The organism is Pseudomonas putida (genome assembly GCA_029953615.1).
Lineage (GTDB): Bacteria > Pseudomonadota > Gammaproteobacteria > Pseudomonadales > Pseudomonadaceae > Aquipseudomonas.
The window spans coordinates 2,761,644-2,819,314 of record CP124529.1 but is presented as its reverse complement, the minus strand read 5'-3'; the positions used below and the strand labels follow the sequence as shown (position 1 = coordinate 2,819,314).

The following is a 57,671-nucleotide window of genomic DNA, read 5'->3' as shown; positions in this document are numbered from 1 at the left end:
GCAGCCTGCGCCTGCTGCCAGTAATCGCGCAACCAGCCCTCGACACGCGCCTGCGGCCAGCTGAGGAAGGCGTCCTTGAACAGGCAGGTGATGTCGTAGGTGACCGGGCCGTACACGGCATCCTGGAAGTCCAGCACGCCGGGGTTGGGCGTGCTCTGCATCAGGTTGCGCGGCATGTAGTCGCGGTGCACCAGCACCTTGGGCTGGGCCAGGGCGCTGTCGATCAGCATCTGGCTGATACGCTGCCAGCTGGTTTGCTGCGCTTCGCTGAAGGTAACGCCAAGTTCACGCCCCACGTACCACTCGGGAAACAGTTCGACCTCGCGGCGCAGCAGGGCGTCGTCATAGCTCGGCAACTCGGCGTCCATTGGCAGACGCTGAAACTTGAGCAACGCGTCGATGGCGTCGGCGAACAGGCCGTCGGCATTGTCCGCATCAATGATATCAAGGTATGTCTGGTGGCCCAGGTCACCCAGCAGCAGGAAGCCACGCTCCAGGTCCTGGGCGTGGATCAGCGGTACATGCACGTTGGCGCTGGCCAGCAGGTGGTCGATGGCGACGAACGGTCGGCAGTTTTCCTGCGGCGGTGGCGCATCCATGATCACGAAGCTGTGGCCAGCGCCCTGCCAGCGGAAATAACGGCGGAAGCTGGCGTCGCTGCTGGCCGCAGTCAGGCTGCCTGCGGGCACCTCGCCCCAGGCGTTTTTACGGAAAAGATCATTGAGCTGCTCATCGAGCCAGACCGTCAGTTGTTGCAGGCGTACATCGTGTTCAGGCATTACAAGGGTCTCCGACGGCCCTAGCCGTCAAGCGGGTCATGCTTTATTATCCAGCATCTTTTTCAGACCATCGAGAGGCGTGCGGCCCCACACGCGGGCAGATGGCACGCAGGAAGCCCGGACTAATAAGATGGCATTGAAATCCCCCGCGTTTCGTAGAAAGTTTCCGTTGCTGGTAACCGGCGGTCTGCTGGCCCTGCAACCTCTGGCCACGTCTTACGTGGTGGCAGCCGAACAGTTCGACTGCCAAGTGTCCGCCTCCGGTGGTTGGGACTGCAAGCCCAAGACCCCAGTCAACAACCTGCCGCCGCGCCCGGTGCACGAGGGTGCTGCCGTCAGCACCGGCACCGAAGCCGCGAGCGAAGGCGAAACTGCCGACCGGCCGATGCTGGTCACCGAGGCCAAAGGCCGTGCCCTGAAGTCGCGCAGCGAAGACTACAGCCACCTGGACTGGGTTCCGCGTGAAAAGCTCACTGCCGCGCAGCTGGCCGAAACCGGCCCGTACTGCGGTGGCGCGTACATCGAGCCAACCCGCCCGGGTATGGCCGACACCACGCCGAAGGACGAGTCGCCGACCTACATCAACGCCAAGGTGTCCAAGTACCAGCAGGAGCAGCAGATCGCTACCCTCGCCGGTGACGTGGTGATGCGCCAGGGCAGCATGCAGGCCGAAGCCGACGAGGCCAACCTCTACCAGACCGAAAACCGTGGCGAGCTCAAGGGCAACGTCAAGATCCGTGACAACGGTTCGCTGGTGGTCGGTGACGAGGCACAGATCCAGCTCGACACGGGCGAAGCCCAGGTCGACAACGCCGAATACGTGATGCACAAGTCGCACATCCGCGGCAGTGCCCTGTACGCCAAGCGTGGCGAAAACGCCATCATCCGCCTCAAGGACGGTACGTACACCACCTGCGAACCGGGCAGCAACGCCTGGCAGCTGAAGGGCAACAACATCACCCTGAACCCGGCCACCGGTTTCGGTACCGCGACCAACGTTACGCTGCGGGTCAAGGATTTCCCGGTGTTCTACACACCGTACATCTACTTCCCGATCGACGACCGTCGCCAGTCCGGCTTCCTGCCGCCATCGTTCAGCAGCACCAGCGACACCGGCTTCATGCTGGTCACGCCGTACTACTTCAACCTGGCGCCGAACTACGATGCCACGTTGTACCCGCGCTACATGACCAAGCGCGGCCTGCTGATGGAAGGCGAGTTCCGTTACCTGACACCTTCCAGCGAAGGCCAGTTCGGTGGCGCGTACCTCAACGACAAGAACGACGACCGCAAAGACCAGACTGACTACAAAGAACAGCGCTGGATGGTCAACTGGCAGCACAAGGGCGGGCTGGACGAGCGCCTGATGGCAGAGGTGGACTACACCGACATCAGCGACCCGTTCTACTTCCAGGACCTGGAATCCGATCAGATCGGTATTGAAACCCAGGACCTGCTGAACCAGCAGGGTGCTCTGACCTATCGTGGTGACAGCTATACCGCACGGTTGAACGTGCATGCCTACGAGATGGCGACCATCTCGAAGATCACGCCGTATGATCGCCTGCCGCAGATTACCTTCAATGGCAAGCTGCCGTTTGAGCCGGGTGGGCTGAACCTCAGCTATGAAACTGAAGCCGTTCGCTTTGATCGTGACCTGAAAGACGATCTGGTCTTCAACGAAGACGGCCTGCCGGATACGACTGCAGGCGTCGTCAGGGATCCGGTCACTGGAGCAGTGCTAGGCGGCCGTCGACTGGATCAGAACGTTTCCGGCATCGCTCGCGCCAACGGCAACCGTTTCAACATCGCGCCGTCGATCAGCCTGCCGATGGAAGCCAGCTACGGTTTCCTGACCCCCAAGCTGAAGTACGCGTACACCCACTACGATCTGGACCTGGACAGCCAGGGCAAAGCCCAGGCAATCGCACAGTCGGCCAACCCGGCGTACGGCAGCTACAACAGTTCGCTGAACCGCGACATCCCGATCTTCAGCGTGGACAGCGGGCTCTACTTCGACCGCAATACCTCGTTGTTCGGCAACAATTACAAGCAGACCCTCGAACCGCGCATGTACTACCTGTACGTCCCGTACGAGGACCAGAAGGACATTCCGCTGTTCGACTCGGGTGAAACCCTGTTCAGCTACGACTCGCTATTCCGTGACAACCGCTTCAGCGGTACCGACCGTATCGGTGACGAGAACAAGCTGTCGCTGGGTGTGACCACCCGCTGGATCGAAGAAAACGGCTTCGAACGCCAGAACTTCAGCATCGGTCAGGCGTACTACTTCAAGGACCGCAAGGTCCAGTTGCCAGGCATCAACTACCGTACCCGTGACGATGCAAAGTCCGATGTATCGCCGTACGCGCTGGTGTACAACTACTTCTTCAACCGCGACTGGCGCTTCAATTCGGACTTCAACTGGGACCCGGACAGCCGCAGCACCCGCTCGGGCAGCGCGATGTTCCACTACCAGCCTGAAGACAACCCGAACAAGGTGGTCAACCTCGGTTATCGCTACCGTAACGACACCATCTCCTACGACTCCACGACCGGTACCTGGAAAGTGGGCGGTGGCGACTATGGCGTCCCAGGCAGCGAGAACTACATCAAGGACTACTACAAGATCCAGCAGCATGACTTCTCGGTCATCTGGCCGATCGTTCCGCAGTGGAGCGTCATCGCTCGCTGGCAGCATGACTACAACCGCAACCGAACCCTGGAAGCCATGGGCGGTTTCGAGTACGACAACTGCTGCTGGAAGCTGCGCCTGATCAACCGCTACTGGATCGACTACGACGACTTCAGCCAGGCCCTCCCGGCTAACGAAAAGGGCGACCACGGCATCTTCCTTCAGATCGTCCTGAAAGGCCTCGGTGGTGTAGTCGGCAACAAGGTCGAGTCTTTCCTCGACCAAGGCATTCAAGGTTACCGTGAACGTGAAGACCAAGCTTATTGATCGACTGCGCCCGGCGTTGCTGGGCGTTGCATTGCTGAGTGGCGCGGTGCATGCCGCGGTACAACCTCTTGATCGCGTGGTGGCCATCGTCGACAACGACGTGGTCATGCAAAGCCAGCTGGACCAGCGCGTCCGCGAGGTTCAGCAAACCATCGCCAAGCGCGGCGGCGGCATGCCGCCCGCCGGCGCGCTGGACCAGCAGGTGCTGGAGCGCCTGATCGTCGAGAACCTGCAGTTGCAGATCGGCGAGCGCTCCGGCATCCGCATCACCGACGAAGAACTGAACCAGGCCATGGGCACCATTGCCCAGCGCAACGGCATGTCGCTGGAGCAGTTCCACGCCGCCCTGGCCCGTGACGGCCTGTCGTTCGACGACGCCCGTGAGCAGGTCAAGCGCGAGATGATCATCAGCCGCGTGCGTCAGCGCCGCGTGGCCGAGCGCATCCAGGTGTCCGAGCAGGAAGTGAAGAACTTCCTCAACTCCGACCTCGGCAAGATGCAGATGTCGGAAGAATACCGCCTGGCCAACATCCTGATCCCGACCCCGGAAGCGGCCAACTCGGAAGCCATCCAGGCCGCCGCACGCCAGGTTGGCGATGTGTACCAGCAGCTCAAGCAGGGCGCGGACTTCGGCCAGCTGGCCATTGCCCGCTCCGCCAGCGAAAACGCCCTGGAAGGCGGCGAGATGGGCTGGCGTAAGGCCGGCCAGCTGCCGCCAGACTTCGCCAAGATGCTTAGCAGCATGGCGGTAGGCGACATCACCCAGCCAATTCGCATCCCCAACGGCTTCATCATCCTCAAGCTCGAGGAGAAGCGTGGTGGCAGCGAGAACGTGCTGCGTGACGAAGTGCATGTGCGCCACATTCTGATCAAGCCAAGCGAAATCCGCAGCGATGCGGCCACCGAGCAACTGGCCGAGCGCCTTTACGATCGCATCAAGAACGGCGAAGACTTCGGCGAGCTGGCCAAGAGCTTCTCGGAAGACCCGGGTTCGGCGCTCAACGGCGGCGACCTCAACTGGGTTGACCCGAACAGCCTGGTACCGGAGTTCCGCGAGCAGATGGCCAACGCCGCCCAAGGCGAAGTCACTCGCCCGTTCAAGACCCAGTACGGCTGGCATGTCCTGGAAGTGCTGGGCCGTCGTGCCACCGACAGCACCGAGCAGGCGCGTGAGCAGCAGGCCATGAACGTACTGCGCAACCGCAAGTACGATGAAGAGCTGCAGACCTGGCTGCGCCAGATCCGCGACGAGGCCTACGTTGAAATCAAGCTGCCTGGCGCTGACCAGGCCGCCCAGTGAAGCCGCTGCGCTTCGCCGTCACCCCCGGCGAGCCGGCCGGCATAGGCCCCGACCTGTGCCTGCTGCTCGCCGCAGACGCCCAGCCCCACCCCCTGATCGCCATCACCAGCCGTGACCTGCTCGCCGAGCGGGCCACACAGCTGGGGCTGGCCGTCAACCTGCTGCCGGTAGCGCCGGGCCAATGGCCCGAGCAGCCGGCGCCAGCGGGTAGCCTGTACGTCTGGGATACCACCCTGGCGGCCCCGGTAGTACCAGGCCAGCTCGACAAAGCCAATGCGGCGTTCGTGCTGGAAACCCTGACCCGTGCCGGGCAAGGCTGCCTGGACGGACATTTCGCCGGGATGATCACCGCCCCGGTACACAAGGGCGTGATCAACGAAAGCGGTATCGCCTTCTCCGGGCATACCGAATTCCTCGCCGAACTCACCCACACCGCGCAAGTGGTGATGATGCTGGCTACCCGTGGCCTGCGCGTGGCCCTGGTAACCACGCACCTGCCGCTGCGCGACATTGCCGACGCCATCACTGCCGAGCGCGTCGAGCGTGTAACCCGTATCCTGCATGCCGACATGCGCGACAAGTTCGGCATTGCCAACCCGCGCATCCTGGTATGTGGCCTCAACCCGCACGCGGGCGAGGGCGGCCACCTGGGCCGCGAGGAAATCGACATCATCGAGCCGACCCTGGCCCGCCTGCGTACCGAAGGCATGGACCTGCGCGGACCACTGCCGGCCGATACCCTGTTTACCCCCAAATATCTGGAGCACTGCGACGCGGTGCTGGCGATGTACCACGACCAGGGCCTGCCCGTACTCAAGTACAAAGGCTTCGGTGCTGCGGTCAACGTGACCCTGGGCCTGCCGATCATCCGCACCTCGGTTGACCACGGCACCGCCCTGGACCTGGCCGGCACCGGCAAGGTCGACACCGGCAGCCTGCGCGTCGCGCTGGAAACCGCCTACCAGATGGCCGAGAACCGACCATGAACGAGCAATACCAACACCGGGCGCGCAAGCGCTTCGGCCAGAACTTCCTGCATGACGCCGGCATCATCGACCGCATCCTGCGTGCCATCAACGCCAAGGCTGGCGAACACCTGCTGGAAATCGGCCCGGGCCAGGGCGCCCTGACCGAAGGCCTGCTGGGTAGCGGCGCACAGCTGGACGTGGTGGAGCTGGACAAGGACCTGGTGCCGATCCTGCAGCACAAGTTCGCTGGCCGTAGCAATTTCCGCCTGCACCAGGGCGACGCCCTGAAGTTCGACTTCAACCAGCTGGGCGTGCCACCGCGCAGCCTCAAGGTGGTGGGCAACCTGCCCTACAACATCTCCACCCCACTGATCTTCCACCTGCTCAGCCATGCCGGGCTGATTCGCGACATGCACTTCATGCTGCAGAAGGAAGTGGTCGAGCGCATGGCCGCCGGCCCTGGCGGTGGTGACTGGGGGCGCTTGTCGATCATGGTGCAATACCACTGCCGCGTGGAGCACCTGTTCAATGTAGGCCCAGGTGCCTTCAACCCGCCGCCGAAAGTGGACTCGGCCATCGTCCGCCTGGTACCGCACGAAGTGCTGCCACACCCGGCCAAAGACGCAAAGCTGCTGGAGCAGGTGGTACGCGAAGCCTTCAACCAGCGCCGCAAGACCCTGCGCAACACCATGAAAGGCCTGCTCGACAGTGCCGCCATCGAGGCTGCAGGTGTGGACGGCAGCCTGCGCCCTGAACAGCTGGACCTGGCGGCCTTCGTGCGCCTGGCTGACCAGTTGGCCGATCAGCCCAAAGCCTGATTCAAGCTGATCCGCCCCCTTCGCGGGCACGCACCGCTCCCACAGGTAAAGCCCCCCTTCAAATGTGGTGGGATCCTGTGGGAGCGGGCGGGCCCGCGAAGAGGCCAGCACAGACAACACTAATCCCCAAGCCCCTGCACCGCTGGCCCTCCCCCCTCTCAATGGCCTAGACTGCATTATTGCGTCAGTTCGCCCAAGGCCCTTGCATGTCCGACCCCCGCTATCAGATCGACGTCAGCGTCGTGACCCGTTACCTCAAAGAACAATCCGACCCCGAAAACAGTCGTTTCGCTTTCGCCTACACCATTACTGTGCAGAACAATGGCTCGCTCAAGGCCAAGCTGCTGTCGCGCCACTGGCTGATCACCAACGGTGACGGCGAGGTCGAGGAAGTGCGCGGCGCCGGTGTAGTCGGCCAACAGCCCAACATCGATCCGGGCCAGAGCCACACCTACAGCAGTGGCGCGGTTATCAGCACCCGCGTGGGCACCATGCAGGGCAGCTACCAGATGTTCGCCGAAGACGGCAAACGCTTCGATGCCGAGATCGCCCCCTTCCGCCTGGCGGTGCCCGGGGCGCTGCACTGATGGCTACCTACGCTGTCGGTGACCTGCAGGGCTGCCTGCAGCCACTCAAGTGCCTGCTCGACCGGGTCAGCTTCAACCCCGCCGTCGACCGCCTGTGGCTGGTCGGCGACCTGGTCAACCGCGGCCCCGAGTCACTGGAAACCCTGCGCTTCCTTTATTCGATCCGCCAGTCGCTGGTGTGCGTGCTGGGCAACCATGACCTGCACCTGCTGGCTGCCTGGCACGACGTCGAACGCCTGAAGAAAAGCGACACCCTGCGCGAGATCATCGAAGCACCGGATGCCGACCAGCTGCTTGACTGGCTGCGCCAGCAAAAGCTGCTGCATTACGACGAACCTCGCGGCATTGCCCTGGTTCACGCAGGCATTCCACCACAATGGACCTTGGGCAAAGCCCTGGAGCTGGCCGCCGAGGTCGAGGAAGTGCTGCGCGACGACGAACGCCTGAAACTGTACCTGGACGGCATGTACGGCAACGAGCCGAACAAGTGGAGCAAGAACCTCAGTGGCATAGAACGCCTGCGGGTCATCACCAACTACTTCACACGCATGCGCTTCTGCACCGCCGAGGGCAAGCTCGACCTCAAAAGCAAGGAAGGCCTGGAGACCGCGCCCAAAGGTTACAAGCCCTGGTACGCACACAAAGGCCGCCGCTCACGCCACGTGAAGATCATCTTTGGCCACTGGGCCGCCCTGCAAGGCCAGGTCGACGAGCCCGACGTCATTGCCCTGGACACCGGCTGCGTGTGGGGCGGCGCCATGACCCTGTACAACGTCGACAGCGGCGAATACCACCACTGTGATTGCGCCGACGACGGCCCCCTGCGCCAACCGGCACAACCCACTACACTTAACGACCACACCTGAAGGAAGTAGTACCCATGAGCGAATTCAAGCGCATCCCTCCCGAGCAGGCCTTGGAGCTTCGCAAGAAAGAAGGTGCGGTCGTCGTCGACATTCGCGACCCCCAGGCTTTCGCCGCCGGCCATATCAGCGGTGCCAAGCATCTGGATAACCATTCCGTTGCCGAGTTCATCCGCAATGCCGACCTCGACGCCCCAACCCTGGTGGTGTGCTACCACGGCAATTCCAGCCAGAGCGCTGCCGCCTACCTGGTGAACCAGGGCTTCTCCGACGTGTACAGCGTGGACGGCGGCTTTGAGCTGTGGCGCACCACTTACCCGGCCGAGACCGCCCAGGGCACTGCCGAATAAATTTTTCATTTCCACTGCAGCCCGCGCCACGTGCGGGCTTGCGGCTTATCTGACGAACGGTCGTTCGCAACTTCTCCGCCCCTCGCCCTTGACCTTGCGGATAACCAACTATTCTTAAGCGCAGGCCATCCAAAAAAGGGGAGAGCCGGTACACCGGCGTGCGGGTCATCGGTAGCGTTACAGGGTGTTCTGGGGGGTATACAGCAGCCGGCCAACCCGGTTGCATGCCAGCATCAGCTGACTGATCCGGCGTCGTCTCCACGTATCGAGCGAGGTGACGTCATGAGTATTTTTAGCCACTTCCAACAACGTTTCGAGTCTACGCGCCAGGAAGAACTCTCGCTGCAGGAGTACCTCGAGCTGTGCAAAGAGGATCGCAGTGCCTACGCATCGGCGGCCGAACGGCTGTTGCTGGCCATCGGTGAGCCGGAGCTGATCGACACCTCAACCAACTCCAGACTGTCGCGTATCTTCTCCAACAAGGTTATTCGCCGCTATCCGGCCTTTGCCGACTTCCATGGCATGGAAGAGTGCATCGACCAGATCGTGTCCTACTTCCGCCACGCCGCCCAAGGCCTGGAGGAAAAGAAACAGATCCTCTACCTGCTGGGCCCGGTGGGCGGCGGTAAGTCGTCGCTGGCCGAAAAACTCAAGCAGCTGATGGAAAAGGTACCGTTCTACGCCATCAAGGGCTCGCCGGTGTTCGAGTCGCCCTTGGGGCTGTTCAACGCCACCGAAGACGGGGCCATCCTCGAGGAAGAGTTCGGCATCCCGCGGCGCTACCTGAACACCATCATGTCGCCCTGGGCCACCAAGCGCCTGCAGGAGTTCGGCGGCGACATCAGCAAGTTCAAGGTGGTGAAGCTGTACCCGTCGATCCTCAACCAGATCGCTATCGCCAAGACTGAACCCGGCGACGAGAACAACCAGGATATTTCGGCCCTGGTCGGCAAGGTCGATATCCGCAAGCTCGAGGAATTCCCGCAGAACGACGCCGACGCCTATGCCTATTCGGGTGCGCTGTGCCGGGCCAACCAGGGCCTGATGGAATTCGTCGAGATGTTCAAGGCCCCGATCAAGGTCCTGCACCCGTTGCTCACCGCCACCCAGGAAGGCAACTACAACAGTACCGAAGGCCTCGGCGCCATCCCCTACTCCGGGATTCTGCTGGCCCACTCCAACGAATCGGAGTGGCACACCTTCCGTAACAACAAGAACAACGAGGCGTTCATCGACCGGATCTACATCGTCAAGGTGCCGTATTGCCTGCGCGTCAGCGACGAAATCAAGATCTACGACAAGCTGCTGATCAACAGCTCGCTGGCCAAGGCCCACTGCGCGCCAGACACGCTGAAGATGCTCGCCCAGTTCACTGTGCTGTCGCGGCTGAAAGAGCCGGAAAACTCCAACATCTACTCGAAGATGCGGGTGTACGACGGGGAGAATCTCAAGGACACCGATCCAAAGGCCAAGTCGATTCAGGAATACCGCGATGCCGCCGGCGTCGACGAAGGCATGAACGGCCTGTCGACCCGCTTCGCCTTCAAGATCCTGTCCAAGGTGTTCAACTTCGACCCGCATGAAGTGGCCGCCAACCCGGTGCACCTGCTGTATGTGCTGGAGCAGCAGATCGAGCAGGAACAGTTCCCGGCCGAAGTGCGCGAACGCTACCTGCGCTACCTGAAGGAGTACCTGGCGCCACGCTACATCGAGTTCATCGGCAAGGAAATCCAGACCGCCTACCTGGAGTCCTACAGCGAATACGGCCAGAACATCTTCGACCGCTACGTGCTGTACGCCGACTTCTGGATCCAGGACCAGGAATACCGCGATCCGGAAACCGGCGAAATCCTCAACCGTATCGCCCTCAACGAAGAACTGGAGAAGATCGAGAAACCGGCCGGCATCAGCAACCCGAAAGATTTCCGCAACGAAATCGTCAACTTCGTGCTGCGCGCCCGTGCCAACAACAATGGCAAGAATCCGAGCTGGCTGAGCTACGAAAAATTGCGGGTGGTGATCGAGAAGAAAATGTTCTCCAACACCGAGGACCTGCTGCCAGTCATCAGCTTCAACGCCAAGGCAAGCAAGGAGGACCAACAGAAACACAACGACTTCGTCACGCGCATGGTGGAACGTGGCTACACCGACAAACAGGTTCGTCTGCTGTCGGAATGGTACCTGCGGGTCAGGAAATCGCAATAAAGCGACAAGCTACCCACCGCGCGCCCAGCGGCTGCTACGCCAGCCCTGGGCGCCGGCAGCTGCTTTGCTGCCTTTACGTGCAGCAGTTCGTAGCTTGAAGCGTGCAGCTGTTCCCAGCTACCGGAGGGACCATGAGCTACGTTATAGATCGACGCCTGAACGGCAAGAACAAGAGCACGGTGAACCGCCAGCGCTTCCTGCGGCGGTACCGCGAACATATCAAGAAAGCCGTCGAAGAGGCGGTGAGCCGCCGTTCCATCATGGACATGGAACATGGCGAGCAGATCAGCATTCCGGGGCGCGACATCGACGAACCGGTGCTGCACCATGGTCGCGGGGGCAAGCAGACCATCGTGCACCCAGGCAACAAGGAGTTCACCGCCGGTGAACACATCCCCAGGCCACAGGGCGGCGGAGGTGGCAGCGGCCGTGGCAAGGCCGGCAACTCCGGCGAGGGCATGGACGACTTCGTCTTCCAGATCACTCAGGAAGAATTCCTCGAGTTCATGTTCGAGGACCTCGAGCTGCCCAACCTGGTCAAACGTCACCTGACCGGGGCCGACACCTTCAAGACCGTGCGCGCCGGTATCGCCAACGAAGGCAACCCGTCACGCATCAACATCGTGCGCACCCTGCGTTCGGCCCATGCCCGGCGCATCGCCCTGACCGGCAGCAGCCGCGCACTGCTGCGCGAAGCGCAGAAGGAACTCGCCCGCCTGAAGGTCGAGGAACCGGATAATTTCACCGATATCCAGGAGGTCGAACACGAGATCGAACGCCTGAAGGCACGTATAAACCGCCTGCCCTTCCTCGACACCTTCGATCTCAAGTACAACCTGCTGGTCAAGCAGCCCAACCCCAGCTCCAAGGCGGTGATGTTCTGCCTGATGGATGTGTCCGGCTCGATGACCCAGGCCACCAAAGACATCGCCAAACGCTTTTTCATTCTGCTGTACCTGTTCCTCAAGCGTAACTACGATCGCATCGAAGTGGTATTCATCCGCCACCACACCAGCGCCCGTGAAGTCGACGAGGAAGAATTCTTCTATTCGCGGGAAACCGGCGGCACCATCGTTTCCAGCGCGCTCAAGCTGATGCAGGAGGTCATGGCCGAACGCTACCCGGCCAGCGACTGGAACATCTACGCCGCCCAGGCCTCCGACGGCGACAACTGGAACGACGATTCGCCGATCTGCCGCGACATCCTGGCCAAGCAGATCATGCCGCATGTGCAGTACTACACTTACGTTGAAATCACCCCGCGTGAACACCAGGCGCTGTGGTACGAATACGAGCGCATCGGCGAAGCCTTCCCCGACACGTTCGCCCAGCAGCAGTTGGTATCGGCCGGTGACATCTACCCGGTCTTCCGTGAACTCTTCCAGCGCAGGTTAGCCACATGACCGCCAGAGCACAGAGACGCCAACCTATTTCCACCGGGTCCGAGTGGACGTTCGAACTGATCCAGACCTACGACCGGGAAATCAGCCGCCTGGCCGAGCGATACGCCCTGGACACCTACCCCAACCAGATCGAGGTGATTACCGCCGAGCAGATGATGGACGCCTACGCCTCGGTCGGCATGCCGCTGGGTTATCACCATTGGTCCTACGGCAAACAGTTCCTCAGCACGGAAAAATCTTACAGCCGTGGCCAGATGGGCCTGGCCTACGAGATCGTGATCAACTCCGACCCATGCATCGCCTACCTGATGGAAGAAAACACCATGTGCATGCAGGCACTGGTGATCGCCCATGCCTGCTACGGCCATAACAGCTTCTTCAAGGGCAACTACCTGTTCCGCACCTGGACCGACGCCAGCTCGATCATCGACTACCTGGTGTTCGCCAAGCAGTACATCGCCCAGTGCGAAGAGCGCCATGGCATCGATGCCGTGGAAGACCTGATCGACTCCTGCCATGCCCTGATGAATTACGGCGTCGACCGTTACAAACGGCCTTATCCGATTTCCGCCGAAGAGGAGCGGCGGCGGCAAAAAGAGCGCGAGGAGCACCTGCAGCGGCAGATCAATGACCTGTGGCGGACCATTCCGAAGAGTGCCGACAAGGGCAGCGAGCGCGATGATGCGCGCTTCCCCGCCGAACCGCAGGAAAACATCCTGTATTTCATCGAGAAGAACGCCCCGCTGCTGGAACCCTGGCAACGTGAAGTGGTGCGCATCGTGCGCAAGATCGCCCAGTATTTCTATCCACAGCGCCAAACCCAGGTGATGAACGAAGGCTGGGCGACGTTCTGGCACTACACACTGATGAACGACCTGTACGACGAGGGGCTGATCACCGAAGGCTTCATGATGGAGTTCCTGCAGTCGCATACCAGCGTGGTGTTCCAACCCGGCTTCGACAGCCCCTACTACAACGGCATCAACCCCTACGCACTGGGCTTTGCGATGTACACCGACATCCGCCGCATGTGCGAAAACCCGACCGAGGAAGATCGCCGCTGGTTCCCCGACATTGCCGGCAGTGACTGGTTATCTACCATCAAGTTCGCCATGAGCAGCTTCAAGGACGAGAGCTTCATCCTGCAGTACCTGTCGCCCAAGGTCATGCGCGATCTCAAGCTGTTCAGCATCCTCGATGACGACCAGCGCGACGACCTGTATGTACCTGCCATCCACGATGAGGCCGGCTACCGGACCATTCGTGAACTGCTGGCGGCGCAGTACAACCTGGGCAACCGCGAACCGAATGTGCAGATCTGGAGCGTCGACCGCCGCGGCGACCGCTCGCTGACCTTGCGTCACCAGCAACACAACCGCAAACCGCTGGGCGACTCGACCGATGAAGTGCTCAAGCACCTGCACCGCCTGTGGGGCTTCGACATCCATCTGGAGACCGTGCAGGGCGAGCAGGTAATGAAGACCCACCACATGCCACCGCGCGGCGAGCACGGCGAAAGCGCCGACTATGGCCGCATGGACCTGGCTGTCATCCACCACCTCTAGTGCCACGCCATAACTGCCGACAGGGTATCCTGTCGGCAGTTATGGAGAGTTGCCCATGCACATCTACAAAGTTGGCGGCGCCGTGCGCGATCGCCTGCTCGGCCGCCCTGTCAGCGATATCGACTGGCTGGTGGTCGGCGCCACGGTCGAGGAAATGCACGCCAAGGGCTTTCGACCGGTTGGTACTGATTTCCCGGTGTTCCTGCACCCGAAGACCGGCGAGGAATACGCCCTGGCGCGCACCGAGCGCAAGAGCGGGCGTGGCTATGGCGGCTTCACCTTCCACGCCAGCCCCGATGTGACCCTGGAAGAAGACCTGATCCGCCGTGACCTGACCATCAATGCGATTGCCGAGGACGAGGCGGGTAAGGTGTACGACCCTTATCATGGCCAAGACGATCTCGATAACCGCCTGTTGCGCCATGTTTCCCCGGCGTTCGCCGAAGATCCCCTTCGCGTACTGCGTGTTGCGCGCTTTGCTGCCCGTTATGCAGCACTGGGTTTCCGGGTTGCCGATGAGACACTTGAGCTGATGCGTCAGATCAGCGCCTCTGGTGAACTGCAGGCGCTGACCGCCGAACGCAGCTGGAAGGAATTCGAGCGGGCGTTGATGGAGGCGCAGCCACAGGTGTTCTTCCAGGTGCTGCATGCTTGTGGCGCCCTGCAAGAGCTGTTGCCTGAGCTTGGTAATGCCCCCCAGGCCCTGGCGGCACTGGAACAGGCGGCACTGCACGAACAGCCCCTGCATGTACGCTGGGCCTGCTTGTTGCGGGCGCTACCAGCAGCCGCGATAAAAGCCGTCAACCAGCGCTTCAAGGCACCTCGAGAGTGCCAGGAGCTGGCGTTGCTGACGGGCGAGTGCCTGGCGCAGGGCAACCAGGCGCTGGAACTGCCTGCCACTACACTGCTGGAGCTGTTGCAGAAGTTCGATGTGTACCGGCGACCACAGCGGTTCGAGGACTTCCTGATCGCTTGCGAGATGACAGCGCTGGGCGAGGGCAAGTCGGGTTATCCACAAGCCGATTACTTGCGCGGGGCAGCGGCGGCGGCGCGGGCGGTGGATGTGAAGCCGTTGGTGCAGGCAGGCCTGACTGGCCAGGCCTTGGGTGAGGCGCTCAAAAGTGAGCGGTTGAAAGCGCTCGAGGCTTACAAGGTGGGTTGAACATACCGGCCCTTTCGCGGCTAAAGCCGCTCCCACAGGGATTGCACAACGCTTGGCATCATGCGGTCCCTGTGGGAGCGGCTTTAGCCGCGAAAGGGCCGGTACAGGCTTATGCCGGAGTCAGCTGCAACCCACGCCATTCAAAGGCAACCGGCGCCAGCACCTGATCGATCCGCGCCTCCTGCCACAGCTGCGCCATTGTCTTGCCTACCCCCGGATGCACCAGTTGCGGCGCCAGCAGCGACAGCGGCCAAAGCACAAAGGCGTTCTTCAGGATCTCGGCCCGAGGCAACACCAGCCCGTCGAAGGTGCCGTGCAAACCGTCATACATCAGCACGTCGATATCCAGCGGCAGCCCCTTGCGGTCCGGCGCGTAGCGGCCATTGTCGGCCTCGATGAACTTCAGCCGGCGGTCCAGCTCGATCAACGGCAAGGCAGTCTGCCCGGTCACCACAAAGTTGATGAACGGCCCGCTCTTGATACCCACCGCCTGGCTTTCGAACGCCGGCGAACAGCGCATGTCGGTCAGGATGCCCGCCAACGCATCGAGCCCGGCGCACAAGTGCGCCTCGCGGTCGATGTTGCTGCCCAGGCCCAGGTAAACCGTGCTCAGAGACATCCGCGCTCGATCTCCACGCCAACACCACCACGGGCCGCAGGCACCGCTCCCGGCTTGGTCAGTTTCAAGCGCACCCACGGGATGTGGAACTCCTCCATCAACGTCGCCACCAGGCGCTCGGCAAAGGTTTCCACCAACTCGAAACGGGCCTGCTCGGCAAACGCCTGGATACGCGCCGACACGCTGGCATAGTCCAGCGCCAGGTTCAGGTCGTCGCCGGCCGCTGCCGGGCGGTTGTCCCAGGCAAAGCTCAGGTCCAGGCGCAAGCACTGGCGAATATCCCGCTCCCAGTCATAGGCACCGATGACGGTATCGACTTCCAGGCCTTCGATGAACACTCTGTCCAAGCACTTCTCTCCACAGCACGACAAGGGCGACTGGCGCCGTTAGAATCAGGGCGTCCTCGCCCGGAATAGTTAGCATGTTTTGGTTACTGGCGTTGCTCGCCTACCTGCTCGGCTCGCTGTCCTTCGCCATCGTCCTCAGCCGCCTTACGGGCAGCCCGGACCCGCGTTCCAGCGGCTCAGGCAATGCTGGCGCCACCAACATGCTACGCCTGGCAGGCCGCAAACTGGCGATCCTGACCCTGCTTGGCGACCTGTGCAAGGGCCTGTTGCCGGTGTTGCTCGCCCGCCTTGCCGGGCTGGACCTGCACGCGCAGGCCTGGGTCGGCGTGTGCGCGGTGCTGGGCCACCTGTTCCCGCTGTACTTCTGCTTCCGGGGCGGCAAGGGCGTGGCGACGGCCGCCGGCATGCTCATGGGCCTGTACTTACCGGCCGCACTGCTGGCCATCGGCGCCTGGCTGCTGACCTTCTACCTTACCCGCACCAGCTCGCTGGCGGCGCTGATCGCCACACCACTGACCTTGCCATTGCTGGCCTGGCGCGAGCCCGAGGCCCTGCTCCCGATCACCGTGTTGACGGTGATGATCGTGTGGCGCCACCGCAGCAACCTGCGCGACCTGTTCGCCGGACGCGAACGACACTTCTGACGCTCAAACCGGCGGCAACTGCTCCATCGGCCAGCGCGCCTGCACGCTGATAGCCAGGTCCTGCTGCTGCCCGGCCAACAACCGCTGGCAGCCCGCGTAGGCGATCATCGCGCCGTTGTCGGTGCAAAACTGCGGACGCGCGTAGTACACGTTGCCCTTGATGCTGCCGAGCATGTCCTCGAGCGACGCGCGCAGGGCCTTGTTGGCACTGACGCCACCGGCAATCACCAGGCGCTTGAGGCCGGTCTGCTTGAGCGCCCGCTTGCACTTGATGGTCAAAGTCTCCACCACCGCCTGCTGGAATGCCAGCGACAGGTCGCAACGGGTTTGTTCACTGTCGTCGCCGGCATCGCGGCACTGTTGCCAAGTGTTCAGGGCAAAGGTTTTCAGGCCGCTGAAGCTGAACTCCAGGCCCGGGCGGTCGGTCATCGGCCGCGGGAACACGAAGCGGCCAGGAACGCCGCGCTCGGCCAGGCGGGCGATTTCCGGGCCACCGGGGTAGTTCAGGCCGATCAGCTTGGCGGTCTTGTCGAACGCTTCGCCGGCGGCGTCATCCAGGCTCTCGCCCAGCAGCTCGTACTGGCCGATGCCATCGACCCGCACCAGCTGGGTATGGCCGCCGGAAACCAACAAAGCGACGAACGGGAACTGCGGCGGGTTTTCTTCCAGCATGGGCGCCAGCAGGTGGCCTTCCATGTGATGCACGCCAATCGCCGGGATGTCCCAGGCAAAGGCCAGCGCCTGGGCGCAGGAAGCCCCCACCAGCAATGCACCGACCAGGCCCGGGCCCGCGGTGTAGGCAATGGCGTCGATCTCGGTGGCGACGCAGCCAGCCTCGTCCAGCACCTGACGGATGAGCGGCAGCATGCGCTTGACATGGTCACGCGAGGCAAGCTCTGGCACCACACCGCCGAACACGCGGTGCAGGTCGATCTGGCTGAACAGCGCGTCGGCCAACAAACCGCGCTCGCTGTCGTATAATGCGACGCCAGTTTCGTCGCAGGATGTTTCCAATCCCAGTACTAGCATGGGTTCGTCCCTTGTGGGGGCTGAATTCGAAGCCGCGCATGATAGTCCCCGTGTCGGATGCCGACCAGCGGTTTTCGATCAGAGGCTTTGCATTCCGGCTTGCTAAGGGTTAACATCCGCAACCCTTGAAAACCGACGTTCTCCAGCACACCTTTGTTTTGCCAGGAGCACGTCTACCCCGGTAATGAATTAAGGTAGCCCTGGATGCCAGCCGTCAAAGTTAAAGAGAACGAACCCTTCGACGTAGCTCTGCGTCGTTTCAAGCGCTCCTGCGAAAAAGCCGGTGTACTGGCTGAAGTTCGTAGCCGCGAGTTTTACGAGAAGCCGACCGCCGAGCGTAAGCGCAAAGCAGCTGCTGCTGTTAAGCGTCACGCCAAGAAAGTTCAGCGCGAACAGCGCCGCGCCGTTCGTCTGTACTAATACAGGCGTTCTTCGCAAAGCTTCTGCCCTGCCCGGTTAACCGCCGGGCGATGGCAGTGGTCGATTCAAACTTGAGCAGCTAGCTCAAGGCCCTGCACAAGCCTCGCGCGAACTGCACATGGGCAACCTGCCTGAAACGTCAGAGCTGGTCCTTCTTGCTGTATGACCAGACGTGCACGTCCGACTGACGAGCCCTCAGGGGCTGGCGACGAGCACACATTCCCTCGCACTTCCCCAAGCGGCACTCGCCCCATTCGGCGCGTGAGCGATTAGACTTGCCAGTTGCCAGATGACGAGACTGCCATGGCCGGGCTGATTCCCCAGAGTTTCATTGACGACCTTATCAACCGCCTCGACATCGTCGATGTGGTGAGTTCGCGCGTCCAGCTGAAAAAAACCGGCAAGAACTACTCCGCCTGCTGCCCGTTCCACAAGGAAAAGACCCCTTCCTTCACGGTCAGCCCCGACAAGCAGTTCTACTACTGCTTCGGCTGCGGCGCCGGCGGTAACGCCCTGGGCTTCGTCATGGACCACGACAACCTGGACTTCCCCCAGGCCGTCGAGGAACTGGCCCGCGCCGCCGGCATGGAAGTGCCCCGCGAGCAAGGCCGCCGCGACCACAAGCCGCGCCAGCCAACCGATTCGCCGCTGTACCCGCTACTGGACGCCGCCTCGGAGTTCTACCGCCAGGCCTTGCGCAGCCACCCGACCCGCAAGGCGGCAGTGGACTACCTCAAGGGCCGCGGCCTGTCCGGGGAAATCGCCCGTGACTTTGGCCTGGGCTTCGCCCCGCCAGGCTGGGACAACCTGCTCAAGCACCTGGGCGCCGACACCCTGCAGCAGAAGGTGATGATCGATGCCGGCCTGCTGATCGAGAACGCCGAAAGCGGCAAGCGCTACGACCGCTTCCGCGACCGGGTGATGTTCCCGATCCGCGACAGCCGCGGGCGCATCATCGCCTTCGGTGGCCGGGTGCTCGGCGACGACAAGCCCAAGTACCTGAACTCCCCGGAAACCCCGGTGTTCCACAAGGGCCAGGAACTGTACGGCCTGTACGAGGCCCGCAAGCACAACCGCAACCTCGACGAAATCATCGTCGTCGAAGGCTACATGGACGTCATTGCCCTGGCCCAGCAGGGCCTGCGCAACGCCGTGGCCACGCTCGGCACCGCCACCAGCGAAGAGCACCTCAAGCGCCTGTTCCGCGTGGTACCCAGCGTGCTGTTCTGCTTCGACGGCGACCAGGCCGGGCGCAAGGCCGCCTGGCGCGCCCTGGAATCGACCCTGTCGAACCTGCAGGACGGGCGCCGCGCACGCTTCCTGTTCCTGCCCGAAGGCGAAGACCCGGACAGCCTGGTGCGCGCCGAAGGCACCGACGCCTTCATGGCCCGCATCAACCAGCACGCCCAGCCGCTGGCCGACTACTTCTTCGAGCAACTGAGCGTCGAAGCCGACCCGCGTTCGCTGGAAGGCAAGGCGCACATGGCGACCCTGGCCGCACCGTTGATCGAAAAGATACCCGGTGCCAACCTGCGCCAGCTGATGCGCAACCGCCTGAAGGAAATTACCGGCCTCGACCCGCAGCAGGTCGAGCAGCTGGCGCAACACGCCCCGGCCACCAGCAGCGTGCCGGACTACGACCCTGGCTACGACTACGACGCCATGGCCAGTTTCACCCCCGATTACGGCGACATGCCGCAGCACGACTTCGCCCCCGTTCATCAGGAGCAGGAGTGGAAGCCGAACAAGGGCGCTGGCAAGAAGCAGTGGAGCGACAAACCCTGGGACAAGAACCGCAAGGGCGGCAAGCCATGGCAGCAACGTGACGAAGCGCCGCCGCGCGTACCGGCCCCGGTCGAGCCGCCTACCCTGGCCGCTCTGCGCACCCTGCTGCACCACCCGCTGCTGGCCAGCAAGGTGGAGGATGCCAGCCACTTCGCCGACGAAGAGCATCTGTACAGCCAGCTGCTGGTGGCACTGATCGAAGCCGCTCAGAAAAATCCTGGGCTAAGCTCAATGCAGTTGATCGCACGTTGGCACGGCACCGAACAGGGGCGCCTGCTGCGGGCCCTGGCGGAAAAGGAATGGCTGATCGTCGCCGACAACCTTGAACAACAGTTTTTCGACACTATAACTAGCTTGTCCGCCCGCCAACGCGAGCGCAGCCTGGAACAACTGCTCAGGAAATCACGTCAAAGCGAATTGACCAGCGAGGAAAAAACCCAGCTCCTCGCCCTGCTGAGCCGGAATGTTCCCGCACAAACGCCGACCTCATCTGGCGCGTGAGGCCCATGCTCGGGTATAATCCTCGGCTTGTTTTTTGCCCGCCAAGACCTTCAGTGGATAGGGTGTTATGTCCGGAAAAGCGCAACAGCAGTCTCGTATCAAAGAGTTGATCACCCGCGGTCGTGAGCAGGGCTACCTGACTTACGCGGAGGTCAACGACCACCTGCCTGAGGATATTTCAGATCCGGAACAGGTGGAAGACATCATCCGCATGATCAACGACATGGGGATCAACGTATTCGAGAGTGCTCCGGATGCGGATGCCCTTCTGTTGGCGGAAGCCGACACCGACGAAGCCGCGGCCGAAGAAGCCGCTGCTGCGTTGGCGGCAGTTGAAACCGATATCGGCCGCACGACCGACCCGGTGCGCATGTACATGCGCGAAATGGGTACCGTCGAGCTGCTGACCCGCGAAGGCGAAATCGAAATCGCCAAGCGTATCGAGGAAGGCATCCGTGAAGTCATGGGCGCCATCGCCCACTTCCCGGGCACTGTCGACTACATTCTCGGCGAGTACGACCGTGTCACCACCGAAGGTGGCCGTCTGTCCGACGTTTCTCAGCGGTTACATCGACCCTGACGACAATATCGCCGCGCCGACCGAAGAAGTGCCGATCCCGGGCGCCAAGGCCGCTGCCGCGAAGGAAGAGACCGACGACGACGAGGAAGAGTCCGAAAGCGGTGACGACGAGGAAGAGGCCGAAAGCGGCCCGGACCCGGAAGTCGCCCGTCAGCGCTTCGGTGCGGTCAACGACCAGCTTCAGGCCACCAACAAGGTCCTGAAGAAAAACGGTCGTGCCCACAAGGAAAGCGTCGAGGCCCTGCAGGCCTTGGCCGACCTGTTCATGCCGATCAAGCTGGTACCCAAGCAGTTCGAAGTACTGGTAGAGCGTGTTCGTGACGCCTTGAACCGCCTGCGCCAGCAGGAACGCGCCATCATGCAGCTGTGCGTGCGTGACGCCCGCATGCCGCGTGCCGACTTCCTGCGCATGTTCCCGAGCAACGAAACCGACCAGACCTGGAGCGGTGACCTGGCCAAGCGCAACACCAAGTGGGCTGCCGCCCTGGGTGAAAAGGACGCTGCCATTGTCGCTTGCCAGCAGAAGCTGATCGACCTTGAGACCGAAACCGGCCTGACCGTTGCCGAGATCAAGGAAATCAACCGTCGCATGTCGATCGGTGAAGCCAAGGCCCGCCGCGCCAAGAAAGAAATGGTCGAGGCGAACCTGCGTCTGGTGATCTCCATCGCCAAGAAGTACACCAACCGTGGCCTGCAGTTCCTCGACCTGATCCAGGAAGGCAACATCGGTTTGATGAAAGCGGTGGACAAGTTCGAATACCGTCGCGGCTACAAGTTCTCGACCTACGCCACCTGGTGGATTCGCCAGGCGATCACTCGCTCGATCGCCGACCAGGCGCGCACCATCCGTATTCCGGTGCACATGATCGAGACGATCAACAAGCTCAACCGCATTTCCCGCCAGATGCTGCAGGAAATGGGTCGCGAACCGACCCCGGAAGAGCTGGGCGAGCGCATGGAAATGCCTGAGGACAAGATCCGCAAGGTGCTGAAGATCGCCAAAGAGCCGATCTCCATGGAAACCCCGATCGGTGACGACGAAGATTCGCACCTGGGCGACTTCATCGAGGACTCGACCATGCAGTCCCCGATCGACGTGGCTACGGTCGAAAGCCTCAAGGAAGCCACCCGTGACGTGCTCTCGGGCCTGACCGCACGCGAAGCCAAGGTGCTGCGCATGCGTTTCGGTATCGACATGAACACCGACCACACCCTTGAAGAGGTGGGCAAGCAGTTCGACGTGACCCGCGAGCGGATCCGTCAGATCGAAGCGAAGGCGTTGCGCAAACTGCGCCACCCGACTCGCAGCGAGCATCTGCGCTCCTTCCTCGACGAGTGATGACAAAACCCCGGCCCAGGCCGGGGTTTTTCTTTTCCGCTTGCACTGCCTGTTCTGGCCTCATCGCCGGCAAGCCAGCTCCCACAGGTACTGCACATGGCTAGAGGTCAATGCGGTCGAGGTGGGAGCTGGCTTGGCCGGCGATGGGCTGTGCAGCAGCCCCATTTCCTCGCGACCTACCCCTTCCGACAGCCAGAACACAAAGCCGCCCTTCCACTGCACAGCTGCAGCAATGCCCGTCTACACTCGATTCAGACCCCCTGAATGCGAGGCCGCTATGCATCCGATGCCGGCCATCCTGTTGCTGCTCCTGTTTTTGTGGAACACAACGGCCGGCGCCCTGACCCTGACAGACGAGGAGAAAGCCTGGCTGGCTGCCCATCCGCAGCTGAGCCTGGGTGTAGACGCCTCTTGGCCACCGTTCGAGTTTCGCGACCAGGAGGGCCGGTACCAGGGATTGGCCGCCGATTACATCGCCACGATCCAGCAACGCCTGGGTGTGACGCTCAAACCGGTCGAACCCAGCAGTTGGACCGAGGTACTGGCGCAGGCTCGCGAAAGCCGTATCGACCTACTGCCCGGCATCATGTCCACCCCCGAACGCCAAGGCTATCTGGCCTTCACCCGGCCGTACCTCGACTTCCCCATCGTCATCCTCGCCCACAAAGGCGGCGCACAACCGCGCAACCTGAAGGACCTGTACGGCCTGAAGATCGCTGTAGTCGAAAACTACGCTCCGCACGAACTGCTTCGCACCCACCACCCGGACCTCAACCTGGTTGCCCTGCCCAACGTAAGCTCCACCCTGCAAGCCTTGGCCACCGACGAAGTGGACGCGGTGGTCGGTGATCTTGCTTCAAGCATCTGGAGCCTGCGTCAGCTCAAGCTCGATGGCCTTTACGTCAGCGGCGAAACGCCCTATCGCTACCAGCTGGCCATGGCCGCCCCACGCGACAAGAAGGTGCTGGTCGGCATTCTCGACAAAGTGATGGCGGACATGAGCAGCGCCGAAGTCAGCCAGATCCAGCAACGCTGGGTGGGCAATGTGGTCGACCAACGGCTGTTCTGGTCCGACCTGCTGGTTTATGGCCTGCCCGCGGTACTGGCTTTGATAGCCGTGCTGGCGGTGGTCATCCGCATCAATCGCCGGCTCAGTTCGGAAATTTCCCGGCGCATCGCTCTCGAACAGGAACTGCGCAGCAGCGAATACCACTACCGCAGCCTGATCGAGAGCCTGTCTGCCATTGCCTGGGAGGCCGACGCGAACGATTTCACCTACAGCTACGTCTCGCCCCACGCCGAAGGCTTGCTTGGCTATCCACTGGGCGACTGGCTCAAACCCGGCTTCTGGCGCAGTATCCTGCACCCGGAGGATGCCCTCTGGGCCCAGGCCTACTGCGACAGCGAAACCGCCGCCGGGCGCGACCACAGCCTCGACTACCGCGTGATCCGCGCCGATGGCCAGCCATTGTGGGTACGTAACATCGTCAGCATGATCGAGCATGGCCACCAGCCGGTGATGCGTGGGCTGATGATCGATATCAGCGAGACCAAGCGCACCGAAGACGCCCTGCGCCTGTCCGAGCAGAAGTTCGCCTCGGTGTTCCAGCAGTGCCCGGACATCCTGCTGATCGCCCGCCATAGCGACGGCTGCCTGCTGGAAGTGAACGAAGCCTTCGAAGAGCAGATAGGCCTCTCTCCGGGGCAGGTCATCGGCCGTACTGCCACCGATCTCAACCTATGGGGCGTCGAAGACACTGGCCCGCGGCTGCTCGAACGCCTGCATCAGGGTGGCATCCGCAACATGGAAATGAGCTTCCGTCGCAGCAACGGCCAATTGTTCACCGGCCTGACCTCGGCCGAGACCTTCGAGCTCGACGGCAAGCTCGCGCTGGTGGTGGCGGTACGAGACATCAGCCAGCTCAAGGAAACACAGGAGCAGCTGCAAACCTCGGAAGAGAAATTCGCCAAGGCCTTCCACGCCTCGCCCGACGGCCTGCTACTGTCGCGCCAGAGCGACGGCTTGCTGCTCGAAGTGAACGAGGGCTTCTGCCGCCTCACCGGCTATGACCTCAGCCCGACGCTTGACCAGACCTCGCTGGACCTGGGCATCTGGGTCGATCTCAATGAACGCAAACGGCTGGTCGAACAACTCAAGCGCGACGGCTTCGTACGCGACTTCACCTGCCACCTGCGCCGCAGCGACGGTCAGATTCGCCTGTGCGAGCTCTCGGCACGGCCGCTGCCGATTGCTGGCGACGACTGCATGCTGACCATCGCGCGTGACATCACCGAGCGCCACCTGATGCAGGAAAAGCTGCAACTGGCCGCCACCGTGTTCGAGAACACCGCCGAAGGCGTGCTGATTACCGACATCGACCAGCGCATCAGTGCCGTCAACCGCGCCTTCAGCGAAATCACCGGCTACAGCGAGATCGAAGCCCTCGGCCAGACCCCGCGCCTGCTCGCCTCCGGCCAGCACGACAGCGCGTTCTATGCCGCCATGTGGCACCAACTGACGGCTGAAGGCCACTGGCAAGGCGAGATCTACAACAAGCGCAAGAACGGCGAACTGTACCCCGGCTGGCTGACCATCAGCGCCGTGCGTAACAACGAACGCGAGATCACCCACTTCGTCGCCGTGTTCGCCGACATCTCCAGCCTCAAGCATGCCCAGGCCAAGCTTGACTACCAGGCCCACCACGACCCGCTGACCGGCCTGCCCAACCGCGCCCTGTTCGAGAACCGTCTGCAGGCTGCCCTGACCTGCTCGCAGGTGTCCAACCGCAAGGGCGCGGTGCTGTTCCTTGACCTTGACCGTTTCAAGCACATCAATGACAGCCTCGGCCACCCGGTCGGCGACCTGCTGCTCAAGGGCATTGCCCAACGCCTGAAGGAGCAGGTGCGTGATGTCGACACCGTGGCCCGCCTGGGCGGCGACGAATTCATCATCCTGCTGCCCGGCCTGCACAAACCCAGTGACGCCAGCGCCATCGCCAACAAGCTGCTGACCTGCTTCAACGCGCCGTTCCAGGCTGGCGAGCACGAGTTCTTCACCAGCGCCAGCATCGGCATCAGCCTTTATCCACAGGACGGCACTGACGTTGCCACACTGATTCGCAACGCCGACGCCGCCATGTACCGCTCCAAGGCCAAGGGTCGTAACCGCGTCGAAGCCTACACCCTCGACCTCACCGCCCAGGCCAGCGAACGCATCGCCCTGGAGCATGAGCTGCGTCGCGCCATCGAACGCAATGAACTGAGCCTGTGCTTCCAGCCCAAACTCAGCCTCAAGACCCAGAGCCTGGTCGGCGCCGAAGCGCTGATCCGCTGGAGCCACCCGACCTTTGGTGAAGTGCCGCCAGAGCACTTCATCCACCTGGCGGAAGAGAACGGCACCATCCTCCAGATCGGCGACTGGGTGCTGGAACAGGCCTGCCGACAGATGCAGGCCTGGAAGATGCACTACGACCCCTTCGGCCCGCTGTCGATCAACCTCGCCGGCGCCCAGCTGCGCCACCCCCACCTTGCCCGGCGCATCGAACAGTTGCTGAAGCACTACCAGCTAAAGGCTGGCGACCTGCAGTTGGAAATCACCGAAAACTTCATCATGAGCCAGGCAGAGGAAGCCCTGGCCGTGCTCTACCAGCTGAAGAAACTCGGCGTGCAGCTGGCCATCGATGACTTTGGCACTGGTTACTCCTCGCTGAGTTACCTCAAGCGCCTGCCGCTGGACATCCTCAAGATCGACAAGTCATTCATCCGCGGCCTGCCCGACGATCCCCACGACGCCGCCATCGCCAGGGCGATCATCGCCCTGGGCCGCAGCATGCAGCTGACCATCATTGCCGAGGGTGTGGAAAACCAGGCCCAGCAACGCTTCCTCGCGGCTGAAGGCTGCGAGCAGATCCAGGGTTACATCGTCAGCCTGCCCCTGCCCCCGGAGGAGTTCGCGGCGACGTTTCTTCGTATAGCACTATCCGATCTTTCGGATGGCACCGGTGCGAAACCCTCGTTATAATCCGGCCACTTACTGAGGGCCTATAGCTCAGTCGGTTAGAGCAGAGGACTCATAATCCTTTGGTCCACGGTTCGAGTCCGTGTGGGCCCACCAACTTACAAGCCGCGCACTGCGCGGCTTTGTCGTTTCTGGCCGCCCCTGCCATTTCCCACCTTACTTACTTTCACAATCCCTGGATGTGTCCACAATGTGTCCACGCATGCCTGCCAGAGGGTTGAGATTGACCACATCGGCCAGATGCCCAGGGCTGAACTTCTGAGTCATGGCTAACGTGGCATGGCAAATCACCCGCTGCAGAGTCAGGATGTTCCCGCCATTTCGCATGTAGTGGCTGGCGAAGGTGTGCCGGAGTACATGCGTCAGCTGGCCATCGGGTAGATCGAGCTGGAGCTGTTCGACCACTTTCCGAAAGATGTTGTAACCAGGTCGGAACGGCAGCGCAGCGTGCAGGCGTTTCTCGAAGTCAGCGGTGATAGGAACATCGCTTCGGTCGCCAGCTGTCCAAGCTCAAGGCATCCCTGGGCAACCCGCTTGAGCAGATCACCAGCATCGTCTTCATCGGGGATTCGATCACCTGGGCAGCGGTAACGGCACCGAGCAAGGTGTCACCGAACCCCGCGACAGAACACTGTCCGATCCCCGGGACTGGTTTGGCACCGGATCGTACGTCAACGTGTTCAAGCGCTATATCGGCGAGCGGTACGCCTTCGGGGCAGAACCGGTCCTGTCGAACTGGCCCGCCAGCCCAAGCGGCGAATCCACGGTTGAATACACCGTGCCGGTCACGCTGTTCCCACGCGGTGGCGCCTTCACCCTCACCACCGTTGGGCCATCGATGTCCAACACGGTGGCCCTGACCGCCGGAGGCGCACTCACAGGAGCCCAGTACCAGTTGGCAGATGGCAACAGCGCCGGGACCAGCTCCCACACGATCAGCTTCCGCTTCACGGGTACCGGCTTCACTCTGTCGTTCGGGGTGGTGGGGGATGCGCTGGACTATGAGCTGATTGTGGACGGGGCCAGCCAAGGCGTGTTCACCACCACCGAGGGCGAAGATGGATTGACCTACGGTAACGACCGTCGACGGGCGCATACCTTTGGCTACGTTCGGGACAAAGTGGTGGAGCTGCGCACCAAGCGCAGGGCCTCGCAAACCACTGGCAGCAAGGTGTTCCGGCCGGAAGCCATCATCATCAACAAGAAGATCCGGATTACCAACCAGGGCATCAACGGCGCCAGCTCCAGGACCTACCGCGTCAACAACCTGCCACCCACTGGCGCAGGCTTTGGGGACGGCGTCGCGGTAGGCACCCAGGACAACTACGTGTTTTGCCAGATCGGTACCAACGACCGGATCCGATCTGTGCAGTTTGCAAGCGGCGTGAACGAGTACGCCTACAACCTCGGACTGCTCCTGGATGTACTGCAGCCGATGGCTGATGTGATCCTGATGTGTGCCAACCCAGCTGCCGATGAGAACCCCGAGACGTTTTCCTTCACGATGCAGGATGTCCGGGGGACTATTTACCGGGCTGCTCAGTCCCGCAAGCTGGACATGGTCGACAACTACACGGCTCTGTCAGCTGTAGATATCAACGTCCTGGCGAACGATGGTCTGCATCCTAACAGCCTCGGGTACTCCCTGATGGCTAGGAACATCGTCAACGCGCTGGAGTCTGCGTAACTCAAAGCCCGCTTCATGCGGGCTTATTTATAGTTCATCTTCGCCGCAGCAACCTGACAAGGTCGTCATCTTCTGCCATTAGGCCTATGTCAAAATGCGCTTTTTTCAACGTCTACGCCCATTGCGCGCGACAGTGCGAGAAGCCGCTTATACAGCGAATCAATCTCCGCAGCCAAACCACGCATACTTCTTGCGTTCGTTTCCATTTTCATCTTTCGTGCCTGGTGCATAATAAAAGTATCCTCAAGATCCTTTGGGTCCTTCCCAGAGACCGTTAGCTTTAAAACCTGCTCCTGGCCTAACCTAATGGCCTCTAAGGTCTCTTCGTTATTTAGTTTAATCATAGCCACCATACCCTTCATGCGCATATATATACGCACTAGAGTCTCTGAAACTTCAGACGGCAAGTTAGCCATGCAACTTGGCGCAGAATCATAAACAACAAAAATATTTTCGCCTAACGGAAAAACCAAAAGGTGCGGGGCGTCGTCGGGTAGAGCCTCAAGATCGGGGGCGTACTCTTCTTTATAAATTTTCCACGCCGTCTGAATTTCCACAAGCATAAGACGTAAAGTCTGCGTTGTAACCTTAACCTCCTCCGATTCAGCTTTTTGCAACGCATATTCATGGGCTTTCTTGGTAGCTTTAAAACCGAACCATCCGGCTATACCTCCCCCTACCAAAGCCGATATCGCTTCCTTTGAGAGCACTCTTGGGAAAAACGAGGCGAGCCAATCTAAGACACAGATCAAGAAATACTGAAAATCATGCATTTGAGAACCCTAAGACTGGCCATCCTTATTCTCGCACCCCTTCGACAAAGAAGCCGCCAGCTCTGGCACTTCGTCTTTCATGCGCTGCATATTACAGGTGTTAATAATCGCTTCAATAACCCTAACCTGTTGGTAATGAATAGTTTGATAGCCTGTCGTCGCATCGATAAAATCTACCTCCTCGTCGCGTACAAGCCGAACACCCTCCTCATAACCAGCAAACTCCATTGCTAAGAGCATATAGCTCTTTGCACAACGAAATGCAGAGATTGCCTGGCGAGTAGTTGACCCTGCCGTACGCTGGGCCAATTTCTCGCCATTCAACATATATGTAACCTTAATGCTTTTTTTTGCTAACTGCTTTTGTACATCAAAGACACCAAAATGCGTAAAAATATCATCTACTATCTTTGAGAACTGAAGATACTTCGGAAGCGCCTCAATAAGATCAGTGCTTGTCAAGACCCCTATCAACAATTCCCGGGCCCGCTTTAAATCTGCTATACGTTGACTGATGAACTTAGCTCTTAACATTGGGATACCATCAGCAGCCTCTCCACTGAACAGAACAGCATGCAAGCGCGGATTGACTTTATAGGAAGCAGTGAATTCTCCCAAGAATTCTAATGGCCCAATTTGCGCGTAGTATGCAGAGAACTCCCTTCTATGCATATAAAACAAGTCATAATTATTTTTCTTCTCTGCAATTATTATTTGCTTGGCGGTCTGTGCTGTAGAGTGAAGCTTTGTAACAAGTGCGGCTGCTGGTATCGACAATGACAGCAATCCAATTGGAAGTGCACTCAAGGTTATAAAATTCTTAAATCCTTCCTGACTAAGCTCTAACGAAGATCCAGACCAAACAAAATATCCAAATTCAAAAAAAAGAATTATTGGGACCAAAATAGATAGCCAAAACAACCCCTGCTTCGCAAGCCCTTCACTTGAATGCAATGAGACCGTTCGACTAATTGCCAAAAACGAAACACTTTTATGCAAGGCAATGCTAATTATCAGAACTGCCAAAGAAATGGGCAAAAGCACAAGGCCGACGATGGCGAAGACGTTAAGCACAGATCAAGCTCCTGGCGTGAATTCCTAGATGCCTGATACTTACAGGCTGGCCCTATGATAGTACGGGCGGCGCTCCTATCTGCTATAGAGAAAAATCCTATCGTCGAAAAAATTCGCCTTGAAAATCACTTATCCCCCTCCCGCCGACGCGGTCTGCGTCGCGAAATAGTGCAAAGGCCAGCCCAGGTGCAAGCTAGCCCCGGGGCAGGCCCAGCGCGGGCCGCGTAGAGCACCAGGGCATTGCACACTGTGCAAAGAACTGAAGCCCTATGCAGCCCGGTACAGTCGGATGTGTCCACAATGTGTCCACACCGAAATCTAAAACCCTTCCCCAATAAAATCGGATATTCAATAAAATCAGGTAGATCAAGGGTTTTCCCAATGGCTATGGGTGATTTTTTCGGGCTCATAATCCTTTGGTCCACGGTTCGAGTCCGTGTGGGCCCACCAACTTACAAGCCGCGCACTGCGCGGCTTTAAGCTTTTCAGGGTTGTGCATCTGGGTCAGCCGCGGCCTTGGCTCGCTATCATTCAGGTTTACTCTACATTGCGATCAGCTTGGCACAGGCATCGGTAACCGAACCTACAACCGGAAACCGATGCAGACGCAGCCATGCCTGGAAGCTTGTAGCCCTTGAGTTACGTGCTCATCAACCTAGCAAGCCAGGCTTGAGAATTAGACAGTGAGCCGAATAGGCGGCATTATCGGCTCACTGCATGAGCCGAATAGGCTCGTTAATCGGCTCACAGATGAACAACCCTTATGAATGACCCGCTCTGGATCTGGCTGCAGCCCGACTGGCCGCACTTCAGTTGGCAAGCCGAAGCGCTCGCCCCGCTGTTGCGAGCCTGCAGCGAGGCTCAGGGTCGTTTGTTGGGAATGCTCAGTGCGGTGGGCAGTGACACCGAAGTGCAGAGCAGCCTGGATGCCATGCTACAGAACATCGTCACCTCTTCAGCCATCGAGGGCGAGCAACTGAATGTCGGTTCGGTGCGCTCATCACTGGCGCGGCGCTTGGGGCTGAGCGAAGAAGGTCGCACCACCTCGCGCTCCGAAGGCCTGGCGGAACTGCTGCTCGATGCCACCCGCCTGCATCAACAACCACTAGACAAACAGCGACTGTTCACCTGGCACCGTTGGCTATTCCCCACTGATGAGCAATTGCTGACTCGACCGCTACACATCGGTGCACTGCGTGGCGAAGAGCCCATGCAGGTCGTTTCAGGTCGGGTCGACCGCCCCACCGTACATTTCGAAGCCCCTCCTCGCGCAGGATTGGAAGCGCAACTGACGGACTTTCTCGCCTGGTTCGAGAGCAGCCGCAACGATGCCAGCCTTGACCCCTTTCTGCGCGCCGGTATTGCACATTTCTGGTTCGTAACACTGCACCCCTTCGATGACGGCAACGGTCGCCTCACGCGCGCTATCACCGACCAGGCATTGGCTCAGGGCGAAAAGCATGCCATTCGCTTTTACGCGATGTCAGCGAGCATCCTCGACGACCGCGCTGGTTACTACCGCATCCTCGAAGCCAGTCAGAAAGGCAACTTGGACATCACCGCCTGGCTGCAGTGGTTTCTCAAGACATTGCTCAACAGCCTGGAGCAGGCCCTCGCTCGTATCGACCGCGTACTGGTCAAGGCGCGCTTCTGGCAGGCACACCGCAGCCAAACCCTATCGGCGGAACAGATCAAAGTGCTGAACCGCCTGCTCGATGGCGGCGAAAAGGGTTTCGAGGACGGAATCAGCGCGGCGCAATACCAAGCCGTGGCCAAGGTCTCCAAGGCCACCGCGACCCGTCACCTGAGCGACCTGATGGAGAAGGGCTGCATCGAGCGGCTGCCCGGTGGTGGGCGCAGCACCCGTTACCAGATAGCACGCTGAGCACCTAAGTCGACCAAGTCAGGCCCCTAGTGCCTCATCGCGCCCTAGGACTATGGTCACGCCCCCCTTGAGCCATTGAAATCAATTAGCCATTATCCGAAGCAGTGCCAGGCAACTGGATTTCGGCACACCTGTGCACCCAGCCATCAAGCAGCTCTACTCAAGGAAGAAAATGGATTACACCCCAATAGTCTCTCAGGTCTGGGGCATGCTGACCTGGTTCATCCCAGCAGCTCTGCTGATCGGCCTACTCAAATCGCCCTGGGCCAAGGGGCAGATCGGTGAACTGCTGGTACGCCTGTTCGCCCATTGGCAACTGGACAAACAGATCTATCGCCGTCTGCACAACGTCACTCTGAACACGCCGGACGGCACCACGCAGATCGACCACGTATTCCTCTCGACCTACGGCATCTTCGTACTGGAAACGAAGAACATGAGCGGCTGGATCTTCGGCAGTGAAAAGCAGGCGCAGTGGACGCAGAAGCTCTACAAGCGCACCTTCAAATTCCAGAACCCGCTGCGGCAGAACTACAAACACCTCAAAGCGCTGGAAGCCACTCTTGGCGTCAATCCCGAGCACCTGCACTCGGTCATCACCTTCGTCGGCGGCAGCACCTTCAAAACCGAAGCACCGGCCAATGTGACCCAGGGCATCGGCTTTATCCGCTATATCCAGTCATTCCAGCAACCAGTATTCAGCGAGGCTGAAGTCGACGCCATGCTGCACGCCCTGCAAACCGGCCGCCGCGCACCGACCCTCGCCACCCACCGCGAGCATGTGCAAAACCTTAAGCGCCGTAGTGATCCGACAGCCGAGCGGCAATGCCCGAAATGCGGTAGTGCGCTGCTGATTCGTACCGTGAAATCAGGGACGAAAGCGGGCCAGCAGTTTTGGGGATGTTCAGCATTTCCTAAGTGCAGAATGATGCAAAATATTTGAAGCAGAGGGAGCTGCCCTGTTTGCCGGAGTTCCCACCGGCGGTCTTATCGCCAGAGGAGTTGGCGCGCTGGGGAATGCCACTAACGGAATTCAATATCTCAGCATGGCCAACTGTCTACCCTTGCCCTGCTTACCGCAGGCTGGCTAGGCTAGCGGGCCAACCGTAGAGACTCGCCATGTCGGACTCCCGCTCCATCACGCTGGATGAAATCGATCGCCAGCTGATCGCCCTGCTGCAGATCAACGCCCGCGAAAGCGTCGCCACCCTCGCCCGCCAGTTGGGTATCGCCCGCACCACCGTCAACTCGCGCCTGGAGCGGCTGGAGAAGAACAAGGTCATCTCCGGCTATGGCGTGCGCCTGGGCCAGCGGGTGATGGGGGGTGGGCTGCAGGCGTATGTGGGGATCAAGGTGCAGCCGCGCTCGGGCAAGGAAGTGGTGCGGCGCCTGAGTGCCATGGGCCAGGTGCAGCAGCTGTGCGCGGTGAGCGGCGAGTTCGACTATGTGGCCTGGCTGCGTACGGATTCGCCCGAGCAACTGGACCAGTTGCTCGATCAGATCGGCAGTGTCGACGGGGTGGAAAAGACCACCACGTCGATCATTCTCAGCAGCAAGGTGGACCGCGGGCAGCCGCTCTGAACCTGGCTGGCGGGCAGGCTTCCCGACCCTTGTCATGACATCTTTGTTGCCAGTGAGATCGAGCGCCGCCCGCGCGGCGCTTCGCGGGCTCGCCCGCTCCCACAGGGTCCGATGCTGGGCTTGATTAGCAGCCCCCTGCTCGTCATAAAGCTAACTGGTTTATCTATTTCGACGAAACCAACTACATTCAGACAACACTCTGCACCTTAATAACGAACACCCCACTCCCTAAAATGGCCACCAGGCATCTCCTATACTCAGGCTCCGCCCGCTGCGCAGCCTCTCTGGCAAGGTCACTCCATGAACAAGAAAAACCGCCACCCCGCCGACGGTAAAAAGCCAATCACCATCTTCGGCCCGGATTTCCCCTTCGCCTTCGACGACTGGCTGGAACACCCCGCAGGCCTGGGCAGCATCCCGGCCGAGCGCCATGGTGAGGAAGTGGCCATCGTGGGCGCCGGTATCGCCGGCCTGGTGGCGGCCTACGAGCTGATGAAGCTGGGCCTCAAGCCGGTGGTGTACGAAGCCTCCAAGCTGGGTGGCCGGTTGCGCTCGCAAGCCTTCAACGGCACCGACGGGATCATCGCCGAACTGGGTGGCATGCGCTTCCCGGTTTCATCCACCGCCTTCTACCACTACGTGGACAAGCTGGGCCTGGAGACCAAACCGTTCCCTAACCCGCTCACCCCCGCTTCGGGCAGCACGGTAATCGACCTGGAAGGCCAGACCTACTACGCCGAAAAACCCACCGACCTGCCCAAGCTGTTCCACGAAGTGGCCGACGCCTGGGCCGACGCGCTGGAAAGCGGTGCCCAGTTCGCCGACATCCAGCAGGCCATCCGCGACCGCGACGTACCACGCCTGAAAGCGCTGTGGAACAAGCTGGTACCGCTGTGGGACGACCGCACCTTCTACGACTTTGTCGCCACCTCGCGCTCGTTCGCCCAGCTGAGCTTCCAGCACCGCGAAGTGTTCGGCCAGGTCGGTTTCGGCACCGGCGGCTGGGACTCGGACTTCCCCAACTCGATGCTGGAAATCTTCCGCGTGGTGATGACCAACTGCGACGACCACCAGCACCTGGTGGTCGGCGGTGTGGAGCAGGTACCGCAAGGCATCTGGCGCCATGTGCCGGAGCGCTGCGTGCACTGGCCGGAAGGTACCAGCCTGAGCGCTCTGCATGGCGGCGCGCCGCGTACCGGGGTCAAGCGCATCGCCCGCGCCGCCGATGGCCGCCTGGCGGTCACCGACAACTGGGGCGACACCCGCCACTACAGCGCCGTGCTCGCCACCTGCCAGACCTGGCTGCTGACCACCCAGATCGACTGCGAAGAATCGCTGTTCTCGCAAAAGATGTGGATGGCCCTGGACCGCACCCGCTACATGCAGTCGTCGAAAACCTTCGTCATGGTCGACCGACCGTTCTGGAAGGACAAGGACCCGGAAACCGGCCGCGATCTGATGAGCATGACCCTCACCGATCGCCTCACCCGCGGCACCTACCTGTTCGACAACGGCAACGACAAGCCCGGGGTGATCTGCCTGTCGTACTCGTGGATGAGCGACGCGCTGAAAATGCTGCCGCACCCGGTGGAAAAACGCGTGCAGCTGGCGCTGGATGCACTGAAGAAGATCTACCCGAAGACCGATATCGCCGGGCACATCATCGGCGACCCGATCACCGTTTCCTGGGAAGCCGACCCGCACTTCCTCGGCGCCTTCAAGGGCGCGCTGCCGGGTCACTACCGCTACAACCAGCGCATGTATGCGCACTTCATGCAGCAGGACATGCCTGCCGAGCAGCGCGGCATGTTCATCGCCGGTGACGACGTGTCGTGGACCCCGGCCTGGGTGGAAGGCGCAGTACAGACATCGTTGAATGCGGTGTGGGGTATCATGAACCACTTCGGTGGCCGCACTCACCCGGACAACCCCGGCCCAGGCGACGTGTTCGACGAGATCGGCCCGATCGCCCTGCCGGACTGAGACAAGGAGGCACCATGCGCATCGCTCTGTTCCAGGGCGCACCCAAGCCACTGGACGTGCCCGGTAACCTGCAACGGTTACGCCACCAGGCACAACTGGCGGCCGAACGCGGCGCCCGATTGCTGGTGTGCCCGGAAATGTTCCTGACCGGCTACAACATCGGCCTGGCCCAGGTCGAGCGCCTGGCCGAGGCCGTCGATGGCCCCGCGGCCATGGAAGTGGTGGAAATCGCCCAGGCGCACCGCATCGCCATCGTCTACGGCTACCCGGAGCGTGGCGACGATGGCGCAATCTACAACAGTGTGCAGCTGATCGATGCGCACGGCCGCTGCCTGGGCAACTATCGCAAGACCCACCTGTTCGGCGAGCTGGACCGCTCGATGTTCAGCCCAGGCTCCGATCACTTTCCGGTGGTGGAGCTCGATGGCTGGAAGGTCGGCCTGCTGATCTGCTACGACATCGAGTTCCCGGAAAACGCCCGGCGCCTGGCGCTGGACGGTGCCGAGCTGATCCTGGTACCGACCGCGAACATGACGCCCTACGACTTCATCTGCCAGGTGACCGTGAGAGCGCGGGCGCAGGAGAACCAGTGCTACCTGGTGTATGCCAACTACTGTGGCTCGGAAGGCGAGATCCAGTATTGTGGGCAGAGCAGCATCATCGGCCCGGATGGCAGCCTGCTGGCCATGGCCGGGCGGGATGAGTGCCAGTTGCTGGCGGAGCTGGAGCATGAGCGGGTGGTGCAGGGGCGGGAGGTGTTTCCTTACCTCACCGATTTGCGCCAGGAGTTGCATCTGCGCAAAGACTGATGGCCCTTTCGCGGGCACGCCCGCTCCCACAAGTATCGCGCAGGTATGAAATGCAGCGCAGACCCTGTGGGAGCGGGCGTGCCCGCGAAGAGGCCGGACCTGCAAACAAATGAGTTAGCATGGACAGCAGTTACCGGAGCTCCCATGCCTGACGCCACCCGCCACCTCACCCTCGCCAACGGCCTGCAGCTGACCCTGCGCCACGCCCCGCGCCTTAAGCGCTCGGCCGCCGCACTGCGGGTGCATGCGGGCAGCCACGACGCGCCTGGCAAGTGGCCCGGTCTGGCACACTTCCTGGAGCACCTGTTCTTTCTCGGCACCCCGCGCTTTCCCCTGGACGACGGCCTGATGCGCTACGTGCAGGCCCTCGGCGGCCAGGTCAATGCCAGCACCCGCGAACGCACCACCGACTTTTTCTTCGAGGTTCCACCCAGCGCTCTGGCCGGGGGCCTGGAGCGCCTGTGCCAGATGTTGGCCGAGCCAGACCTGGGCATCGAACGCCAACGCCGCGAACGTGAAGTCATCCATGCAGAGTTCATTGCCTGGTCGCGCAGCCCGCAGGCCCAGCAACAGTTCGCCTTGCTGCAAGCCGCGGCGCCCGGCCATCCACTGGGCGCTTTTCATGCCGGGAACCGATATACCCTGGCCTTGCAGGACCCAGCCTTCCAGCAAGCGCTGCGTGGCTTCCACCAGCGTTTCTACCAGGGCGGCCAGGTCACCCTGAGCCTGTGCGGCCCGCAATCGCTGGACGAACTGGAAAGGCTGGGCCGGCAGCATGCCGGGCTGTTCGCAACGGGAGCGCGGGTGCCACAAGCGCTGCCACTGCCTTTATCGGCGACCGATACGCAACGGCTCTTCAGTCACGAAAACCTGCCGGCAGGCGCCGAGCAGGCCCTGGAGTTGCTGATCGCCTGCCTCAACGATAGCCGCCCAGGCACTTGGCTGGATGCGCTTCGCCAACGTGGCTGGCTGCAAGGTTTCAAGGCCGAGGCGCTGTATGCCTTTGCCGGGCAGTTGCTGTGGCACATTGACCTGAAGCTCAGCGAGGACGCCAGCGCGGACGAAGCGGATGCGCTGTTGCAGGGTTGGTTCGGCTTCATCCGCCAGGCCGCGCCTGAGCACTTGAATACCGAGTTCGCACTGCTGCAGCAACGCCGCGAACGCAGCGCCAGCGCGCTTGAGCTTGCCCGCCGGGACAGCGCCGGCCAGCCGTTTGCAGGTCTGGATCCTCAAAGCCTGCAAACGCTCGATGCCCTGCTGGAAGGCCTGTCGGTCCGCGAGTACGGGCATTGGCAACTGCCCGCTGTCGACCCCTTGCTACTGGCGGAGGTGCCTGATGCCAGGCAGAAGCCGCTGCCAGCGGCACTGAAGGTCAGCGACCAGCTGCCTGGCGCCCGTCAATACGCGGTGCTGTACCTGCGCTGGCATGTCCCTTCACCCTTGCGCCAACGCCTGCATGCGCTGCTCGAACGCGCCCTGCACCCCATGCAGGAGCGCTGCGAGCGCGTATCGGTGCAGTTGCAGTTCAGTGCCGCTGGCGAATACTGGCAGCTGCGCTGCGCCGGGCTACCGGCTGCGGTATTGCGCACTGTGGAACAGGCCTTGGCGCTCATGCTCAAGCCCCCGGCAGCCAGTTGGCAGCCCTGTTCGGCGCAGCCTCCGGCACTGATCCCGATCCGCGCCCTGCTCAAGCAGCTGCCCGACGCCGTGCTGGGCGCCACGCCGGCAGCTGTGCCGGATTGCACCTTGGCACAGACCGAACTCGACAGACTGTGGCAGCAGGCACGCTGGCACGGCCTGGCGGCAGGCTTCGACGATGCTGCCCTGAATGCATTGGGCACTGTGCTGCAGCGCTGCCCTGGCCAAGGCTCGGCGCCTGGCCCTCTGCCCACCTGGGCCAACCACCGTTGGCAACATGCCGAAGTACCCGGTAGCGAACATGCCCTGCTACTGTTCTGCCCACTACCGGCGGCCATGGAAGCCGCAGGCCGTCTGCTCGCCCAGTTGCTGCAAGGGCCGGTCTACCAACGGCTGCGGGTAGAACTGCAACTCGGCTATGCGGTATTCAGTACCTTTCGTCAGGTCGAGGGGGTCGGTGGCCTGCTGTTCGGGGTCCAGTCGCCTCACGCCAGCCAGGTACAGATACTCGACCACTTGCTCACCTTGCTACGCCAGGGCGTCACCTTCGATCCGGCCGCTCGCCAGGCCCTGGCCGGGCAATTCGATGAACCGGCAATGGGCAACGCCGAAGTCGCCGAATGGGCGTGGCAGACATACCTGGCCACACAACCCGGCAGGCTGGATGCGCTGCGCAGGTCTATCCTGAATGCGCGGCAGACGGATCTGGACCACCTGCTGAGCCACCTGCTCGGTACAGGTTCTACCTGGCTATGCCTGGCCAACGCTGCCGCACCAGATGCTTCCTGGATGGGTTGAAACACATGATTGTTACGAAAACCGCAACGGAGTTTTCGAATAATTAACCTTTCGGTACAAATTTTTCTTGTAAGATAGCGCAATCCCAGCCAGGGGAACCTCCAGCCAATGGCGGTACCCAAGTAGTAGCTGACAAACCCACCCCTCATCCGGAAGGAGTAATTCCATGTGGACCAAACCTGCATACACTGATCTGCGCATCGGCTTCGAAGTCACCATGTACTTCGCCAACCGCTAAGCCCGGCTTACGGTTCAACGCCTCGGCCTGCCGGGGCGTTTTCGTTTTTTCGCTACGGTTTTCTGCAGAGAGAGTGGCCATGTACATCCAGGTTCTCGGTTCCGCCGCCGGCGGCGGGTTCCCGCAGTGGAACTGCAACTGCGTCAACTGCAAAGGGCTTGCGCGACGGTACCTTGCGGGCCACGCCGCGCACCCAGTCGTCCATCGCCCTGTCCGACGACGGCGTGCATTGGGTGCTGTGCAATGCCTCGCCCGACATTCGCGCCCAGCTTCAGGCTTTTGCGCCGATGCAGCCGGCCCGCGCCCTGCGCGACACCGGCATCAACGCCATCATCCTGCTGGACAGCCAGATCGACCATACCACCGGCCTGCTCAGCCTGCGCGAAGGTTGCCCGCACCAGGTGTGGTGCACCGAAATGGTCCACCAGGACCTGACCACCGGTTTCCCGCTGTTCAACATGCTCAGCCACTGGAACGGCGGCCTGCAATGGAACCGCATCGAACTGGAAGGCAGCTTCGTCATCGACGCCTGCCCCAACCTGCGCTTCACCCCGTTCCCCCTGCGCAGCGCCGCGCCGCCTTATTCGCCGCACCGCTTCGACCCGCACCCGGGCGACAACCTTGGGCTGCTGGTCGAGGACACCCGCACCGGCGGCAAGCTGTTCTACGCCCCGGGCCTGGGCCAGGTGGACGACAAGCTGCTGACGATGATGCACGGCGCCGACTGCCTGCTGGTCGATGGCACCCTGTGGGAAGATGATGAAATGCAGCGCCGTGGCGTGGGCACCCGTACCGGTCGCGAGATGGGCCACCTGGCGCAGAACGGCCGCGGCGGCATGCTGGAAGTGCTGGATGGCTTCCCACGGCAGCGCAAGGTACTTATCCACATCAACAATACCAACCCGATTCTCGATGAAGACTCGCCCGAGCGTGCCGAAGTGCTGCGCCGGGGTGTGGAAGTGGCCTTCGATGGCATGAGTATCGAGTTGTAAGTACAGCCCTTGAGGTGACACAAACCCTGTGGGAGCGGGCATGCCCGCGAAAAATCCAACACGGTGTATGGCACCGGCTTCGCCGGTGTTCGCGGGCATGCCCGCTCCCACAGGGGGCGAGGTGAGCCGAGACTCAGCTATACAGGAGCCAGCCGAATGAGCGACGCACTGCCAATGTCCCCTGCCGAATTCGAGCAGGCCCTGCGCGCCAAGGGCGCCTACTACCACATCCATCACCCATACCACGTGGCGATGTACCAAGGCCGCGCCAGCCGCGAACAGATCCAGGGCTGGGTGGCGAACCGCTTTTACTACCAGGTCAACATCCCGATGAAGGATGCCGCGATCCTGGCCAACTGCCCGGACCGCGAAGTGCGCCGCGAGTGGATCCAGCGCCTGCTCGACCACGATGGCGCGCCCGGCGAGGACGGTGGTATCGAAGCCTGGCTGCGCCTGGGCCAGGCCGTGGGCCTGGACCCGGACCAGCTGCGCTCCCAGGAACTGGTATTGCCCGGCGTGCGTTTTGCCGTGGACGCCTACGTCAACTTCGCCCGCCGCGCCAGCTGGCAGGAAGCGGCCAGCAGCTCGCTGACCGAGCTGTTTGCCCCGCAGATCCACCAGTCGCGCCTGGACAGCTGGCCGCAGCACTACCCCTGGATCGACCCGGCCGGCTACGAGTACTTCCGCACCCGCCTGGGCCAGGCCCGGCGTGACGTGGAGCACGGCCTGGCGATTACCCTGCAGCACTACACCACCCGCGCGGGCCAGGAGCGTATGCTGGAGATACTGCAGTTCAAGCTGGATATCCTGTGGAGCATGCTCGACGCCATGAGCATGGCCTACGAGCTGAACCGCCCGCCCTATCATTCCGTCACCCAGGAACGGGTGTGGCACAAAGGGATCACCCTATGAGTTTCAACCGTAATCAAGTGCCGAACTGGCGCCCCGGCTATCGCTTTCAGTACGAGCCGGCGCAAAAGGGCCATGTGCTGCTGTACCCAGAGGGCATGATCAAGCTCAACGACAGCGCGGCCCTGATCGGCGGCCTGATCGACGGCCAGCGCGACGTTGCCGCGATCATCAGCGAACTCGAACAACAGTTCCCCGGTGTCCCGGAAGTGGCCGATGACATCGAGCAGTTCATGGAGGTGGCCCGTGCCGAACACTGGATCGTCCTCGCCTGAGTTACCGCCTACGCCGGCAGTAGGCTTGCCGCTGTGGCTGCTGGCCGAGCTGACCTACCGTTGCCCGCTGCAGTGCCCGTACTGCTCCAACCCGTTGGACTTCGCCGCCCAGGGCCAGGAGCTGAGCACCGCGCAGTGGTTCAAGGTGATGGCCGAAGCCCGGGAAATGGGTGCCGCGCAAATCGGCTTTTCCGGCGGCGAACCGCTGGTCCGCCAGGACCTCGCCGAACTGATCGGCGAGGCCCGCCGGCTGGGCTACTACACCAACCTGATCACCTCGGGCATCGGCCTGACCGAGGCGCGCATCGCCGACTTCAAGAAAGCCGGCCTGGACCATATCCAGATCAGCTTCCAGGCCAGTGACGAGCAGGTGAACAACCTGCTGGCCGGCTCGAAGAAGGCCTTTGCGCAAAAGCTGGAAATGGCCCGTGCAGTGAAAGCCCATGGTTACCCGATGGTGCTCAACTTCGTCACCCACCGGCACAACATTGACAAGATCGACCGCATCATCGAGCTGTGCATCGCCCTGGAGGCCGACTTCGTCGAACTCGCCACCTGCCAGTTCTACGGCTGGGCCCACCTCAACCGGCTGGGCCTGTTGCCGACCCGCGCGCAGCTCGAGCGAGCTGAACGCATTACCAACGAATACCGGGAAAGGCTCAAGGCCGAGGGCAACCCGTGCAAGCTGATCTTCGTCACCCCGGACTACTACGAGGAGCGCCCCAAGGCGTGCATGAATGGCTGGGGCAGCCTGTTCCTCACCATCACCCCGGACGGCACTGCCCTGCCCTGCCACGGCGCACGCCAGTTGCCGGTGCAGTTTCCCAACGTGCGCGACCACGACCTGCACCACATCTGGTACGACTCGTTCGGCTTCAACCGCTTCCGTGGCTATGAGTGGATGCCCGAACCCTGCCGCTCCTGCGACGAGAAAGAAAAGGACTTCGGCGGCTGCCGCTGCCAGGCCTTCATGCTCACCGGCGATGCCAGCAATGCCGACCCGGTGTGCGCCAAGTCGGCAGACCACGGCATCATCCTCAAGGCCCGCGAAGAGTCGGAAAGCGCCCAGCTCACCATTGAACAGATGACCTTCCGCAATGAACGAAACTCCCGTGTCATCGCCCGCGGCTGAGTTCAGCGCGGCCCAGGCTGTTGCCGCAGGCACCGACTTCGCCGAACTCAAGGTCAGCGCCGCGGGGCTGTTCTGGAACGAGTTCCGCCCGGCCGATGGTGCCTGTCGCATCTGGCACTGGCAGCACCAGCAGGCCCGCTGCCTGACACCCGATGGCTTCAGTGTGCGTAGCCGGGTCTACGAATACGGCGGTGGCAGTTTTTGCCTGGGTGGCGACGGGCTGCTGTTCGTCAACGAAAAGGACCAACAGGTCTATACCCAGGCCCTGGACGGCGCGGTACCGCGTGCCCTGACCGAGGATGCCAGCTGCCGCTACGGCGATGTGCAGTGGCACGACGGCCTGCTGGCTGGCAGTCGAGGAGCAGCATGGCGAAGGGGTCGAGCATCGCCTGGTCGCCCTGAGTGAGCAGGCCCGCGAAGTGCTCGCCGAGGGCGCCGACTTCTATGCTTCGCCTACGGTGAGTGGCGACGGCCAGCGCCTGGCGTGGGTCGAATGGGACCGCCCGGCTCAACCCTGGACCTTCACCAGGCTGATGTGCCGCACACGTGATGCCAGTGGTCACTGGGGGCCGGCGCAATGTATTGCCAGCGCTGACGAGTCGCTACAGCAGCCGCGCTTCGATAGTGAAGGCCGACTTTACTGCCTGTCCGACCGCAATGGCTTCTGGCAGCCCTGGGGCGAGGTCGATGGCTGTTGGCAGGCCTTGCCTGCCGAACCCGCGGACCACGCTGCAGCCCCCTGGCAACTGGGCGCCAGTACCTGGTTGGCGTTGGGGCCGCAAAGCTATCTGGCCAGCTGGTTCGAAAACGGCTTCGGGCAGCTGGGGCTGCGCACTGCCGATGGCCGCCTGGAGCGTTTCGCCAGCGCCTACACGCGCTTTCGCAGCCTGGCCATGGATACCGGACACCTGTACGCGATAGCCGCCTCGCCGATCAGCCCGCCGGCGGTCATCGCCATTGCCCGCAGCAACCACGAGGTCAGCGTATTGGCTGGTGGCGCCGAAGTGCTGCCGGCAAGACATATCAGCCTGCCGCAGTCGTTCCACTACGGCAGTGGCGGCCATTGCGCCCATGGCTTCTTTTACCCGGCAGCCCGGTCGCAAGGGGCCTCGCCGCTGGTGGTGTTCATCCATGGCGGGCCGACCTCGGCCTGTTATCCCGTGCTCGACCCACGCATCCAGTACTGGACCCAGCGCGGCTTCGCCGTCGCCGACCTCAACTACCGGGGCAGCACCGGCTATGGCCGTGAATACCGCCAGGCCTTGCACCTGCGCTGGGGCGAAAGCGATGTGGCCGATGCTTGCGCGGCGGTGGAACACCTGGCAGGTCGTGGGCTGATCGACGGCCGCAAGGCGTTCATCCGTGGCGGTAGCGCGGGCGGCTACACTACCCTCTGTGCCTTGGCGTTCCATGATGTGTTCCGCGCCGGCGCCAGCCTGTACGGGGTCAGCGACCCGGTTGCCCTGGGCAGGGCCACCCACAAGTTCGAAGGGGACTACCTGGACTGGTTGATCGGCGACCCGCTGCAGGACGCCGAGCGCTATCGCCAGCGTACACCGCTGCTGCATGCGGGGCAGATCAAGGTGCCGGTGATTTTCTTCCAGGGCGAACTGGATGCAGTGGTGGTGCCAGAGCAGACGCGGTCGATGCTGGAAGCGCTGCAGGCTAACGGGATCGAGGCTGAAGGGCACTTCTATGCGGGGGAGCGACATGGGTTCCGCAAGGCGGAGAACCTGGCGCATGCGCTGGAAGAAGAGTGGAAATTCTATTGCAGGGTGTTAGGGGGCTGAGCATCTGAGTCTGCTTTGCAGCCGAATCGCCGGCAAGCCAGCTCCCACAGGTATTTACACAGGCCTTGAGCGCTGTGCAGTCCTGTGGGAGCCCGGCTTGCCGGCGATGAGACCCTGATAGGCTAGCGCTTGGCGATGATATACACCGCATGCACGATCCCCGGAATGTACCCCAGCAAGGTCAGCAGGATATTCAGCCAGAACGCCCCGCCAAACCCAACCTGCAGGAATACGCCGAGCGGCGGCAGGATGATGGCGATGATGATGCGTATGAAGTCCATGCGAGTCTCTCCTGAAGGGGTTACATCAGAGACTAGCTGCCCACCGTAGAGGTTCAACAGGCAAAAAAAAACGCCCCGGGCCGAATGAAACAGGCCAGGGGCGATGCGCAGGAACGCCAGACGGTTCGTAAAATTCGGATCAGGCCGGTACTTCCCGGCGGGCCTGCTGCCAGGTGTGCAGGCGGGCGAAGGCACGGGCCAGGCGCAGCAGCATTTCGTCGATGTTGCCCTTGCTCACGGTCAGCGCCGGCGAAAAGCGCACCACATCCGCCTGCGGTGCGTTGAGCAGCAGGCCTTCGTGCAGGGCCGCCGCCACCAGCTCGCGGGCCAGGTTCTCCTTCAGCTGCAGGGCCCACAGCAGGCCTTGCCCGCGCACTTCGCCCTGGCCATAACGCCCGGCTAGCCGGCCAAGGCCCTCACGCAGGTGGCGGCCGTTGTCCTGCACTTGGGCGAAGAAGCCAGGCTCCAGCACGGTATCCAGCACGGCCAGGCCGGCGGCGCACATCAGCGCATTGCCATGGTGGCTGCCTTCCAGTTCGCCAGGCTCGGCGCAGCACGCCGTGCCCCGGGCCAGCAAGGCCGCCAGCGGCACGCCACCACCCAGACCCTTGCCCAAGGTGATGATGTCGGCACGCACGCCGTAGGTTGCTTCGGCCAGTAGCGCGCCACAGCGGCCGATGCCGGTCTGCACCTCGTCGAGGATCAGCAGGATGCCCAGTTCGCGGCACAGCGTTTCCACACCCTTGAGGTACTCCTGCGTGGCCGGAATGACACCCGCCTCGCCCTGGATAGGCTCGAGCATGATCGCCACGGTGCGTGAGTCCACCTCGGCATGCAGCGCCGCCAGGTCGTTGAACGGCACCTTGCTGAAGCCCGGCAGGCCCGGCTCGCAGCGGTTGCACGGCAGCGGGTCGGACGCCGACAACGCGCCCAGGCTTCGGCCATGGCAGGCCTGGCTGGCGGTGATGATGTGATAGGCGCCGTTGCGGTGCAGCTGGCCCCACTTGCGCGCCAGCTTGATCGCGCCCTCGCAGGCTTCGGCACCGCTGTTGAGCAGGTAAGCCTGGTCGCTGCCGGTGCTCTGGCACAGGCGGTTGACCAGCCCCAGCAGCCCATGGCTGTGAAAGCCCGAGCCCGGGTTGATCAACGCCTGGGCCTGGGTGCTCAGCGCCTTCACCAGCACACTGGGGCTGTGGCCCAGGCTGTTGACCGCACCACCCTGGGTGAAGTCCAGGTAGGCGTGCCCTTCGTTGTCCCACAACCAGGAGCCTTGGCCACGCACGAACACTTGCGCTGCGCGTTCGGTGCCGGGCATCAGGCGCTCACGCGACAGCTGCGGCGCTTCCGGCACGATCACCGGCGCACGCTTGGGCTCGGCGACGGCGGCAGGGGCCGGGCGGCGCAGGTTGAACAGGTTCATCAGGGCTCCAACCAGTCACGGCAGAGGGCGGCCACGGTGCGGTCTGGGTGCCGGCACTCGATATTTTGCCTTGCCTATCAAAAGTGTTTTTCATTCGGGGTAACAATCGACCGATTCATCGCTGTAACCCGCTGGAATACGGCGATAGACTAGGCTTCGCGAGGGTGTACGACCATTTCGTTTTTTCAGCATTTTCGATAAGCATTACTTATGGATTTTCGCCAACTGCGTTATTTCGTCGCGGTGTATGAAGAAGGCCACGTGGGCCGCGCCGCCGAGCGCCTGTCGCTGTCCCAACCGGCTCTTTCCCAGCAGATCCGCCAACTGGAGCACAGCCTTGACCTGAGCCTGTTCGAGCGCAGCAACAAACGCCTGCTGCCGACGCTGGCCGCCCATACCCTGTACAACCACGCCCTGCCGCTGCTCGACGGCCTGCAGCGCGCCCACGAGGCCATGCGCAACTTCAAGGGCCAGTCCCTACGTACGCTGGCCATCGGCGTGCTGCAGACCGTGCGGCCAAGCCTGGTGCCGCAACTGCTCGAACGCCTGCGCAGGGCACAGCCGCACCTGGTGGTGCAGATCTACGAATTGTCGGGGCTGGAGATCGAACGGCGCTTGCTCAACGGCAGCCTGGATATCGGCATCAGCTACCTGCCGCCACGCCAGCCGGGGCTGCATGGCCTGCTGCTGTACGAAGATGAGCTGCAACTGGTGATCCCCGCTACCCACCCGCTGAAAGACTTCAAGAAGGTGTCCATCCGCCAGGCCGCCGAGCTGCCCATGCTGATGCTGGGTGAGGAATTCCAGATTCGCCAGATCTGGCAGGCGCAGCTGGCCAGCCAAGGGCGTCGGCCGCAGGTGCAGGCCGAGATGAACAACATGGCGGGGATTCTCGACAGCCTGGCCCATACCGCGCTGGCCACCATCCTGCCGGGGCGGGCCAAGGAGGCAGCCGAGGATGATCAGGGGTTGCTGTGGAAGCCATTGAGTGAGCCGCGGGTACCGTTGAAGGTTGGCCTGGTGTTCCGCGATGCCCAGCGCCAGCAGGCCTCTGTGGAGCTCCTGCGCACGCTGCTGGAGGAAGAGACGGACGCCCGCCTGTTGGGCGCATCATCGCTGGATGTGCTGGGCTGAAAAACACGCGCACAAAGAAAACCCCGCCGAAGCGGGGTTTTCCCAGACTGTTTCCCTGTGACATCCGTATCGCCCCACCATCCTGGCAGGCGTCCTTCGTCGTCATCCTTGATCTGTCCTTTGCGCTTCCTGCGCAACGTCCATGTGGTAAAGAATAACCGTGGATCCAATCTGAGAACAGTGGTGAAAAGTCACCACGTCGTGTAGGAAAAGGCTTACAAAGCAGCCCCACCCCCCTTAGAACTGCTCAGCATCCAGCAGGTACAACGACTCACTCCCCGCCTTCACCGAAGCCACCAGCGAATCCACCCGCGGCAGCAACCGCGCAAAGTAGAACCGCGCCGTACCCAGCTTGCCCGCATAGAACGCTTCGTCCCCCTTACCCGCCTGGGCCGCACGCGCCATCAAGGCCCACATGTAGGCATAGGCGACATAACCAAAGGCATGCAGGTACTCGACCGAAGCCGCGCCAATCTCGTTCGGGTTGCCTTTGGCCTGCTCCAGCACCCATTCGGTAAGCCCGTCAAGTTGATCGAGGCAAGTACCCAACGGCTTGGCAAATTCATCCAGTTCGCTGCCCGCGCTGGCAATGAACTGGCGAATCTCGTCGGAGAACAGCCGGTAGTACGCCCCACCACTGGCCACCACCTTGCGCCCCATCAGGTCGAGGGCCTGGATGCCGTTGGTGCCTTCGTAGATCTGCGTAATACGCACATCACGCACCAGTTGCTCCTGCCCCCATTCACGAATATAGCCATGCCCGCCGAACACCTGCTGGCCGTGCACCGCGCACTCCAGGCCCAGATCGGTGAGGAAGGCCTTGGCCACCGGTGTCAGCAGTGCCACCAGCTCTTCGCTGCGCTTGCGCACGGCGGCGTCTTCGCTGTACTTGGCGCTGTCCAGTTGCAGGGCCACGTAACTGGAGAAGGCACGGCCACCCTCGATCAGCGCCTTCATGGTCAGCAGCATGCGGCGCACGTCGGGGTGGACGATGATCGGGTCGGCCGCCTTGTCCTTGGCTTGCGGCCCGGTCGGGGCGCGGCTCTGCAGGCGGTCGCGGGCGTATTCCACGGCGTTCTGGTAGGAGCGCTCGGCCGAGGCCAGGCCCTGGATACCAACGCCCAGGCGCTCGTAGTTCATCATGGTGAACATGGCCGCCAGGCCCTTGTTCGGCTCACCGACGATGTAACCGACCGCTTCGTCGAAGTTCATCACACAGGTGGCCGAGGCCTGGATACCCATCTTGTGCTCGATCGAGCCACAGGTTGCCGGGTTGCGTGCGCCCAGGCTGCCGTCTTCGTTGACCAGGAACTTAGGCACCAGGAACAGCGAAATGCCTTTCGGCCCCGCAGGGGCATCCGGCAGCTTGGCCAGCACCAGGTGGATGATGTTCTCGGTCAGGTCGTGTTCACCGCCAGTGATGAAGATCTTGGTGCCGCTGACCTTGTAGCTGCCGTCGGCCTGGGGTTCGGCCTTGGTGCGAATGATGCCCAGGTCGGTACCGGCGTGCGGCTCGGTCAGGCACATGGAACCGGCCCACACACCAGCGTACATGTTAGGCAGGTACTTTTCCTTCAGCGCCTCACTGGCGTGGGCATTGATCGACAGGCAGGCGCCGGCGGTCAGCATCGGGTACAGGCCAAAGGACAGGCTGGAAGCGTTGACCATCTCCTCGACCTGGGCCGAGATGACCTTGGGCATGCCCATGCCGCCGAACAGCAGGGTCGCCGCCCACGCCCACCCAACCGCCTTCGGCGTAGGTGTTGTATGCCTCGATGAAACCGGCCGGTGTGCGTACTGCGCCGTTGTCCCAGTGGCAGCCCTCTTCATCCGCGGCGCGGCTGAGCGGCGCAATGGACTTGGCAGTGACCTTGCCGGCTTCTTCCAGCACCGCCATGGCCGTGTCGGCATCGACAACCTCGGCCAGCCCGGGCAACTGCGCCCACTGCTCGGCCACGTTGAAGACTTCATTCAGTACGAAGCGCATGTCGCGCAGGGGCGCTTTATATTCAGCCATGACAACCTCTCGCTAGTCGGGTCGGGGCGGTCTCGGGGAACCGCGACACTGGGTTGCAGGCAGTGTAACCGAACAACTTTTACGAGACATAGGGTCATCAACAGACTGAATAGTCTAGTTAAGTCACGCCGTGCGCACTGCCCCTCGCTGCGATTGCTGCCCATGCACCATGACACAATTGCGCCCTGCGCCTTTGGCGTTGTATAGCGCCAGGTCGGCAGACTTCAACACCGCCTCGGGGTTGCGATGATCGGCCTGGCGCTCGGCCACACCGATGCTGATGGTGACCGACACCGTGCCGCCACTGCTGCCCGCGCGCCGCTGGCGCCCGGCGGTATCGTCCTGCGGGCGGTTGTACTGGTCGCGCAGGTGCATCACGTAGTTGGCGATCACTTCGCGCACGGCTTCCACATGCGGCAAGCATTCTTCGGCGGTCTTGCCGGCAAACACCAGGGCGAACTCCTCGCCGCCATAGCGATAGGCCCGGCCACCGCCGGTGACCTTGGACAAGCGGCTGGCGACCAGGCGCAGCACCTGGTCGCCAACGTCGTGGCCGTGGGTGTCGTTGAATTTCTTGAAGTGGTCGACATCGGTCATGGCGATCACATAGTTGCGCCCCAGGCGCTGCATGCGCTCGTTCAGCGCACGGCGCCCCGGCAGTCCGGTCAGCTCGTCGCGGAATGCCATCTGGTAGGCCTCGTGCGCCACCGCCGCGGCGATCATCAGCATTACCTGGCTGCACATGATGTTCAGGGTGAACGGCAGGATGAAGGTTTGCGGCAGCATCCAGAAGATGCCCAGCAGGCCCGTCACCAGTGCCGCGTGCAGCGGCCTTGGTGCGCGCAGGTATTGCACCACCAGCAGAATGAACACGCCGAGGAACAGTGGGTAGACCATCTGGATCAGGCTCATCCACTGCCCATGCAGGGTTGGCCAGCGGATTTCCGCCAACCAGGTCAGCAACGCCTCGGGGAAGCTTTGCTCCAGGGCCACCGCCACGCTGCCGATGGCAAATAGCACGGCCCCACGGGCAACCAGGTCCTGCAGCAGGTGGGTACGTTCCTGCCAGGCGCCATACAGCCCGAACAGGGCGGGCAGCAGCAGGCATACCAGGTGGAAGGTCACCGCCGCGTCCTCGCGCACGCGGCCATGGTCACGGTAAAAGTCGGTCTGGGTGTCGAGCAGGTAGTAGGCGATATACACGGTGAGCATGAGAAACAACTCACGCTGACGGCGGTACACCGCGCAATAAGCGCCGCCCAGCAGCAGGACCAAGGTTGGCAGGACGTTGAACAGCGATGTGAAAAAGACACTCAGGTCTCTCACATAGGCTGCGGCGAGCCCTGCCAGCAACAAGAACAGCGACGGCAGGAAGTGGCTTGCGCGAACAGCGTTAAGACGAAACAAGGGTAATCTCCGACCCGGCAGATCAATAATGGCATTGTGCCCTCACTTCATCGGCAGTGCACATGAACAGTTGAATATCGAATCAGACGCGACTTCTTGTAGGAGCGGCCTTGTGTCGCGATCGGGGCGCGAAGCGGCCCCAGGATTTCTGCCACAGCAAAGATCGCCGGGGCTGCTTTGCAGCCCATCGCGACACAAGGCCGCTCCTACAAAGGGACCGCGCTGAACCTGAAGAAAAAAAAAACCCGCCTGCCGGTGAAGGCAGGCGGGTTTCGCGTACAGCGGCAGGCTCAGTACGACAGGCCGAAGTGCTCTTCGTCCATCGCCATCAGGTTGTCGGCACCCGACAGCATGCTCGCAACATGGGTACGGGTACGCGGCAGGATGCGCTGGAAGTAGAAGCGCGCGGTCTGCAGCTTGGCGGTGTAGAACGCTTCTTCGCTGGTGCCGGCAGCCAGTTTCTCGGCCGCCAGGCGGGCGATGTCGGCCCAGAAGTAGGCCAGGCAGGCGTAGCCGGAATACATCAGGTAATCGACCGAGGCCGCACCCACTTCTTCGCGGTCCTTCATGGCGGCCATGCCCACTTTCATGGTCAGCTCGCCCCACTCCTTGTTCAGCGCCGCCAGCGGTTCGACGAATTCCTTGACTGCGTCGTTGCCTTCCTGCGCCTGGCAGAACTTGTGCACGATCTTGGTGAAGCCCTTCAGCGCTTCGCCCTGGGTCATCAGTACCTTGCGGCCGAGCAGGTCCAGGGCCTGGATGCCGGTGGTACCTTCGTACAGCATGGAAATGCGGCTGTCGCGCACGTTCTGCTCCATGCCCCACTCGGCGATGAAGCCATGGCCGCCGTAGATCTGCACGCCGTGGTTGGCGGCTTCGAAACCGACTTCGGTCATGAATGCCTTGGCGATCGGGGTCAAGAACGCCAGCAGGGCATCAGCCTTCTTGCGCTCTTCCTCATCCTGGCTGTACTTGACGATGTCCACCTGCTTGGCAGTGAAGTACACCATCGCACGGTTGCCTTCGGCGAAGGCCTTCATGGTCAGCAGCATGCGACGCACGTCCGGGTGGACGATGATCGGGTCAGCAGCCTTGTCCGGTGCTTTCGGGCCAGTCAGAGAACGCATCTGCAGGCGCTCACGGGCGTACTTCAAGCCCCCCTGGAAAGCCACCTCGGCGTGAGCCAGGCCTTGCAGCGCAGTACCCAGGCGAGCGGTGTTCATGAAGGTGAACATGCAGTTCAGGCCTTTGTTGGCCGGGCCGATCAGGTAGCCGGTAGCGCCGTCGAAGTTCATATCACGCAGGTGGCGTTGCCGTGGATACCCATCTTGTGCTCGATCGAGCCACAGCTCACGCCGTTGCGCTCGCCCACACCGCCTTCGGCGTTGGGCAGGAACTTCGGCACGATGAACAGCGAGATACCCTTGGTGCCGGCCGGTGCGTCCGGCAGACGGGCCAGGACGATATGGACGATGTTGTCGGCCATGTCGTGCTCACCGGCCGAAATGAAGATCTTGGTACCCGACACCTTGTAGCTGCCGTCGGCCTGTGGCTCGGCCTTGGTGCGCAGCATGCCCAGGTCAGTGCCGCAGTGTGGCTCGGTCAGGCACATGGTGCCGGTCCACTCGCCGGACACCAGCTTGGTCAGGTAGGTGTGCTGCTGCTCGGGGGTGCCATGCGCGGAAATGGTGTTCATCGCGCCGTGGGACAGGCCGGGGTACATGCCCCACGACCAGTTCGAACCGCCGACCATTTCGCTCAGGGCCAGGCCCAGCGACTCTGGCAGGCCCTGGCCGCCGTGCTCGACGTCATGCGCCAGGCTCGGCCAGCCGCCTTCGACGAACTGCTGGTAGGCCTCCTTGAAGCCGGTCGGGGTTTTCACGCCCGATTCGCTCCAGGTGCAGCCTTCCTGGTCACCCACACGGTTCAGCGGCGACAGCACCTGCTCACAGAACTTCGCGCCTTCTTCAAGGATCGCGTCGACCATGTCGGGCGTGGCGTCCTGGCAACCCGGCAGGCTCTGATAGTGCGCCTCATAACCGAGCAGTTCGTCGCGAACGAAGCGGATATCACGCAAGGGGGCTTTGTAATCAGGCATTGCGATGAACCTCTAGGTGAGTTCTGTGGGGTGACCCGCACTTGGCGGCCGTCGATCAAACAGTTGTTTGAAACTTACGTTTAGCTCTGCCTGATGTCAAGGATGGACTATGGTGCCATTTACGCCACGAAAAATGACGTTTACGCCAAGCTCAGAAAAAGCGCTGCCCTTGTAGGAGCGGGCGTGCCCGCGAAAGGGCCTGAGCAGACAATGGAGGTGGGAGGTGCCTGAGCTGGCGCATTCGCGGGCACGCCCGCTCCCACAGAGGGCTGTGTGTGATTCGAGGGGGCGCCTGTCAGGCGTAGGTGTCGATGAACCGGCCGAGCATTTCGTCGGATGCTTTGGCGACCTTGGCGCCAAGTTCGACTTCAAGTTTGCCCACGGCCAGCTGCACGGTGCTGGTGGCCAGGTCCATCTGCTGGCTGCGGTCGACCGCGCGCAGGCGTTCGGCCTGAAAATCGCTGGACTGGCTGGTGGCGGTTCGTTCGGCGGTGGTATTGGCGATCTGGCTGGCGGCCTGATCGACGCGGTTCTGGCCGGTCTGGATTGCGCTCAGGCCCGCGTAATAGGCGGAGCTACCGGTGATTTCCATGTCAGGACTCCATTGACGCTGGATGACGAACAGGCCCAATTAAAACAGGCCAGGGGCGAAAAGGCCCGTTTAAATCCCTAATGGCCTGATGCCAGTTGATAGGCCCTGGGTATTCCTGCACTGGCCTCTTCGCGGGTAAACCCGCTCCCACAGGACTGCACAGCTCTGAGACTTGTGCAATACCTGTGGGAGCGGGTTCACCCGCGAAGAGGCCAAGCCTGGAAACGGCTAATCCAGCAGATCCAGCTGAAGGTGTTCAGCCACCATGTCGGCACTGGCCTGCTTCAATTTGGGCACCCGCCCCAGGCATGGCGCCGGCAAACGCTCGGCCAGGCTGGCCAGGTTCTCTTCCAGGCGCGAAGTACGCGGCTCGATGATGTTCGCCACCCAACCCGCCAATTGCAGGCCGTCACGAGCAATCGCCTCGGCGCTGAGCAAGGCGTGGCTGATGCACCCCAACCGTACCCCCACCACCAGGATCACCGGCAGCTTGAGGGCAATGGCCAAGTCGGACAAGTTGGCTTGTCCCGACAACGGCACGCGCCAGCCTCCGGCCCCCTCGATCAGGGTGAAGTCGGCATTTTGCCGCAGCACATTGCGCATCGCCGCCAGCAGGTCCGACACGGCAAGCGTTACCCCTGCCTCGCGCGCGGCCACATGGGGTGCGATAGCCGGTTCGAAGGCAAACGGGTTGACCTGCTCGTAGGGCAGTTTGATGGAGCTTTCATCGATCAACGCCTGGGCGTCGCTGTTGCGCAAACCTTTCGATGTCATCGTGCAACCGGAGGCCACCGGCTTTGCTCCCAGCGTGCTCATGCCCTGCGACCGTGCCGCATGCAACAGCCCCGCAGCGATGGTGGTTTTGCCAACATCGGTGTCGGTACCGGCAATGAAATAGGCCTGGCTCATCTCGCTCCCCTTAAGCCTGTGGCTTGCGCAACACACCATAGACCACCTGGTAGGTGGCTGGCAGCCCTTCAGGCTGGCGAAATGCCTCATAAGCCTGCAACAGGCCCTGCATGCGCGCCCGACCGGTAAGGCCGGAAGGCCGGCCAGGGTTCAGATTGTGTGCCCCCAGCGCCTTCAGTTCGTGCGTCAGGCTGCGCACATCCGGGTAGTGCAGCACGTGCGGGCAGCGCTGCAGCCCAAGCTGCTCGAAACCGCTGGCTGCACACAGGCGCTGATAGTCCTCGAAACGGCGGAAGCGGTTCACATGCACCAGGCCATCCACCGCCTGCCAACTGGCACGCAGTTCATCGAGGGTACCCACACACAGGCTGCTGAAGGCCAGTACGCCGCCCGGGCGCAGCACTCGCAGCGCTTCTGCCAGCACGCTGGCGAACTGGCCGCACCATTGCACGGCCAGGCTGGTGAATACCAGGTCGACGCTGGCATCACGCAGCGGCAAACGCTCGGCGTCACCAGCCACATGATAGAGCGCCCCGCCCTGTTCGTTGCGGGCATGGCACAACATGCCCTCGGCGATATCCACCGCCACGCCGCTGGCCTGGGGGAAACGCTCGGCCAGCGCCCGGCTGAAATGGCCGGTACCACTGCCCAGGTCCAGCCAGCGTGACGGCTGCAGGCCTGCCGGCAACTGCTCCAGCAAGCTCGAACCCACTGCACGCTGCAAGCCTGCCACACTGTCGTAGCTGGCTGCGGCGCGGGAGAACGAGGCCGCTACCTGGCGCTTGTCGGGCAATGCGCCGGGCAGGGTCGGACGGGAAAGGTCAGTCATCGCCACTCTCATGCAGGAAACTCTTGATGCCCGCCGCCAGTTCCTGCGGATACTCCAGCAGGAAGGCGTGGGAACTGTCTTCGACCAGGCCCACTTCCACATCGGGCAACAGCTCACTCAGCGCCTTTGCCGCCTCTGCCGGTACCAGTGCATCGCTGCCGGCGAACAGGTGCAGTTGCGGGCCGGCATAGGCCTGCAGGGCTTCGCGGGTATCCAGCCTGGCCAGTACTTCGAGGCCGGTGGCCAGGTACAGGGGGTCGGTATCCGGCACGCCAACACCCAGCTGGCGCAGCAGGGTGCGCGGTTGCTGGGCACCATCGCTGCACAGGGTACGGAAGCGCTTGAGGGTGACCTGGGTATGGCTGCGGCAGCCGTCGAGGAAGGTACCGAAGGTGTCTTCGGCCATGCCATGCGGCCAGTCCGTGCGGGCCACGAAACTGGGGTTGCTGGCCAATGTCAGCAGGCCGCAGCAGTGGTCGCCACGCTTGTGCGCCAGCGCGCTGGCCAGCATGCCGCCGAGCGACCAGCCGCCCAGCCAGACATCGCTGGGCAACTTGCGGTCCAGGTGATCAAGCCAGGCGTCCACGTCGCTGTGGGCCAGTTCTGGAAGGGGCATCAGCTCTACCTGCAAGCGCGCATCCTGGGCACGCAGGCTGGCGGCCAGCGGCTCCAGGGAAGCAGTGCCCAGGCCCCAGCCAGGCAACAGAACAAGTCGATTACGCATCGGCGCTCTCCAACTGTGGATAACACTCGGCCAATGCATTCAACAATAGCTGCACCTGCGCCTCGCTGTGCGCGGCGCTCAATGTCACCCGCAAGCGTGCACTGCCCGCCGGCACAGTGGGTGGGCGGATGGCCGTCACCAGCAAGCCGCGCTCGCGCAGCATGCGTGACAGGTGCAGGGCCTGCGCGCTGTCGCCGATGACGATGGGCTGGATCGGGGTCGGGCTGTCCATCAATGCCAGGCCGATCTGCTGTGCGCCTTCACGGAACTGGCAGATCAGCGCGGCCAGATGCTCGCGGCGCCAGGTCTCGCGGCGCAGCAGTTCCAGGCTCTTGAGGGTGGCGCAGGCCAGCGCCGGTGGCTGGCTGGTGGTGTAGATGTACGGGCGGGCGAACTGCACCAATGCCTCGATCAGCTCATCGCTGCCGGCTACAAACGCGCCAGCGGTACCACAGGCCTTGCCCAGCGTACCGATCAACACCGGCACATCTTCGACGCCCAGGCCGAAGTGCTCGACGATACCGCCGCCCCGAGTGCCGAGGGTGCCCAAACCATGGGCATCGTCAACCATCAGCCAGGCACCGTGAGCGCGGGCCACATCGGCCAGCGCCGGCAAGTCGGCCAGGTCGCCGTCCATGCTGAACACACCGTCGGTCACCACCAACGTATTGCCGGCGGCTTTGTCCAGGCGGCTGGCCAGGCTGGCCGGGTCGTTGTGCAGGTAGCGGTTGAAACGGGCGCCACTGAGCAACCCGCCATCCAGCAACGAAGCGTGGTTCAGGCGGTCCTGCAGCACCGTGTCACCCTGCCCTACCAGCGCGGTGATGGCGCCCAGGTTGGCCATGTAGCCGGTGGAGAACAGCAGCGCGCGCGGGCGCCCGGTAAGCTCTGCCAGTGCCTCTTCCACCTGGTGGTGCGGCGTACTGTGGCCGATCACCAGGTGCGAGGCACCGCCACCGACACCCCAGCGTTCGGCGCCGGTCTGCCAGGCGGAAATCACATCGGGGTGGTTGGCCAGGCCCAGGTAGTCATTGCTGCAGAAGGCCAGCAAGCGCTGGCCATCGACCACCACTTCCGGCCCCTGCGGGCTCTCCAGCAATGGCCGCTGCCGATACAGGTCTGCGGCGCGCCGTTCGGCCAGGCGCGCCGCCAGGTCGAAGGCCATCTCAGGCCGACGCGGCGTTGTAGAACATCTCGCTGCTGCGCTGTTCGACCAGCGCCTGCTCGATGGCCGCCTGGTGCACTTCGTCGGCGTGCTCTTCACTCGCTTCGGGCTTGATGCCCAGGCGGGCGAACAGCTGCATGTCCTTGTCGGCCTGCGGGTTGGCGGTGGTCAGCAGTTTTTCGCCGTAGAAGATCGAGTTGGCGCCCGCCATGAAGGCCAGCGCCTGCATCTGCTCGTTCATCTGCTCACGGCCGGCGGACAGGCGCACGTGCGACTTGGGCATGAGGATACGGGCAACGGCCAACATGCGGATGAAGTCGAACGGGTCGACGTCTTCTTCCTCGGCCAACGGCGTGCCGGCCACCTTGACCAGCATGTTGATCGGCACCGATTCCGGGTGCTCGGGCAGGTTGGCCAACTGGATCAGCAGGCCGGCGCGGTCGTCCAGCGACTCGCCCATGCCGAGGATGCCGCCGGAGCAGATCTTCATCCCGGCATCGCGCACATAGGCCAAGGTCTGCAGGCGCTCACTGTAGGTGCGGGTGGTGATGATGCTGCCGTAGAACTCCGGCGAGGTGTCGAGGTTGTGGTTGTAGTAGTCCAGGCCGGCCTGGGCCAGAGCCTTGGTCTGCTCCTGGTCGAGCTTGCCGAGGGTCATGCAGGTTTCAAGGCCCATGGCCTTCACGCCTTTGACCATCTCCAGCACGTAGGGCATGTCTTTGGCCGATGGGTGCTTCCACGCCGCGCCCATGCAGAAGCGGGTGGAACCGATGGCCTTGGCGCGGGCGGCTTCTTCCAGCACCTTCTGCACTTCCATCAGCTTCTGTTTTTCCAGCCCGGTGTTGTAGTGGCCCGACTGTGGACAATATTTGCAATCTTCCGGGCAGGCGCCGGTCTTGATCGACAGCAGCGTCGAAACCTGAACGCGGTTCGGGTCGAAATGCGCGCGGTGCACGGTTTGCGCCTGGAACAGCAGGTCATTGAACGGTTGCTGAAACAGCGCCTTGACCTCGGCCAGGGACCAGTCGTGACGAGTTGTTGCAGTTGTGCTGGCGCTCATTGGCGTTTCCTTGTTTAGGCTGAAGCAGGCGCCGGGACAGGAAAGCCCGCCAGCGCATCACGGATAGCTCGCATAGTCATGGAAGGCCTATGAACTGTCAACCACACTGGAAAAGACTGGTTTACAAGTGCTCAATTATTAATCAATCGTGCTTGCTGTGCGATGAACCTGCCGAGCAGGCCTACCCGCTGTGCGTAGCCTGCGAGCAGGAACTGCCATGGCTCGGC

44 protein-coding genes, 1 tRNA gene and 5 pseudogenes (2 of these 50 cut by a window edge) are annotated in these 57,671 nt (G+C 62.1%); 32 read left to right on the top strand and 18 right to left on the bottom strand.

Annotated elements, in window-relative coordinates; genetic code table 11:
- Window positions 1-779, bottom strand: partial view of a phosphotransferase gene (locus QIY50_12775; GenBank protein WGV22942.1) — the 5' portion only. It extends 241 nt beyond the left edge of the window; only the first 779 of its 1,020 coding nucleotides appear in the window; it begins with the start codon at window positions 777-779; the stop codon falls past the left edge of the window.
- Between the two features lie 130 nt (window positions 780-909).
- Between QIY50_12775 and QIY50_12770 the strand changes: the two genes are divergently transcribed.
- The 11 genes from QIY50_12770 (at window position 910) to QIY50_12720 (ending at window position 14,962) form a co-directional block, all read left to right on the top strand.
- A complete protein-coding gene (locus QIY50_12770; protein WGV22941.1) occupies window positions 910-3,741 on the top strand; it encodes an LPS-assembly protein LptD in 2,832 nt (943 codons plus the stop codon).
- The gene (surA, locus tag QIY50_12765) at window positions 3,722-5,041 is read left to right on the top strand and encodes a peptidylprolyl isomerase SurA (GenBank protein ID WGV22940.1); all 1,320 of its coding nucleotides are present in this window, start codon (window positions 3,722-3,724) and stop codon (window positions 5,039-5,041) included. Before QIY50_12770 ends, surA begins: the two co-directional genes overlap by 20 nt.
- Window positions 5,038-6,027, top strand: coding sequence for a 4-hydroxythreonine-4-phosphate dehydrogenase PdxA (gene pdxA, locus QIY50_12760; protein WGV22939.1), 990 nt, complete (start codon window positions 5,038-5,040; stop codon window positions 6,025-6,027). Before surA ends, pdxA begins: the two co-directional genes overlap by 4 nt.
- Window positions 6,024-6,827 (top strand): 16S rRNA (adenine(1518)-N(6)/adenine(1519)-N(6))-dimethyltransferase RsmA, encoded by an 804-nt coding sequence (rsmA, locus tag QIY50_12755; GenBank protein ID WGV22938.1) that lies wholly within the window; start codon window positions 6,024-6,026, stop codon window positions 6,825-6,827. The genes pdxA and rsmA overlap by 4 nt, the downstream gene beginning before the upstream one ends.
- A 206-nt stretch (window positions 6,828-7,033) precedes the next feature.
- The gene (gene apaG / locus QIY50_12750) at window positions 7,034-7,414 is read left to right on the top strand and encodes a Co2+/Mg2+ efflux protein ApaG (protein ID WGV22937.1); all 381 of its coding nucleotides are present in this window, start codon (window positions 7,034-7,036) and stop codon (window positions 7,412-7,414) included.
- Entirely contained in the window at window positions 7,414-8,280 is an 867-nt protein-coding gene (locus tag QIY50_12745; protein ID WGV22936.1) for a symmetrical bis(5'-nucleosyl)-tetraphosphatase, read from the top strand. The genes apaG and QIY50_12745 overlap by 1 nt, the downstream gene beginning before the upstream one ends.
- Before the next feature lie 14 nt (window positions 8,281-8,294).
- Entirely contained in the window at window positions 8,295-8,627 is a 333-nt protein-coding gene (glpE, locus tag QIY50_12740; GenBank protein ID WGV22935.1) for a thiosulfate sulfurtransferase GlpE, read from the top strand.
- Between the two features lie 282 nt (window positions 8,628-8,909).
- The gene (locus tag QIY50_12735) at window positions 8,910-10,832 is read left to right on the top strand and encodes a PrkA family serine protein kinase (GenBank protein WGV22934.1); all 1,923 of its coding nucleotides are present in this window, start codon (window positions 8,910-8,912) and stop codon (window positions 10,830-10,832) included.
- A gap of 131 nt (window positions 10,833-10,963) precedes the next feature.
- Window positions 10,964-12,235, top strand: coding sequence for a YeaH/YhbH family protein (locus tag QIY50_12730; GenBank protein ID WGV22933.1), 1,272 nt, complete (start codon window positions 10,964-10,966; stop codon window positions 12,233-12,235).
- On the top strand, window positions 12,232-13,800 hold the full coding sequence (locus QIY50_12725; GenBank protein WGV22932.1) for a SpoVR family protein: 1,569 nt from the start codon (window positions 12,232-12,234) through the stop codon (window positions 13,798-13,800). The genes QIY50_12730 and QIY50_12725 overlap by 4 nt, the downstream gene beginning before the upstream one ends.
- 55 nt (window positions 13,801-13,855) lie before the next feature.
- The gene (locus QIY50_12720) at window positions 13,856-14,962 is read left to right on the top strand and encodes a multifunctional CCA tRNA nucleotidyl transferase/2'3'-cyclic phosphodiesterase/2'nucleotidase/phosphatase (protein ID WGV22931.1); all 1,107 of its coding nucleotides are present in this window, start codon (window positions 13,856-13,858) and stop codon (window positions 14,960-14,962) included.
- A 109-nt stretch (window positions 14,963-15,071) separates the two neighbouring features.
- On the opposite strand, the gene folK is transcribed toward QIY50_12720, so the two are convergent.
- Both folK and folB read right to left on the bottom strand, forming a co-directional pair.
- Window positions 15,072-15,581 carry a 2-amino-4-hydroxy-6-hydroxymethyldihydropteridine diphosphokinase gene (gene folK, locus QIY50_12715; protein ID WGV22930.1) on the bottom strand — a complete coding sequence of 170 codons (510 nt, stop codon included), beginning with the start codon at window positions 15,579-15,581 and terminating at the stop codon, window positions 15,072-15,074.
- On the bottom strand, window positions 15,572-15,928 hold the full coding sequence (gene folB, locus QIY50_12710; GenBank protein WGV22929.1) for a dihydroneopterin aldolase: 357 nt from the start codon (window positions 15,926-15,928) through the stop codon (window positions 15,572-15,574). The genes folK and folB overlap by 10 nt, the downstream gene beginning before the upstream one ends.
- A gap of 74 nt (window positions 15,929-16,002) precedes the next feature.
- Between folB and plsY the strand changes: the two genes are divergently transcribed.
- Window positions 16,003-16,572 (top strand): glycerol-3-phosphate 1-O-acyltransferase PlsY, encoded by a 570-nt coding sequence (gene plsY / locus QIY50_12705; protein WGV22928.1) that lies wholly within the window; start codon window positions 16,003-16,005, stop codon window positions 16,570-16,572.
- Between the two features lie 3 nt (window positions 16,573-16,575).
- Here plsY and tsaD read toward each other — a convergent pair whose 3' ends face one another.
- Complete coding sequence (gene tsaD / locus QIY50_12700) at window positions 16,576-17,601, bottom strand: tRNA (adenosine(37)-N6)-threonylcarbamoyltransferase complex transferase subunit TsaD (GenBank protein WGV22927.1); 1,026 nt, start codon at window positions 17,599-17,601, stop codon at window positions 16,576-16,578.
- Window positions 17,602-17,805: 204 nt separating this feature from the next.
- Here tsaD and rpsU point away from each other — a divergent pair, with 204 nt between their 5' ends.
- The 5 genes and pseudogenes from rpsU to QIY50_12675 all read left to right on the top strand — a co-directional run bounded on the left by rpsU (window position 17,806) and on the right by QIY50_12675 (window position 26,340).
- On the top strand, window positions 17,806-18,021 hold the full coding sequence (rpsU, locus tag QIY50_12695) for a 30S ribosomal protein S21 (protein ID WGV22926.1): 216 nt from the start codon (window positions 17,806-17,808) through the stop codon (window positions 18,019-18,021).
- A gap of 303 nt (window positions 18,022-18,324) precedes the next feature.
- Window positions 18,325-20,307, top strand: a complete 1,983-nt coding sequence (gene dnaG, locus QIY50_12690) for a DNA primase (GenBank protein WGV22925.1) — start codon at window positions 18,325-18,327, stop codon at window positions 20,305-20,307.
- Window positions 20,308-20,374: 67 nt separating this feature from the next.
- Window positions 20,375-22,226, top strand: a pseudogene (rpoD, locus tag QIY50_12685) (RNA polymerase sigma factor RpoD).
- A gap of 277 nt (window positions 22,227-22,503) precedes the next feature.
- Entirely contained in the window at window positions 22,504-26,247 is a 3,744-nt protein-coding gene (locus QIY50_12680) for an EAL domain-containing protein (protein ID WGV22924.1), read from the top strand.
- A gap of 16 nt (window positions 26,248-26,263) precedes the next feature.
- Window positions 26,264-26,340, top strand: a tRNA-Ile gene (locus tag QIY50_12675).
- A gap of 60 nt (window positions 26,341-26,400) precedes the next feature.
- Here the strand turns inward: QIY50_12675 and QIY50_12670 are convergent.
- The gene (locus QIY50_12670; GenBank protein ID WGV22923.1) at window positions 26,401-26,649 is read right to left on the bottom strand and encodes a tyrosine-type recombinase/integrase; all 249 of its coding nucleotides are present in this window, start codon (window positions 26,647-26,649) and stop codon (window positions 26,401-26,403) included.
- Window positions 26,650-26,920: 271 nt separating this feature from the next.
- On the opposite strand from QIY50_12670, the gene QIY50_12665 reads away from it, so the two are divergent.
- Entirely contained in the window at window positions 26,921-27,931 is a 1,011-nt protein-coding gene (locus QIY50_12665) for an SGNH/GDSL hydrolase family protein (GenBank protein WGV22922.1), read from the top strand.
- Between the two features lie 89 nt (window positions 27,932-28,020).
- Here the strand turns inward: QIY50_12665 and QIY50_12660 are convergent, their stop codons facing one another.
- Both QIY50_12660 and QIY50_12655 read right to left on the bottom strand, forming a co-directional pair.
- Window positions 28,021-28,704, bottom strand: coding sequence for a hypothetical protein (locus tag QIY50_12660; protein ID WGV22921.1), 684 nt, complete (start codon window positions 28,702-28,704; stop codon window positions 28,021-28,023).
- Window positions 28,705-28,713: 9 nt separating this feature from the next.
- On the bottom strand, window positions 28,714-29,778 hold the full coding sequence (locus QIY50_12655; protein ID WGV22920.1) for a hypothetical protein: 1,065 nt from the start codon (window positions 29,776-29,778) through the stop codon (window positions 28,714-28,716).
- A 763-nt stretch (window positions 29,779-30,541) separates the two neighbouring features.
- Between QIY50_12655 and QIY50_12650 the strand changes: the two genes are divergently transcribed.
- The 12 genes and pseudogenes from QIY50_12650 (at window position 30,542) to QIY50_12595 (ending at window position 43,808) form a co-directional block, all read left to right on the top strand.
- On the top strand, window positions 30,542-31,663 hold the full coding sequence (locus QIY50_12650) for a Fic family protein (protein ID WGV22919.1): 1,122 nt from the start codon (window positions 30,542-30,544) through the stop codon (window positions 31,661-31,663).
- 172 nt (window positions 31,664-31,835) lie between these two features.
- Complete coding sequence (locus QIY50_12645; GenBank protein WGV22918.1) at window positions 31,836-32,606, top strand: NERD domain-containing protein; 771 nt, start codon at window positions 31,836-31,838, stop codon at window positions 32,604-32,606.
- Window positions 32,607-32,782: 176 nt separating this feature from the next.
- Window positions 32,783-33,244, top strand: a complete 462-nt coding sequence (locus tag QIY50_12640) for an Lrp/AsnC family transcriptional regulator (GenBank protein ID WGV22917.1) — start codon at window positions 32,783-32,785, stop codon at window positions 33,242-33,244.
- Window positions 33,245-33,544: 300 nt separating this feature from the next.
- Entirely contained in the window at window positions 33,545-35,227 is a 1,683-nt protein-coding gene (locus QIY50_12635) for an NAD(P)/FAD-dependent oxidoreductase (protein WGV22916.1), read from the top strand.
- A gap of 14 nt (window positions 35,228-35,241) precedes the next feature.
- The gene (locus tag QIY50_12630; protein WGV22915.1) at window positions 35,242-36,036 is read left to right on the top strand and encodes a carbon-nitrogen hydrolase family protein; all 795 of its coding nucleotides are present in this window, start codon (window positions 35,242-35,244) and stop codon (window positions 36,034-36,036) included.
- 144 nt (window positions 36,037-36,180) lie between these two features.
- The gene (gene pqqF / locus QIY50_12625) at window positions 36,181-38,472 is read left to right on the top strand and encodes a pyrroloquinoline quinone biosynthesis protein PqqF (protein ID WGV22914.1); all 2,292 of its coding nucleotides are present in this window, start codon (window positions 36,181-36,183) and stop codon (window positions 38,470-38,472) included.
- Between the two features lie 166 nt (window positions 38,473-38,638).
- Entirely contained in the window at window positions 38,639-38,710 is a 72-nt protein-coding gene (gene pqqA, locus QIY50_12620) for a pyrroloquinoline quinone precursor peptide PqqA (protein WGV23049.1), read from the top strand.
- A gap of 79 nt (window positions 38,711-38,789) precedes the next feature.
- Window positions 38,790-39,702 (top strand): annotated as a pseudogene (gene pqqB / locus QIY50_12615) (pyrroloquinoline quinone biosynthesis protein PqqB).
- 156 nt (window positions 39,703-39,858) lie between these two features.
- Window positions 39,859-40,614 carry a pyrroloquinoline-quinone synthase PqqC gene (gene pqqC, locus QIY50_12610; protein ID WGV22913.1) on the top strand — a complete coding sequence of 252 codons (756 nt, stop codon included), beginning with the start codon at window positions 39,859-39,861 and terminating at the stop codon, window positions 40,612-40,614.
- A complete protein-coding gene (pqqD, locus tag QIY50_12605; protein WGV22912.1) occupies window positions 40,611-40,886 on the top strand; it encodes a pyrroloquinoline quinone biosynthesis peptide chaperone PqqD in 276 nt (91 codons plus the stop codon). Before pqqC ends, pqqD begins: the two co-directional genes overlap by 4 nt.
- Entirely contained in the window at window positions 40,858-42,018 is a 1,161-nt protein-coding gene (gene pqqE, locus QIY50_12600) for a pyrroloquinoline quinone biosynthesis protein PqqE (protein WGV22911.1), read from the top strand. Before pqqD ends, pqqE begins: the two co-directional genes overlap by 29 nt.
- A pseudogene (locus QIY50_12595) lies at window positions 41,984-43,808 on the top strand (S9 family peptidase). The gene pqqE and the pseudogene QIY50_12595 overlap by 35 nt, the downstream one beginning before the upstream one ends.
- A 122-nt stretch (window positions 43,809-43,930) precedes the next feature.
- Here the strand turns inward: QIY50_12595 and QIY50_12590 are convergent.
- Together QIY50_12590 and QIY50_12585 are read right to left on the bottom strand one after the other, a co-directional pair.
- Complete coding sequence (locus tag QIY50_12590; protein ID WGV22910.1) at window positions 43,931-44,089, bottom strand: YqaE/Pmp3 family membrane protein; 159 nt, start codon at window positions 44,087-44,089, stop codon at window positions 43,931-43,933.
- Window positions 44,090-44,228: 139 nt separating this feature from the next.
- Window positions 44,229-45,509 carry an aminotransferase class III-fold pyridoxal phosphate-dependent enzyme gene (locus QIY50_12585; protein ID WGV22909.1) on the bottom strand — a complete coding sequence of 427 codons (1,281 nt, stop codon included), beginning with the start codon at window positions 45,507-45,509 and terminating at the stop codon, window positions 44,229-44,231.
- 210 nt (window positions 45,510-45,719) lie between these two features.
- Here QIY50_12585 and QIY50_12580 point away from each other — a divergent pair, with 210 nt between their 5' ends.
- The gene (locus QIY50_12580) at window positions 45,720-46,643 is read left to right on the top strand and encodes a LysR family transcriptional regulator (GenBank protein ID WGV22908.1); all 924 of its coding nucleotides are present in this window, start codon (window positions 45,720-45,722) and stop codon (window positions 46,641-46,643) included.
- A 237-nt stretch (window positions 46,644-46,880) separates the two neighbouring features.
- Here QIY50_12580 and QIY50_12575 read toward each other — a convergent pair.
- From QIY50_12575 to bioB, 9 genes and pseudogenes are all read right to left on the bottom strand, one after another.
- Window positions 46,881-48,660 (bottom strand): annotated as a pseudogene (locus QIY50_12575) (acyl-CoA dehydrogenase C-terminal domain-containing protein).
- A 123-nt stretch (window positions 48,661-48,783) separates the two neighbouring features.
- Window positions 48,784-50,067 (bottom strand): GGDEF domain-containing protein, encoded by a 1,284-nt coding sequence (locus QIY50_12570; GenBank protein WGV22907.1) that lies wholly within the window; start codon window positions 50,065-50,067, stop codon window positions 48,784-48,786.
- Window positions 50,068-50,357: 290 nt separating this feature from the next.
- A pseudogene (locus QIY50_12565) lies at window positions 50,358-52,165 on the bottom strand (phenylacyl-CoA dehydrogenase).
- Window positions 52,166-52,460: 295 nt separating this feature from the next.
- On the bottom strand, window positions 52,461-52,757 hold the full coding sequence (locus tag QIY50_12560; GenBank protein ID WGV22906.1) for a pyrroloquinoline quinone biosynthesis protein PqqE: 297 nt from the start codon (window positions 52,755-52,757) through the stop codon (window positions 52,461-52,463).
- Window positions 52,758-52,985: 228 nt separating this feature from the next.
- Complete coding sequence (bioD, locus tag QIY50_12555; GenBank protein ID WGV22905.1) at window positions 52,986-53,666, bottom strand: dethiobiotin synthase; 681 nt, start codon at window positions 53,664-53,666, stop codon at window positions 52,986-52,988.
- 10 nt (window positions 53,667-53,676) lie between these two features.
- On the bottom strand, window positions 53,677-54,495 hold the full coding sequence (gene bioC, locus QIY50_12550; protein WGV22904.1) for a malonyl-ACP O-methyltransferase BioC: 819 nt from the start codon (window positions 54,493-54,495) through the stop codon (window positions 53,677-53,679).
- A complete protein-coding gene (locus tag QIY50_12545) occupies window positions 54,488-55,219 on the bottom strand; it encodes an alpha/beta fold hydrolase (GenBank protein WGV22903.1) in 732 nt (243 codons plus the stop codon). Before QIY50_12545 ends, bioC begins: the two co-directional genes overlap by 8 nt.
- Complete coding sequence (gene bioF / locus QIY50_12540) at window positions 55,212-56,384, bottom strand: 8-amino-7-oxononanoate synthase (protein ID WGV22902.1); 1,173 nt, start codon at window positions 56,382-56,384, stop codon at window positions 55,212-55,214. Before bioF ends, QIY50_12545 begins: the two co-directional genes overlap by 8 nt.
- 1 nt (window position 56,385) lies before the next feature.
- Complete coding sequence (bioB, locus tag QIY50_12535) at window positions 56,386-57,444, bottom strand: biotin synthase BioB (GenBank protein ID WGV22901.1); 1,059 nt, start codon at window positions 57,442-57,444, stop codon at window positions 56,386-56,388.
- 89 nt (window positions 57,445-57,533) lie between these two features.
- Here bioB and QIY50_12530 point away from each other — a divergent pair, with 89 nt between their 5' ends.
- Window positions 57,534-57,671, top strand: partial view of a ComF family protein gene (locus QIY50_12530; protein ID WGV22900.1) — the 5' end (the start) only. The gene runs 594 nt beyond the window's last position; the window shows 138 of its 732 coding nt (coding positions 1-138); the start codon lies at window positions 57,534-57,536; its stop codon lies off the right edge, out of view.

Excerpts from the sequence above, each read along its gene's own strand:
- QIY50_12770 (WGV22941.1), top strand. The coding sequence starts at position 910 with ATGGCATTGAAATCCCCCGCGTTTCGTAGAAAGTTTCCGTTGCTGGTA.
- rsmA (WGV22938.1), top strand. The coding sequence starts at position 6,024 with ATGAACGAGCAATACCAACACCGGGCGCGCAAGCGCTTCGGCCAGAAC.
- apaG (WGV22937.1), top strand. The coding sequence starts at position 7,034 with ATGTCCGACCCCCGCTATCAGATCGACGTCAGCGTCGTGACCCGTTAC.
- QIY50_12745 (WGV22936.1), top strand. The coding sequence starts at position 7,414 with ATGGCTACCTACGCTGTCGGTGACCTGCAGGGCTGCCTGCAGCCACTC.
- glpE (WGV22935.1), top strand. The coding sequence starts at position 8,295 with ATGAGCGAATTCAAGCGCATCCCTCCCGAGCAGGCCTTGGAGCTTCGC.
- QIY50_12735 (WGV22934.1), top strand. The coding sequence starts at position 8,910 with ATGAGTATTTTTAGCCACTTCCAACAACGTTTCGAGTCTACGCGCCAG.
- QIY50_12730 (WGV22933.1), top strand. The coding sequence starts at position 10,964 with ATGAGCTACGTTATAGATCGACGCCTGAACGGCAAGAACAAGAGCACG.
- QIY50_12725 (WGV22932.1), top strand. The coding sequence starts at position 12,232 with ATGACCGCCAGAGCACAGAGACGCCAACCTATTTCCACCGGGTCCGAG.
- QIY50_12720 (WGV22931.1), top strand. The coding sequence starts at position 13,856 with ATGCACATCTACAAAGTTGGCGGCGCCGTGCGCGATCGCCTGCTCGGC.
- folK (WGV22930.1), bottom strand. The coding sequence starts at position 15,581 with ATGTCTCTGAGCACGGTTTACCTGGGCCTGGGCAGCAACATCGACCGC.
- plsY (WGV22928.1), top strand. The coding sequence starts at position 16,003 with ATGTTTTGGTTACTGGCGTTGCTCGCCTACCTGCTCGGCTCGCTGTCC.
- tsaD (WGV22927.1), bottom strand. The coding sequence starts at position 17,601 with ATGCTAGTACTGGGATTGGAAACATCCTGCGACGAAACTGGCGTCGCA.
- rpsU (WGV22926.1), top strand. The coding sequence starts at position 17,806 with ATGCCAGCCGTCAAAGTTAAAGAGAACGAACCCTTCGACGTAGCTCTG.
- dnaG (WGV22925.1), top strand. The coding sequence starts at position 18,325 with ATGGCCGGGCTGATTCCCCAGAGTTTCATTGACGACCTTATCAACCGC.
- QIY50_12680 (WGV22924.1), top strand. The coding sequence starts at position 22,504 with ATGCATCCGATGCCGGCCATCCTGTTGCTGCTCCTGTTTTTGTGGAAC.
- QIY50_12660 (WGV22921.1), bottom strand. The coding sequence starts at position 28,704 with ATGCATGATTTTCAGTATTTCTTGATCTGTGTCTTAGATTGGCTCGCC.
- QIY50_12650 (WGV22919.1), top strand. The coding sequence starts at position 30,542 with ATGAATGACCCGCTCTGGATCTGGCTGCAGCCCGACTGGCCGCACTTC.
- QIY50_12645 (WGV22918.1), top strand. The coding sequence starts at position 31,836 with ATGGATTACACCCCAATAGTCTCTCAGGTCTGGGGCATGCTGACCTGG.
- QIY50_12640 (WGV22917.1), top strand. The coding sequence starts at position 32,783 with ATGTCGGACTCCCGCTCCATCACGCTGGATGAAATCGATCGCCAGCTG.
- QIY50_12635 (WGV22916.1), top strand. The coding sequence starts at position 33,545 with ATGAACAAGAAAAACCGCCACCCCGCCGACGGTAAAAAGCCAATCACC.
- QIY50_12630 (WGV22915.1), top strand. The coding sequence starts at position 35,242 with ATGCGCATCGCTCTGTTCCAGGGCGCACCCAAGCCACTGGACGTGCCC.
- pqqF (WGV22914.1), top strand. The coding sequence starts at position 36,181 with ATGCCTGACGCCACCCGCCACCTCACCCTCGCCAACGGCCTGCAGCTG.
- pqqC (WGV22913.1), top strand. The coding sequence starts at position 39,859 with ATGAGCGACGCACTGCCAATGTCCCCTGCCGAATTCGAGCAGGCCCTG.
- pqqD (WGV22912.1), top strand. The coding sequence starts at position 40,611 with ATGAGTTTCAACCGTAATCAAGTGCCGAACTGGCGCCCCGGCTATCGC.
- QIY50_12590 (WGV22910.1), bottom strand. The coding sequence starts at position 44,089 with ATGGACTTCATACGCATCATCATCGCCATCATCCTGCCGCCGCTCGGC.
- QIY50_12585 (WGV22909.1), bottom strand. The coding sequence starts at position 45,509 with ATGAACCTGTTCAACCTGCGCCGCCCGGCCCCTGCCGCCGTCGCCGAG.
- QIY50_12580 (WGV22908.1), top strand. The coding sequence starts at position 45,720 with ATGGATTTTCGCCAACTGCGTTATTTCGTCGCGGTGTATGAAGAAGGC.
- QIY50_12560 (WGV22906.1), bottom strand. The coding sequence starts at position 52,757 with ATGGAAATCACCGGTAGCTCCGCCTATTACGCGGGCCTGAGCGCAATC.
- bioD (WGV22905.1), bottom strand. The coding sequence starts at position 53,666 with ATGAGCCAGGCCTATTTCATTGCCGGTACCGACACCGATGTTGGCAAA.
- bioC (WGV22904.1), bottom strand. The coding sequence starts at position 54,495 with ATGACTGACCTTTCCCGTCCGACCCTGCCCGGCGCATTGCCCGACAAG.
- QIY50_12545 (WGV22903.1), bottom strand. The coding sequence starts at position 55,219 with ATGCGTAATCGACTTGTTCTGTTGCCTGGCTGGGGCCTGGGCACTGCT.
- bioF (WGV22902.1), bottom strand. The coding sequence starts at position 56,384 with ATGGCCTTCGACCTGGCGGCGCGCCTGGCCGAACGGCGCGCCGCAGAC.
- bioB (WGV22901.1), bottom strand. The coding sequence starts at position 57,444 with ATGAGCGCCAGCACAACTGCAACAACTCGTCACGACTGGTCCCTGGCC.